At 60.9% G+C, this 57,009-nt stretch carries 53 protein-coding genes and 1 pseudogene (1 of these 54 only partly in view); 22 read left to right on the forward strand and 32 right to left on the reverse strand.

The window, feature by feature from the left end:
* Nucleotides 1–257 precede the first annotated feature (257 nt).
* The 3 genes from B0E42_RS03840 to B0E42_RS03850 are packed head-to-tail and all read right to left on the reverse strand — an operon-like array spanning nucleotide 258 to nucleotide 1,604.
* Nucleotides 258–467, reverse strand: a complete 210-nt coding sequence (locus B0E42_RS03840; protein WP_018603343.1) for a DUF1289 domain-containing protein — start codon at nucleotides 465–467, stop codon at nucleotides 258–260.
* Nucleotides 464–988 (reverse strand): gamma carbonic anhydrase family protein, encoded by a 525-nt coding sequence (locus B0E42_RS03845; protein ID WP_018603344.1) that lies wholly within the window; start codon nucleotides 986–988, stop codon nucleotides 464–466. Before B0E42_RS03845 ends, B0E42_RS03840 begins: the two co-directional genes overlap by 4 nt.
* A gap of 16 nt (nucleotides 989–1,004) precedes the next feature.
* Nucleotides 1,005–1,604: a CoA pyrophosphatase gene (locus B0E42_RS03850; RefSeq protein WP_077505754.1), complete on the reverse strand. Its 600-nt coding sequence runs from the start codon at nucleotides 1,602–1,604 to the stop codon at nucleotides 1,005–1,007.
* A 145-nt stretch (nucleotides 1,605–1,749) separates the two neighbouring features.
* Between B0E42_RS03850 and B0E42_RS03855 the strand changes: the two genes are divergently transcribed.
* The 3 genes from B0E42_RS03855 (at nucleotide 1,750) to B0E42_RS03865 (ending at nucleotide 4,291) form a co-directional block, all read left to right on the forward strand.
* A complete protein-coding gene (locus B0E42_RS03855) occupies nucleotides 1,750–2,301 on the forward strand; it encodes an NUDIX hydrolase (protein ID WP_014339999.1) in 552 nt (183 codons plus the stop codon).
* Nucleotides 2,302–2,346: 45 nt separating this feature from the next.
* Entirely contained in the window at nucleotides 2,347–2,853 is a 507-nt protein-coding gene (locus tag B0E42_RS03860) for a murein L,D-transpeptidase family protein (RefSeq protein WP_018603349.1), read from the forward strand.
* A gap of 367 nt (nucleotides 2,854–3,220) precedes the next feature.
* Nucleotides 3,221–4,291, forward strand: a complete 1,071-nt coding sequence (locus B0E42_RS03865) for a hypothetical protein (protein WP_077505756.1) — start codon at nucleotides 3,221–3,223, stop codon at nucleotides 4,289–4,291.
* Between the two features lie 124 nt (nucleotides 4,292–4,415).
* Here B0E42_RS03865 and B0E42_RS03870 read toward each other — a convergent pair whose 3' ends face one another.
* The 3 genes from B0E42_RS03870 to purL form a co-directional block, all read right to left on the reverse strand.
* Entirely contained in the window at nucleotides 4,416–4,754 is a 339-nt protein-coding gene (locus B0E42_RS03870; RefSeq protein ID WP_033062476.1) for a DUF6124 family protein, read from the reverse strand.
* 1,279 nt (nucleotides 4,755–6,033) lie between these two features.
* Nucleotides 6,034–6,345 (reverse strand): YqfO family protein, encoded by a 312-nt coding sequence (locus B0E42_RS03885; protein ID WP_014340002.1) that lies wholly within the window; start codon nucleotides 6,343–6,345, stop codon nucleotides 6,034–6,036.
* 4 nt (nucleotides 6,346–6,349) lie between these two features.
* Nucleotides 6,350–10,246, reverse strand: a complete 3,897-nt coding sequence (gene purL / locus B0E42_RS03890; protein ID WP_077505760.1) for a phosphoribosylformylglycinamidine synthase — start codon at nucleotides 10,244–10,246, stop codon at nucleotides 6,350–6,352.
* A 287-nt stretch (nucleotides 10,247–10,533) separates the two neighbouring features.
* Between purL and mltF the strand changes: the two genes are divergently transcribed.
* Nucleotides 10,534–11,994, forward strand: a complete 1,461-nt coding sequence (gene mltF / locus B0E42_RS03895; RefSeq protein ID WP_018603360.1) for a membrane-bound lytic murein transglycosylase MltF — start codon at nucleotides 10,534–10,536, stop codon at nucleotides 11,992–11,994.
* 182 nt (nucleotides 11,995–12,176) lie between these two features.
* On the opposite strand, the gene pdxJ is transcribed toward mltF, so the two are convergent.
* The 8 genes from pdxJ to lptF all read right to left on the reverse strand — a co-directional run bounded on the left by pdxJ (nucleotide 12,177) and on the right by lptF (nucleotide 20,628).
* Nucleotides 12,177–12,920 (reverse strand): pyridoxine 5'-phosphate synthase, encoded by a 744-nt coding sequence (gene pdxJ / locus B0E42_RS03900; RefSeq protein ID WP_018603362.1) that lies wholly within the window; start codon nucleotides 12,918–12,920, stop codon nucleotides 12,177–12,179.
* 49 nt (nucleotides 12,921–12,969) lie between these two features.
* Nucleotides 12,970–13,659, reverse strand: a complete 690-nt coding sequence (gene recO, locus B0E42_RS03905; protein WP_003205262.1) for a DNA repair protein RecO — start codon at nucleotides 13,657–13,659, stop codon at nucleotides 12,970–12,972.
* Between the two features lie 170 nt (nucleotides 13,660–13,829).
* A complete protein-coding gene (gene era, locus B0E42_RS03910) occupies nucleotides 13,830–14,732 on the reverse strand; it encodes a GTPase Era (protein WP_003205264.1) in 903 nt (300 codons plus the stop codon).
* The gene (rnc, locus tag B0E42_RS03915; RefSeq protein ID WP_003205268.1) at nucleotides 14,725–15,414 is read right to left on the reverse strand and encodes a ribonuclease III; all 690 of its coding nucleotides are present in this window, start codon (nucleotides 15,412–15,414) and stop codon (nucleotides 14,725–14,727) included. The genes era and rnc overlap by 8 nt, the downstream gene beginning before the upstream one ends.
* Nucleotides 15,415–15,597: 183 nt before the next feature.
* Entirely contained in the window at nucleotides 15,598–16,452 is an 855-nt protein-coding gene (lepB, locus tag B0E42_RS03920) for a signal peptidase I (protein WP_018606219.1), read from the reverse strand.
* 5 nt (nucleotides 16,453–16,457) lie between these two features.
* Nucleotides 16,458–18,257, reverse strand: a complete 1,800-nt coding sequence (lepA, locus tag B0E42_RS03925; protein ID WP_018606217.1) for a translation elongation factor 4 — start codon at nucleotides 18,255–18,257, stop codon at nucleotides 16,458–16,460.
* 195 nt (nucleotides 18,258–18,452) lie between these two features.
* A complete protein-coding gene (gene lptG, locus B0E42_RS03930; protein ID WP_053181647.1) occupies nucleotides 18,453–19,514 on the reverse strand; it encodes an LPS export ABC transporter permease LptG in 1,062 nt (353 codons plus the stop codon).
* A complete protein-coding gene (gene lptF / locus B0E42_RS03935) occupies nucleotides 19,507–20,628 on the reverse strand; it encodes an LPS export ABC transporter permease LptF (RefSeq protein ID WP_024617628.1) in 1,122 nt (373 codons plus the stop codon). The genes lptG and lptF overlap by 8 nt, the downstream gene beginning before the upstream one ends.
* Before the next feature lie 312 nt (nucleotides 20,629–20,940).
* Here lptF and B0E42_RS03940 point away from each other — a divergent pair, with 312 nt between their 5' ends.
* The 5 genes from B0E42_RS03940 (at nucleotide 20,941) to rlmF (ending at nucleotide 27,646) form a co-directional block, all read left to right on the forward strand.
* A complete protein-coding gene (locus B0E42_RS03940; RefSeq protein WP_018606212.1) occupies nucleotides 20,941–22,431 on the forward strand; it encodes a leucyl aminopeptidase in 1,491 nt (496 codons plus the stop codon).
* 60 nt (nucleotides 22,432–22,491) lie between these two features.
* Nucleotides 22,492–22,920: a DNA polymerase III subunit chi gene (locus B0E42_RS03945; RefSeq protein ID WP_014340012.1), complete on the forward strand. Its 429-nt coding sequence runs from the start codon at nucleotides 22,492–22,494 to the stop codon at nucleotides 22,918–22,920.
* Nucleotides 22,921–22,928: 8 nt separating this feature from the next.
* Complete coding sequence (locus tag B0E42_RS03950; protein ID WP_018606209.1) at nucleotides 22,929–23,294, forward strand: hypothetical protein; 366 nt, start codon at nucleotides 22,929–22,931, stop codon at nucleotides 23,292–23,294.
* Nucleotides 23,295–23,517: 223 nt separating this feature from the next.
* The gene (locus B0E42_RS03955) at nucleotides 23,518–26,364 is read left to right on the forward strand and encodes a valine--tRNA ligase (RefSeq protein ID WP_077505762.1); all 2,847 of its coding nucleotides are present in this window, start codon (nucleotides 23,518–23,520) and stop codon (nucleotides 26,362–26,364) included.
* A 256-nt stretch (nucleotides 26,365–26,620) separates the two neighbouring features.
* Entirely contained in the window at nucleotides 26,621–27,646 is a 1,026-nt protein-coding gene (rlmF, locus tag B0E42_RS03960; protein ID WP_033062610.1) for a 23S rRNA (adenine(1618)-N(6))-methyltransferase RlmF, read from the forward strand.
* A 190-nt stretch (nucleotides 27,647–27,836) separates the two neighbouring features.
* Here rlmF and B0E42_RS03965 read toward each other — a convergent pair whose 3' ends face one another.
* Entirely contained in the window at nucleotides 27,837–28,118 is a 282-nt protein-coding gene (locus tag B0E42_RS03965) for an HU family DNA-binding protein (RefSeq protein ID WP_018606201.1), read from the reverse strand.
* A gap of 396 nt (nucleotides 28,119–28,514) precedes the next feature.
* On the opposite strand from B0E42_RS03965, the gene yejK reads away from it, so the two are divergent.
* The gene (yejK, locus tag B0E42_RS03970; RefSeq protein WP_018606199.1) at nucleotides 28,515–29,519 is read left to right on the forward strand and encodes a nucleoid-associated protein YejK; all 1,005 of its coding nucleotides are present in this window, start codon (nucleotides 28,515–28,517) and stop codon (nucleotides 29,517–29,519) included.
* A gap of 185 nt (nucleotides 29,520–29,704) precedes the next feature.
* Here yejK and B0E42_RS03975 read toward each other — a convergent pair whose 3' ends face one another.
* From B0E42_RS03975 to B0E42_RS03995, 5 genes are all read right to left on the reverse strand, one after another.
* Entirely contained in the window at nucleotides 29,705–30,640 is a 936-nt protein-coding gene (locus tag B0E42_RS03975) for a glutathione S-transferase family protein (RefSeq protein WP_077505764.1), read from the reverse strand.
* 79 nt (nucleotides 30,641–30,719) lie between these two features.
* Complete coding sequence (locus tag B0E42_RS03980; protein WP_024617623.1) at nucleotides 30,720–31,043, reverse strand: GIY-YIG nuclease family protein; 324 nt, start codon at nucleotides 31,041–31,043, stop codon at nucleotides 30,720–30,722.
* Between the two features lie 40 nt (nucleotides 31,044–31,083).
* Nucleotides 31,084–31,554 carry a nuclear transport factor 2 family protein gene (locus B0E42_RS03985; protein WP_077505766.1) on the reverse strand — a complete coding sequence of 157 codons (471 nt, stop codon included), beginning with the start codon at nucleotides 31,552–31,554 and terminating at the stop codon, nucleotides 31,084–31,086.
* 87 nt (nucleotides 31,555–31,641) lie between these two features.
* On the reverse strand, nucleotides 31,642–32,970 hold the full coding sequence (locus B0E42_RS03990) for a CynX/NimT family MFS transporter (protein ID WP_077505768.1): 1,329 nt from the start codon (nucleotides 32,968–32,970) through the stop codon (nucleotides 31,642–31,644).
* Nucleotides 32,960–33,619 (reverse strand): FadR/GntR family transcriptional regulator, encoded by a 660-nt coding sequence (locus B0E42_RS03995; protein WP_077505770.1) that lies wholly within the window; start codon nucleotides 33,617–33,619, stop codon nucleotides 32,960–32,962. Before B0E42_RS03995 ends, B0E42_RS03990 begins: the two co-directional genes overlap by 11 nt.
* A 165-nt stretch (nucleotides 33,620–33,784) precedes the next feature.
* Here B0E42_RS03995 and B0E42_RS04000 point away from each other — a divergent pair, with 165 nt between their 5' ends.
* Nucleotides 33,785–34,096: a type II toxin-antitoxin system MqsR family toxin gene (locus B0E42_RS04000; protein WP_053189801.1), complete on the forward strand. Its 312-nt coding sequence runs from the start codon at nucleotides 33,785–33,787 to the stop codon at nucleotides 34,094–34,096.
* Nucleotides 34,093–34,575, forward strand: coding sequence for a type II TA system antitoxin MqsA family protein (locus B0E42_RS04005; RefSeq protein ID WP_018606187.1), 483 nt, complete (start codon nucleotides 34,093–34,095; stop codon nucleotides 34,573–34,575). Before B0E42_RS04000 ends, B0E42_RS04005 begins: the two co-directional genes overlap by 4 nt.
* Before the next feature lie 64 nt (nucleotides 34,576–34,639).
* Here the strand turns inward: B0E42_RS04005 and B0E42_RS04010 are convergent, their stop codons facing one another.
* From B0E42_RS04010 to B0E42_RS04025, 4 genes are all read right to left on the reverse strand, one after another.
* On the reverse strand, nucleotides 34,640–35,404 hold the full coding sequence (locus B0E42_RS04010) for an amino acid ABC transporter ATP-binding protein (RefSeq protein WP_003178331.1): 765 nt from the start codon (nucleotides 35,402–35,404) through the stop codon (nucleotides 34,640–34,642).
* Nucleotides 35,405–35,415: 11 nt separating this feature from the next.
* Complete coding sequence (locus B0E42_RS04015; protein WP_018606184.1) at nucleotides 35,416–36,513, reverse strand: amino acid ABC transporter permease; 1,098 nt, start codon at nucleotides 36,511–36,513, stop codon at nucleotides 35,416–35,418.
* A gap of 10 nt (nucleotides 36,514–36,523) precedes the next feature.
* Nucleotides 36,524–37,705: an amino acid ABC transporter permease gene (locus B0E42_RS04020; protein WP_077505772.1), complete on the reverse strand. Its 1,182-nt coding sequence runs from the start codon at nucleotides 37,703–37,705 to the stop codon at nucleotides 36,524–36,526.
* Between the two features lie 65 nt (nucleotides 37,706–37,770).
* Nucleotides 37,771–38,802 (reverse strand): amino acid ABC transporter substrate-binding protein, encoded by a 1,032-nt coding sequence (locus B0E42_RS04025; protein WP_018606179.1) that lies wholly within the window; start codon nucleotides 38,800–38,802, stop codon nucleotides 37,771–37,773.
* A gap of 473 nt (nucleotides 38,803–39,275) precedes the next feature.
* On the opposite strand from B0E42_RS04025, the gene B0E42_RS04030 reads away from it, so the two are divergent.
* From B0E42_RS04030 to B0E42_RS04050, 5 genes are all read left to right on the forward strand, one after another.
* Nucleotides 39,276–39,932, forward strand: a complete 657-nt coding sequence (locus B0E42_RS04030; RefSeq protein WP_053181668.1) for an alpha/beta hydrolase — start codon at nucleotides 39,276–39,278, stop codon at nucleotides 39,930–39,932.
* A 98-nt stretch (nucleotides 39,933–40,030) separates the two neighbouring features.
* Entirely contained in the window at nucleotides 40,031–41,494 is a 1,464-nt protein-coding gene (gene rhlB, locus B0E42_RS04035) for an ATP-dependent RNA helicase RhlB (protein WP_018606176.1), read from the forward strand.
* Nucleotides 41,495–41,660: 166 nt separating this feature from the next.
* The gene (locus B0E42_RS04040) at nucleotides 41,661–42,608 is read left to right on the forward strand and encodes an ornithine cyclodeaminase family protein (protein WP_077505774.1); all 948 of its coding nucleotides are present in this window, start codon (nucleotides 41,661–41,663) and stop codon (nucleotides 42,606–42,608) included.
* A gap of 147 nt (nucleotides 42,609–42,755) precedes the next feature.
* A complete protein-coding gene (locus B0E42_RS04045) occupies nucleotides 42,756–43,883 on the forward strand; it encodes an FAD-binding oxidoreductase (RefSeq protein WP_077505776.1) in 1,128 nt (375 codons plus the stop codon).
* 89 nt (nucleotides 43,884–43,972) lie between these two features.
* Nucleotides 43,973–44,599, forward strand: a complete 627-nt coding sequence (locus tag B0E42_RS04050; protein ID WP_024617613.1) for a transcriptional regulator — start codon at nucleotides 43,973–43,975, stop codon at nucleotides 44,597–44,599.
* A gap of 127 nt (nucleotides 44,600–44,726) precedes the next feature.
* Here B0E42_RS04050 and B0E42_RS04055 read toward each other — a convergent pair whose 3' ends face one another.
* The 7 genes and pseudogenes from B0E42_RS04055 to B0E42_RS04080 all read right to left on the reverse strand — a co-directional run bounded on the left by B0E42_RS04055 (nucleotide 44,727) and on the right by B0E42_RS04080 (nucleotide 50,056).
* On the reverse strand, nucleotides 44,727–45,503 hold the full coding sequence (locus B0E42_RS04055) for an ABC transporter substrate-binding protein (RefSeq protein WP_018606168.1): 777 nt from the start codon (nucleotides 45,501–45,503) through the stop codon (nucleotides 44,727–44,729).
* A 279-nt stretch (nucleotides 45,504–45,782) separates the two neighbouring features.
* Entirely contained in the window at nucleotides 45,783–46,235 is a 453-nt protein-coding gene (gene moaE / locus B0E42_RS04060) for a molybdopterin synthase catalytic subunit MoaE (protein ID WP_077505778.1), read from the reverse strand.
* Between the two features lie 3 nt (nucleotides 46,236–46,238).
* Nucleotides 46,239–46,481, reverse strand: coding sequence for a MoaD family protein (locus B0E42_RS04065; protein WP_018606164.1), 243 nt, complete (start codon nucleotides 46,479–46,481; stop codon nucleotides 46,239–46,241).
* The gene (gene moaC / locus B0E42_RS04070) at nucleotides 46,478–46,951 is read right to left on the reverse strand and encodes a cyclic pyranopterin monophosphate synthase MoaC (protein WP_003205311.1); all 474 of its coding nucleotides are present in this window, start codon (nucleotides 46,949–46,951) and stop codon (nucleotides 46,478–46,480) included. The genes B0E42_RS04065 and moaC overlap by 4 nt, the downstream gene beginning before the upstream one ends.
* Before the next feature lie 92 nt (nucleotides 46,952–47,043).
* A pseudogene (locus B0E42_RS31675) lies at nucleotides 47,044–47,148 on the reverse strand (metal ABC transporter ATP-binding protein); the annotation flags it as partial.
* A gap of 52 nt (nucleotides 47,149–47,200) precedes the next feature.
* Complete coding sequence (locus B0E42_RS04075; protein ID WP_053181685.1) at nucleotides 47,201–48,595, reverse strand: PhoH family protein; 1,395 nt, start codon at nucleotides 48,593–48,595, stop codon at nucleotides 47,201–47,203.
* Nucleotides 48,596–48,931: 336 nt separating this feature from the next.
* Nucleotides 48,932–50,056 carry a polysaccharide deacetylase family protein gene (locus B0E42_RS04080; protein ID WP_077505780.1) on the reverse strand — a complete coding sequence of 375 codons (1,125 nt, stop codon included), beginning with the start codon at nucleotides 50,054–50,056 and terminating at the stop codon, nucleotides 48,932–48,934.
* A gap of 300 nt (nucleotides 50,057–50,356) precedes the next feature.
* On the opposite strand from B0E42_RS04080, the gene yaaA reads away from it, so the two are divergent.
* Complete coding sequence (yaaA, locus tag B0E42_RS04085; protein ID WP_018606154.1) at nucleotides 50,357–51,136, forward strand: peroxide stress protein YaaA; 780 nt, start codon at nucleotides 50,357–50,359, stop codon at nucleotides 51,134–51,136.
* Between the two features lie 84 nt (nucleotides 51,137–51,220).
* Here yaaA and B0E42_RS04090 read toward each other — a convergent pair whose 3' ends face one another.
* Nucleotides 51,221–51,475 (reverse strand): hypothetical protein, encoded by a 255-nt coding sequence (locus tag B0E42_RS04090; protein WP_077505782.1) that lies wholly within the window; start codon nucleotides 51,473–51,475, stop codon nucleotides 51,221–51,223.
* A gap of 472 nt (nucleotides 51,476–51,947) precedes the next feature.
* Here B0E42_RS04090 and B0E42_RS04095 point away from each other — a divergent pair, with 472 nt between their 5' ends.
* The 4 genes from B0E42_RS04095 to algK all read left to right on the forward strand — a co-directional run.
* Entirely contained in the window at nucleotides 51,948–53,264 is a 1,317-nt protein-coding gene (locus B0E42_RS04095; RefSeq protein WP_018606151.1) for a nucleotide sugar dehydrogenase, read from the forward strand.
* Nucleotides 53,265–53,364: 100 nt separating this feature from the next.
* Nucleotides 53,365–54,846: a mannuronan synthase gene (gene alg8, locus B0E42_RS04100; protein ID WP_018606149.1), complete on the forward strand. Its 1,482-nt coding sequence runs from the start codon at nucleotides 53,365–53,367 to the stop codon at nucleotides 54,844–54,846.
* A 35-nt stretch (nucleotides 54,847–54,881) separates the two neighbouring features.
* Complete coding sequence (locus tag B0E42_RS04105) at nucleotides 54,882–56,051, forward strand: alginate biosynthesis protein Alg44 (protein WP_018606147.1); 1,170 nt, start codon at nucleotides 54,882–54,884, stop codon at nucleotides 56,049–56,051.
* A 15-nt stretch (nucleotides 56,052–56,066) separates the two neighbouring features.
* Nucleotides 56,067–57,009: the 5' portion of an alginate biosynthesis TPR repeat lipoprotein AlgK gene (algK, locus tag B0E42_RS04110; protein WP_077505784.1), read on the forward strand. It continues 542 nt past the right edge of the window; the window shows 943 of its 1,485 coding nt (coding positions 1–943); it begins with the start codon at nucleotides 56,067–56,069; the stop codon falls past the right edge of the window.

Raw genomic sequence — 57,009 nt, forward strand, 5'->3', positions numbered from 1 at the left:
ATCGCGATTGCGCTGGGGGTGGTGGGGGTCGATCGGTGGGCATCGTTGAAATAGAGGCCTGCAGAGCACATAGCTGTGTGAGCCAAACCTGTGGGAGCAAGGCTTGCCCGTGACTGTGGGAGCAAGGCTTGCCCGCGATGAAGATCACGCGGTTTACCTGAAGACCACGGCACCCGCATCGCGAGCAAGCTCTGCTCCCACAGATAGGTGTCCCCCAGGTAGGTGTCCCACAGGGATTTTGTGTTCACAGGTGGAGATCACCGCCTAGCCGGCAACATCCACACCAACCCACTGGCCTTGGCCCGTTCATGACACAACGCCAAGACACCGCGGCGCTCCTCGTTGTCCATCCGGCTCCACCGGGTGATCTCCGCCACGGTGCGCTGGCAACCGGTGCAGATGTCGTCATCGTCCAGCGCGCAGATGTTCACGCAGGGCGAAGGCACCGGGCGTTCAGGGGCGCTCATGGTTCCTGCTCGAACAGGTCGCGGGCGTAGCGCTGGGCATTGTGCACATAGTGCGCGGCGCTGGCCTCGAGCATGTTCTTCTGGGCCTCGGTCAGTTCACGCACCACCTTGCCGGGCGAGCCCATCACCAGCGAGCCGTCGGGAATTTCCTTGCCCTCGCCGATCAGCGAGTTGGCGCCGATGATGCAGTTCTTGCCGATCTTCGCGCCATTGAGAATCACCGCGTTGATGCCGATGAGGCTGTAGTCGCCCACCGTACAGCCATGGAGCATGGCGTTGTGGCCGATGGTCACGCCGGTGCCGATGGTCAGCGGATAACCCATGTCGGTGTGCATCACCGTGCCGTCCTGCACGTTGCTGTTCTTGCCGATCAGGATCAGTTCGTTGTCGCCGCGCAGCACGGCGTTGAACCAGACATTGGCGCCCTCTTCGAGGCGGACCTTGCCCACCAGCGTGGCGTTGGGCGCGACCCAGCTCTGTGGGTGGGTTTCGACACGGGCATCGCCCAGGCGGTATTTCATGAGGGTCCTCGGGTCATCAGGTATTGATGTAGCTTTTGGGCGGTGTGTGCAGGTCGATGTCGGCGTCGTACAGCAGGTTGACCAGTTCGACGATCATGATCGCCGTCAGGCCCCAGATCTTGTACTCGCCAAATCGATAGCTGGGCACGTACCAACTGCGGCCCTGGTAATCGATACGGTGCGTGTGTTCACGCGGATCCTTGCGGAAAAACTCCAGCGGCACGCTGAATACCGCAGCGATCTCGGCATCGTTGGCCTGGTATTCGACGTAGTCCGGAATCACCCCGACATACGGTGTGACCTTGATGCCATGCAGCGAGATCAACGGGCTGAGGGGGCCGATCACTTCCACCAGGCCGGGCGGCAGGCCGATTTCTTCCTCGGCTTCGCGCAGGGCGGTGAAGATCAGGTCCGGGTCTTCCGGGTCGCGGCGCCCGCCGGGGAACGCCACCTCGCCGCCATGGGTCGAGAGCCCGCTGGCGCGCAGGGTCAGTACCAGCTCCGGTTCATCGCTGCGGGTGATCGGCACCAGCACCGCGGCTTCAGGGAAACGTTGGTCGGCCTGCAGATCGTGCGGGGCATGGTTGCTTACTCGATGCAGTAGCTCGTCCAGCATGAGACTTCTCGATTTATTCGCTACCTTGCATCATGCACCAATCGTTCAAGCGGCCCAACCCCCGCACCACGTCGTGTCGCGAAACGACAACTTGCCGCACCGGCCTACGCACGCCAAGATAGGCGCAGCATTCAGGAACCCAAGCATGAAATTCTGTAGCCAGTGCGGTAACCCGGTGACCCAGCGCATACCCGAAGGCGACTCGCGCCTGCGTTTTGTCTGCGACACCTGCCACACCATCCATTACCAGAACCCCAACATCGTGGCCGGCTGCGTACCGACCTGGGGCAGTAAAGTCCTGTTGTGCCGGCGCGCCATCGAGCCGCGGCGCGGTTACTGGACGCTGCCGGCAGGCTTCATGGAAAACGGCGAAACCATCGAACAGGCCGCCGTGCGCGAAACCGCCGAAGAAGCCTGCGCCCGGGTGCGAAACTTGAGCATCTATACGCTGATTGACGTACCGCATATCAGCCAGGTACATGTATTCTTCCGCGCCGAGCTGATGGATGAGGATTTCGCCGCCGGGCCCGAGAGCCTGGAAGTGAAGTTGTTCGAAGAAGCGGACATTCCCTGGGACGAGTTGGCTTTCCGTACGGTGGGCCGCACCCTGGAATATTTCTATGCCGACCGCCGCGCCGAGGATTACCCGGTGCGATCCGAATCGATTCCACCGTTGGCTCAGCCGGCCAACACCTGAAAAACCAATCAATATAGTCGCGACACCTCTAGGGATATCGTTTCAATGCGCTGGTTGCTTGTCCTGTTCTGCTTGTCGTTCACAACGGTGTCCCAGGCCTCGGCGGTGGGAACCTACAACGGCAAGGTCATCGAAAAAGTGCTGGTGCTCAAGTCCGCCCATCAATTGCAATTGATCAACGACGGCAAGCCGCTCAAGACCTATCGCATCTCCCTGGGCAAGGGCGCCAAAAAAGGCCCCAAGCTGATAGAAGGCGACAAGCGCACCCCCGAAGGCTTCTATTGGCTGGACTGGCGCAAGACCAGCGACCGGTTCTATCTGTCGATGCACATTTCCTACCCCAACATCAGCGACGCCGCCCGCGCCCGCCGCGAAGGCGTGGAACCGGGGGGCATGATCATGATCCACGGCACGCCGGATTCGGAAGAGAACCCTGAGCAGTTGTTCCATACGCTGGACTGGACCGATGGCTGCATCGCCATGCGCAATGTGGACATGCGCGAGGTGTGGAGCCTGGTGCCGGATGGGACGATGATCGAAATTCGACCGTAGTACCCGACCACACATGAGATCCCTGTGGCGAGGGGATTTATCCCCGTTGGGCTGCGCAGCAGCCCCCCTAAACAAACAACTCAATTTTCCTGACACACCGAATTGCCTGGCTTGAGGGCTGCTTCGCAGCCCAACGGGGATAAATCCCCTCGCCACAGGGAACGGTGTCGACCAGCCTTTTGTTACAAGTCCAAGAACCGCAACGCAATCCCCTCCCCCAGCCTTGATCTACCCTCAGAACTGATGCGGTGGTTCGGCTCGCTGTGCCCCGCAGAATCCAAAGTGAGACGTGTCACGTCGAAGCATAGGTAGTCATGACGTATGTGATTCGACAGGGCTTCACCTGTTCCAGATGAGACATCAAATCATGACAACTCATAACAGTTTTATACGGACGACAGCGGTTGCGGTGGTGGCGTTGACGGGTGTGTGGCAACCGGGCTCCGACGCGTGGGGGGCCGATGGAAAAGAGGAGCCGTGGTATACCGCCTGGCTTCAGGTCGCGGCGGATTCGAGCGTGCCGATCCGCGATACCAAGCCATCGTTGCATTGGCGTACCGACATGGGCACGCTCTATCGAGGAGACACTACGGATCAGGGACTCGGGGCCTTCCAAGACGGGATCTTACCCAAAGCCGCAGGCTTTCCCATACCCGAGTGGATGTATGACTGGTGGAGCCACGGAGCTGGGGCAGGGAAATCGGTCTACAGCAGTACAACCCGCGACCAGAGTCTCGCCCAACGTTTCGCCAAGGAATGGGTGTATGAGATCAAAGCCCCTCATGGTATTGACCAGGATGCATCTGGTGGAGCTGTCAGCGAGCAGGAAATCAGCTTTCCGGGGGGAGTCAAGCGCGAGTTCATCAGGCAAGCATGCAAGAAAGACAACCTTGCCGATTGTGAAGCGAACCAGAACTACCGCGAGCCGACCGGCCATGAAAGCCCACTGGAGGTCGCGGCGGTCAGCATAGAATGGAGCCGGATCACGCCTCCAGAAGGTTTGGCGTGGGTAAAAAGCAAAGAGTCCCTCTGGGCGGTCGGTTCCCAGACAATCAATCCAGTACAGGGGGCGGCTGCGCTTGCCCAAGGGTTACGGGGCAGGAGCTCGCTGCCACCCATTCTCAGATGGGCCAGCCAGCCGGAGTCCCCCTACATTCAATCGGTCGTTGTGGCATTTCGCGACTATAGCGAAGCCAAGGTCTGGGCTGTCGTGGAAGCACAAAACGGTGGATGGGTATATGAAGTCAGACCCAACAGCGTGGCAGTGGATCTATCAGGGCGTAACACCGGCGCACGCGAAGGCGCCTTCGCGTTCATCGGCGGTATCAAGGGAGGCCTGTTGATGAACGCCCGCCGTTTCGAGAAAGGCGTGGGCGAACCGGTCGAGTGCATTGGCATCGAAAAAGAAGCTTGCCGCCTCGAAAACCGCCATCAATAGTTTTCGCAGTGCAGGCTGGCTGGCTAATGCTAACTCCCACAATGGTGTTGTGAACGCCACTAACCACTGTGGGAGCGAGCTTGCTCCGGGCGGCGATCCGACGATGGGGCCGGCACTTATGGCATCAAGTCCGAAGCTCTACCCGGTCCAAGGCTTTGTTCGCCAACAACGTTCCCAGCTCGATCATCTGCGCCACCCCCAACGCCACATGCCGCCGCGAACCGTCCAAGTCAAACAGGAGGTCGCTAAGCACCGCATTGGCCGAGGCCAGGGTTTCGCTGAGGTTAGCTAGCAAGGTTTCGGTGTCAACGTTGTCCGATACGCTGAACAACTGCACCGAGGGTTTGGGTTCTGGTTCGCTGTCGTCAGGCTTGAGGTAATGATCCATCGCGCGGTCGGCGGCTTCTTTCAGCTTTTCGGGGGCGTAGTCGCCGTAGGGGAAGGTGGAGGCGGGTTTTGGCATGTCAGAATTATTTTTCAATTGAAGCTCCTTTAAATTAATGGAGCCCAGGACAAAACGTCCGGGCTTGTTGCCCCTTGATTTTTTTCGGACGGTCAAACCCGGTCGCTGAATTGGCAGCGACACCCAAAGGCTAGAGCCCTACCTTCCGAGGGACAACCTTAAAAACATGTCGGAAACTTCGGTGCGTCTGACAGACCAGCCATCTGATCAGAGATGTTTCGCACAAATTCAGATAGGCTTTTTTGGATTGAATTGGGTACATATCCGTTGCTGCGGTAACGGCCACTTAGGGTTCCGCCCTGACGGCGGGTCACTTTTGGAAAGAGCGCCAAAAGTAACCAAAAACGCACTGCCCCACCACTCGGTGCCTCGCCTAGGCTCGGCATGCCTGAACGAAGGCATTGTTCCGTGGGCCCGCCGCGAAGGGCCATCCATGGCCCAGCGCGGCTATCCCGGCATCCATGCCGGGATGCCCACTGCACAATGCCTGCGTTCGGCCAGCGTGGTTAACGGGGCGCCGAGATCAACATCCACCGCGAGGCGGCCTGGTAGCCGACCTGGCTCTCCCGGTCGTACACCCATCAGATCTGTGGGAGCAAAGCTTGCTCGCGAGGCGGCCTTACAGCCAACCTGGTTCTTCCAGTAGTACTCCGATCCCATTGTGGGAGCGAGCTTGCTCGCGATGAGGCCAGCAGCCCAACATCCATGTGACTGAACCACCGCCATCGCGAGCAGCCTCGCTCCCACATTTAATCTCCAGTGAACACAAAATTTATGCCCAACACAGAACCACTGTGGGAGCGGGCTTGCTCGCGAAGAGGCCTGCAGCCCAACATCCATGTGACTGAACCACCGCCATCGCGAGCAAGCTTTGCTCCCACAGATCTGATGGGTGTACGACCGAGAGAACCAGGTCGGCTGTTAGGCCGCCTCGCGGTGGACGTTGATCTCGGGCGCCCCGTTAACCACGCTGGCCGAACGCAGGCATTGCGCAGTGGGCAACCCGGCATGGATGCCGGGTTAGCCGCGCTGGGCCATGGATGGCCCTTCGCGGCGGGCCCACGGAGCAATGCCGGAGTGAGGGCACACCGAGCCTAAGCGAGGTGCCGAGTGGTGGGGCAGAAGCGTTTTGCTTACTTTTGCGCTTCTCAAAAGTGAGCCGCCGTCAGGGCGGAACCCTAAGCAGCCGTGACCGCAGCAACGGATATACACACAAAACCCACACCCAATAAAAAACCCGCTGATCCAATCAGCGGGTTTTTCATTTAAGCGGAGAAGATCAAAAATCCTCCAACCGCCACACCTCATACGCCGGCGTCTCATAGGGATGGCTGAGCTTCAAAACCTCCACCACCGCACGAATCAACTCATCAGCAACGACAAGCTCCACCTTCCATTCCTCGACCTGCTCAACCTGCCCCGCCTCACCAATGAACGGCTGGCTGCCGTCCAACGGGCGAAACTGGCCCAGGCCCAACACTTGCCAGGCACAGTGGTCATAGTCGCCGATTCGCCCGCCACCGGCAGCGAATACGGCGCTTTTGACCACGTCCAGATGGCTGGCCGGGACGAAGAAGCAGAGCTTGTACACCGCCTTAGTTCACCCAGACGCGCGCGTTGCGGAACATGCGCATCCATGGCGCGTCTTCGTTCCAGTCGTCCGAACGCCACGAGTTCTGCACCGCGCGGAACACACGCTCCGGGTGCGGCATCATGATCGTGACGCGGCCGTCGCGGCTGGTCAGGCCGGTGATCCCGCGCGGCGAGCCGTTCGGGTTGGCCGGGTAGGTTTCGGTGACCTTGCCGTGGTTGTCGACAAAACGCAGCGACACGCAACCGGACAAGTCGGCTTCGAGCAGCGCTTCTTCGCTTTCGAATTCCGCATGGCCTTCGCCGTGGGCGATGGCGATCGGCATGCGCGAACCGGCCATGCCCTGCAGGAAGATCGAGTTCGACTCCTGCACCTGGACCATCGCCACGCGGGCTTCGAACTGCTCGGAACGGTTACGCACGAAGTGCGGCCAGAACTCGCTGCCCGGGATCAGCTCGTGCAGGTTGGACATCATCTGGCAACCGTTGCACACACCGAGGGTGAAGCTGTCGGTGCGTTCGAAGAAACCCTGGAACGCATCGCGGGCGCGGCTGTTGAACAGCGCCGACTTGGCCCAGCCTTCACCGGCACCCAACACGTCACCGTAGGAGAAACCGCCACAAGCGACCATGCCCTTGAAGTCGTTCAGGTCGACACGACCGGCGAGGATGTCGCTCATGTGCACGTCGATCGCGTTGAAGCCGGCGCGGTCGAACGCTGCCGCCATCTCCACCTGGCCGTTGACGCCCTGCTCGCGCAGGACCGCCACTTGTGGGCGAATGCCTTTCTTGATGTAGGGCGCGGCCACGTTTTCGTTGACGTCGTAGCTGAGCTTGGCGCTCAGGCCCGGGTTGTCTTCTTCCAGCAGCGCGTCGAATTCCTGCTCGGCGCAGTCGGCGTTGTCGCGCAGGCGCTGGATCTGGTAGCTGGTTTCCGCCCACTGGCGCTGCAACAGGCTGCGCTGGCCTTCGAAGACGGTGTCGCCGTTGAAGGTGATGTTGATGTGGGCGTTGTTGATCGGCTGGCCGATCACCGAGACGCAGTCGGCCAGGCCGGCTGCGCTGAACTGGGCGAGGATGTCCGGGGTGGCGTCCTGGCGAACCTGGATCACCGCGCCCAACTCTTCGTTGAACAGGATGGCCGGGATTTCGGCGGTGGACTCGGCAACGCTGTCGAGGGTCAGGCTCAGGCCGCAGTGGCCGGCGAAGGCCATTTCCACCACAGTGGTCAGCAAACCACCGTCGGAACGGTCGTGGTAAGCCAGCAGGTGACCGTCGGCGTTGAGACCCTGGATGACGGCGAAGAACGCTTTCAGGTCTTCGGCATCGTCGACGTCCGGTGCTTGCGAACCGAGCTTGCCATGCACCTGGGCCAGGATCGAGGCGCCCATGCGGTTCTGGCCACGGCCCAGGTCGATCAGGATCAGGTCGGTGGTGCCCTTGTCCATGCGCAGTTGCGGGGTCAGGGTCTGGCGGATGTCGGTGACCGGGGCGAAACCCGTCACGATCAGCGACAGCGGCGAGGTCACGCTCTTGTCCACGCCTTCGTCGTTCCAGCGCGTGGCCATGGACATGGAGTCCTTGCCCACCGGAATGGTGATGCCCAGCTCAGGGCACAGCTCCATGCCGACCGCCTTGACGGTGTCGTACAGACGGGCGTCTTCACCCGGGTGACCGGCGGCGGACATCCAGTTGGCCGACAGCTTGATGTCGGAAATCTTGCCGATACGCGAAGCCGCGATGTTGGTCAGGGTCTCGCCGATCGCCATGCGGCCCGACGCCGGGGCGTCCAGCAGTGCCAGCGGCGTGCGCTCGCCCATCGCCATGGCTTCACCGGTGTAGACGTCGAAGCTGGTGGCGGTCACGGCAACGTCAGCCACCGGCACCTGCCACGGGCCAACCATCTGGTCACGGGCCACAAGGCCGGTGATGGTGCGGTCGCCGATGGTGATCAAAAAGCTCTTGCTCGCCACGGCCGGGTGATGCAGCACGCGCTCAATGGACTCGGCGACATCGAGGGTCGACGGATCGAAATCGTCGCCCAGCTCTGCTTCGCGAACGGCCGAACGGTGCATGCGCGGGGCCTTGCCCAGCAGCACTTCCAGCGGCATGTCCACCGGGCTGTTGCCGAAATGGCTGTCGGTGACGGTCAGTTGCGGCTCGGCGGTGGCTTCACCCACTACCGCGAACGGGCAGCGCTCGCGCTCGCAAATGGCCTGGAAACGTTCGAAGTCGGCCGGACCGACCGCCAGGACGTAACGCTCCTGGGATTCGTTGCTCCAGATTTCGTGCGGGGCCATGCCCGGCTCGTCGTTCGGAATGTTGCGCAGTTCGAAGCGGCCACCACGGCCACCGTCGTTGACCAGTTCCGGGAAGGCGTTGGACAGGCCGCCCGCGCCGACGTCGTGAATGAAGCTGATGGGGTTGTGTTCACCCAACTGCCAGCAACGGTCGATGACTTCCTGGCAACGGCGTTCCATTTCCGGGTTTTCCCGCTGGACCGAGGCGAAGTCCAGGTCCGCCGAGCTGGTGCCGGTGGCCATGGAGGAAGCGGCACCGCCACCCAGGCCGATGAGCATGGCCGGGCCACCGAGGACGATCAGCTTGGAGCCGACCAGGATCTCGCCTTTCTGCACGTGTTCGGCGCGGATGTTGCCCATGCCGCCAGCCAACATGATCGGCTTGTGGTAACCACGGACTTCCTCACCACGCGGGGTGGTGATGGACTGTTCGAAGGTACGGAAGTAGCCGGTCAGGGCCGGACGGCCGAATTCGTTGTTGAACGCCGCGCCCCCCAGGGGGCCTTCGATCATGATGTCGAGGGCGTTGACGATGCGCTCAGGCTTGCCGTACGGCTTTTCCCACGGCTGTTCAAAGCCCGGGATCTGCAGGTTCGACACGGTGAAGCCGGTCAGGCCGGCCTTGGGCTTGGCGCCGCGCCCGGTGGCGCCTTCGTCACGGATCTCGCCACCGGAACCGGTGGACGCGCCCGGGAACGGGGCAATCGCGGTCGGGTGGTTGTGGGTCTCGACCTTCATGAGGATGTGCACCGGCTCCTGGACCGCACCGTACTGGCGGGTCTCAGGGTTCGGGTAGAAACGACCGGCAACGCTACCGACGATCACCGCCGCGTTGTCCTTATAAGCCGACAGCACACCTTCATTGTGCATCTGATAGGTGTTCTTGATCATGCCGAACAGGCTTTTTTCCTGGTCCTGGCCGTCAATGTCCCAACTGGCGTTGAAGATCTTGTGGCGGCAGTGCTCGGAGTTGGCCTGGGCGAACATCATCAGTTCGATGTCGTGGGGGTTGCGCTTCAAGCCCTGGAAGGCGTTGACCAGGTAATCGATCTCGTCTTCGGCCAGGGCCAGGCCCAGCTCGACGTTGGCTTTTTCCAGCGCGGCACGGCCGCCGCCCAGTACGTCGATAGCGGTCAGTGGCTTGGGTTCGGCGTGGCTGAAGAGGCCGGCGGCCTGCTCCAGGTTGCCCAGGACGACCTGGGTCATGCGGTCATGCAGGCCTTCGGCGATCAGTTGGGCCTCGGCCTCGCTGAACTCACCGGCGACATAAAAGGCAATACCGCGCTCCAGGCGCTGGATTTTCGCCAGGCCGCAGTTGCGGGCGATGTCGCTGGCCTTGCTCGACCACGGCGAAATGGTGCCGAAACGCGGCAGTACCAGGAACAGGCGACCGGCCGGCTCCTGGACAGGAACACTGGGACCGTACTTCAGAAGGCGCGCAAGCACCTGCTGTTCGTCGCCGGTCAAACCGCCGGTGACTTCGGCGAAGTGAGCGAATTCAGCATACAAGCCACTGACAGCCGGAACCTTCTGGCTCAGTTGCTCAAGGAGTTTGCTGTGGCGAAAGGCAGAAAGGGCAGGAGCGCCGCGCAGGATCAACATCTTCGGGACAGCCTCGGGAAGGGGTGTGCTTTGAGGCCGTGCATTCTAGCCTAAACCGCCGGCAACGGCACCCGAAACGGCACGCGCGATGCTGGCCGAATGTCGGTCTTTGCGCACACGGCGGTATTGGACACCCGCACCAAGGTTTTCGCAGAGTTATTTTTCAGCGACGCAAAGCCCTGCGCGCCCCGGCCGGCTGGTGCTGCGGACATGTTTTGCAATGGCTAGCAGACTGGCCTTTTGCTGTCGAGATATGGCGGTAGGGGCCGTTTGCGTATACTGCGCAGATGTTTTCCCCAACGGCTTTGCGTCCGCGATATGCCAGATGGCTGATCGCAACCGGACTCTTCCTGGTGCTCGGTGGTTGTGTTGAGAAACCCAACACACTGGAGCGCGTAAAGGAGGATGGCGTGCTGCGGGTGGTTACCCGAAACAGCCCTGCCACCTACTTCCAGGATCGCAATGGTGAAACCGGCTTCGAATACGAGCTGGTGAAGCGCTTCGCCGACGATTTGGGGGTGGAGCTGAAGATCGAGACCGCCGACAACCTCGACGATCTGTTCAACCAGATCGGCAAGCCCAACGGTCCGGTACTCGCGGCGGCGGGCCTTGTCAGCAGCGAGCAGCGCAAGAAGCAGGTGCGGTTTTCCCGCTCCTACCTGGAAGTCACCCCGCAAATCATCTACCGCAACGGCCAATCACGCCCCACCGACGCGGCGGCCCTGGCGGGCAAGAAGATCATGGTGCTCAAGGGCAGCACCCACGCTGAACAACTGGCCCAACTGAAACTGCAGTATCCAGGCATCGAATACGAAGAGTCCGACGCAGTCGAGGTTGTCGACCTGCTGCGCATGGTGGATGAGGGGCAGATCGACCTGACGCTGGTGGATTCCAACGAAGTGGCGATGAACCAGGTGTACTTCCCCAACGTGCGCGTGGCGTTCGACCTGGGCGATGCCCGCAGCCAGAGTTGGGCGGTTGCCCCTGGCGAGGACAACAGCCTGCTCAACGAGATCAACAGCTACCTGGACAAGGTGCAGAAGAACGGCACCTTGCAGCGCCTCAAAGACCGTTATTACGGGCACGTTGACGTCCTAGGCTACATGGGCGCCACCACGTTCGCCCAACACTTGCAGCAACGACTGCCCAAATACGAACAACATTTCAAGGCCTACGCCAAGAAAGAGAAAGTCGACTGGCGCCTGCTGGCCGCGATCGGCTACCAGGAATCGCTGTGGCAACCGACGGTCACCTCCAAGACTGGCGTGCGCGGCCTGATGATGCTGACCCAGAACACCGCCCAGGCCATGGGCGTATCCAACCGCCTGGATCCGAAGCAAAGCATCATGGGCGGCGCCAAGTACCTGGCCTACATGAAGGAGCAGTTGGACGAAAGCATCGAGGAGCCCGACCGCACCTGGTTCGCCCTCGCCGCCTATAACGTGGGCAGCGGTCACCTGGACGACGCCCGCAAACTGGCGGCCAAGGAAGGGCTGAACCCGAACAAGTGGTTGGATGTGAAGAAGATCCTGCCGCGCCTGTCCCAGAAACAGTGGTACAGCAAGACCCGCTACGGCTACGCCCGGGGCGGCGAGCCAGTGCATTTCGTGGCGAACATCCGTCGCTACTACGACATCCTGACCTGGGTCACGCAACCGCAGCTCGAAGGCAACCAGGTGGCCGAGGGCAACCTGCATGTGCCGGGTGTCGACAAGAGCAAGCCTAACCAGGAATCCCCGCAGCTATAACAGCCGTACACAACCCTTAATGTGGTAGCGGACCTGTGGGAGCAAACACTCCTTAATGTGGTGCCTGTGGGAGCAAAGCTTGCTCGCGATAGCGGTTTGACTGTCAGTCCGCTATCGCGAGCAAGCTTTGCTCCCACAGGCTGGCTCTCACAGGCTACCTTCCGCAGGGTGTGGTGGCAGGGTCAGGGTTTGGCGGCAGCCAGGATCAGCGCTTTCATTTCCGACACAGCCGACTTGAACCCGACGAACAACGCATGGGCCACCAGCGCGTGGCCGATGTTCAGCTCGTTGATGCCCTTGATGGCCGCGACGGCTTCGACGTTGTGGTAGTGCAGGCCATGGCCGGCGTTGACGATCAGGCCCTGGGCCAGGCCGAAGGCGACGCCATCAGCGACTCGCTGCAGCTCATCGGCCACATCCGTGGGCGTCTCGGCATCGGCGTAACGGCCGGTGTGCAGTTCGATGGCCGGCGCGCCAACACGCTTGGACGCCTCGATCTGCCGTTCGTCGGCATCAATGAACAGCGATACCTCGGCGCCAATCTTCGACAGGCGTTCCACCGCCAGGCTGATCCGCGCCTCCTGCCCCGCTACGTCGAGGCCGCCTTCGGTGGTCAGCTCCTGGCGAGTCTCCGGCACCAGGCAGATGTGCGCCGGGCGGATGAGCTCGGCGAACGCCATCATTTCTTCGGTCACGCCCATTTCGAAGTTCATGCGGGTTTGCAGCACATCCTTGAGCAGCAGCACGTCACGCTCCTGGATGTGGCGACGGTCTTCACGCAGGTGCACGGTGATGCCGTCGGCGCCCGCCTCTTCCGCGTCCAGTGCGGCCTTGACCGGATCCGGGTAACGCGTACCGCGGGCCTGGCGCAGGGTGGCGACATGGTCGATGTTCACGCCGAGAAGAATGCGATTGCTGGTGCTCACGAAAAGGCTCCTGAATGGACGAATAGTCGGCCCACAGCATACGGGTTGATCAGGGCTTGCGAAACAGCTCGCGACTGACCAGTGGCCGCCCGCCCAGATGCACGGCCAGCGCCTGGCGCATCAGCCGCTTGGCCGCCGACAAGGCGCCCGGCGCACTCCAGTCGGCCTCGGCCATGGCCAGCAGCTCGGCCCCGTTGAACAGCCCCGGTTGCAGCAGGTAGACCTGCTCCAGGCCGGCATCCACTTGCAAGCGGTACAGGCCATCGGCGGCGATGGGCTCGCCGTGCAGGTCAGTGTTCAGGGCGAAGCCATAGCCCAGGTCATCCAGCAGCCGCCATTCGAAGGAGCGCAGCAGCGGCTCCAGCGGACGGCCTTCGGCCAGGGCCAGCAGGGTGGCGGCGTAGTGGTCGAAGACAGCCGGGTGGGGATCTTCGGCAGGCAGCAGGCGGATCAGCAGCTCATTGAGGTACAAGCCGCTGAACAGCGCCTCACCGTTGAGCCACGCGGCGACGCCATTGCTTTCCATGCGCCCGACATTTTTCAACTCGCCCCGGCCCCGGAACTCGACTTCCAGCGGCACGAACGGCCGCGCCAGCGTCCCGGCCTTGCCCCGCGCCCCACGCAACACCGCCCGCAACCGCCCTTGCGGCGTGAGGAAGTCCACCAGGGCGCTGCTTTCGCGGTAGGCGCGGCTGTGGAGGACGTAGGCGGATTGGCCGGTGGGTTGGGTTGGGGGCATGGGAATCAGAGTTCTCAATGAGTAATGCAATTTTACTGACAACCACAAACCACTGTGGGAGCGAGCCTGCTCGCGATGAGGGACTGATATTCAACAGGGATGTTGACTGACAGACCGCTATCGCGAGCAGGCTCGCTCCCACAGTGGAATTCATGCACTCAAGTAAACGATTACAGGTCGCCGTAACCCAACGAACGCAACGCCCGCTCGTCGTCGGACCAGCCGCCCTTCACCTTGACCCACAGGTTGAGCATGATCTTGGAGTCGAACAGCAGCTCCATGTCCTTGCGCGCCTCGGTGCCGATGCGCTTGATGCGCTCGCCCTTGTCGCCAATGATGATTTTCTTCTGGCCGTCACGTTCGACGAGGATCAACGCATGGATGTGCAGGGTCTTGCCCTGCTGCTTGAACTCTTCGATCTCGACCGTGATCTGGTACGGCAGCTCGGCACCCATCTGGCGCATGATTTTCTCGCGCACCAGCTCGGCGGCGAGGAAACGGCTGCTGCGGTCGGTGATCTGGTCTTCGGGGAAGAAATGATCGTTTTCCGGCAGATGTTCGGCAATCACCCGCTCCAGCGCGTCGAGGTTATGGCCGTGCTGGGCAGAGATCGGGATGATCTGGGCGTTCGGCAACTGTTCCTGCAACCAGGTCAGGTGCGGCATCAGTTCAGCCTTGTCTTCGATGCGATCGGTCTTGTTCAGCGCCACGATCAAGGGACCGGTCACGTACTGGACGCGCTCGAGGACCATCTGGTCTTCTTCGGTCCACTTGGTGCGGTCAACCACGAAGATCACCACGTCGACGTCTTTCAACGCCGCCGAGGCGGTCTTGTTCATGTAGCGGTTCAGGGCCTTTTCGCCGCCCTTGTGCATGCCAGGGGTGTCGACGTAGATCGCCTGCACGGCGCCTTCGGTCTTGATGCCCAGCATGTTGTGGCGGGTGGTCTGGGGCTTGCGCGAGGTGATCGCCAGCTTCTGGCCCAGGATGTGGTTCAGCAACGTGGACTTGCCCACGTTCGGCCGACCGACAATGGCGACGTAGCCGCAGCGGGTGACGGTTGTATCAGTCATTGCCATTCTCCACACCCAGGGCAATCAGTGCTGCGGCGGCCGCTACCTGTTCGGCAATACGACGACTCACACCCTGACCCCGGCTTTTTTCGTTCAATAGGACAACTTCGCATTCAACGAAGAAGGTACGGCAATGCGGCTCACCCTGGATATCCACGACTTCGTAGCGCGGCAACTCGCAACTGCGTGATTGCAGGAATTCCTGCAAACGGGTCTTGGGGTCCTTGTTGGTGTCCACCAGCGTGAGGCTGTCGATCTCGGAGGTCAGCCAGGCCAGCACGCGTTCGCGCGCCATTTCCATGCCCGCATCCAGGTAGATCGCGCCAATCAACGCTTCCAGGGCATCGGCCAGGATCGACTCGCGACGGAAACCGCCGCTTTTCAACTCACCGGAGCCCAGGCGCAGATAGTCGCCCAGGTCGAAACCACGGGCCAATACGGCCAGGGTCTCACCTTTTACCAATCGTGCGCGCAAACGCGACAACTGGCCTTCGCGGGCCAGCGGGAAACGCTCGAACAGCGCCTCGCCGGCCACGAAGTTGAGGATGGCATCACCGAGGAATTCCAGGCGTTCGTTATTGCGCCCGGCAAAACTGCGGTGAGTGAGGGCCAGGAGCATCAGGTCCTGGTCCTTGAAGGTGTAACCGAGCTGACGCTCGAGACGGCTTAGAGAAACGCTCACGGTTTACCCACGCTGAGTTCGTGGCTGGATTCCACCGCCACGGCGGCAAGGCGCCGTTGGCTTGGGACAATTAACGCTGTGTTCAAAAATACGTCCTGACTATCGTTGGCTTCATGCCTTCGGGCAACCTTGCGCAGGCTCCAGAAAAGCATTCGGCGCTGTGTTCAACAGCGCCGTGTGGGATTACTTGATCAGGCCAACCCGCGAGAAATTCGGCAGGTGACTGAGTTTGGGTTCCGGCCAGCTCATCCAGACCGCAAAGGCCTTGCCGACGATGTTCCGGTCCGGGACCATGCCCAGCAGGTTCTTGGGAATGTTCGGATCATCCCAGTAACGGCTGTCGTTGGAGTTGTCGCGGTTGTCGCCCATCATGAAATAGTGCCCCGCCGGCACGGTCCATGAACGGTCCGGCGTTGCGCGGTAGCGACTCATTTCCTTGCGAATCAGGTGTTCGGCCTCGCCGAGTTTTTCCTGGTAGAGCTCGGCACTGCCCAGTGTACCCGGCTCGGAGCCAAGCAACTGTTCGGCCACCGACTCGCCATTGACGAACAGGCGCTTGTCGGCAGTGTAGCGGACCGTGTCGCCCGGCAGGCCGACAACACGCTTGATGTAGTTGACGTTCGGGTCGCTCGGGAAGCGGAACACCATGACATCGCCGCGTTGCGGATCACCGACTTCGATGACTTTCTTGTCGATCACCGGCAGGCGAATCCCGTAGGAGAACTTGTTCACCAGGATGAAATCGCCCACGTCCAGGGTCGGCTTCATCGAGCCGGACGGGATCTGGAACGGCTCCACCAGGAACGAGCGCAACACCAGCACGATGAACAGCACCGGAAAGAACGACTTGCCGTATTCGACCAGCAGCGGTTCCTTGTTGAGCTTTTCGACCACCACACCATCAGGCTGGCTGACGCTGCCCTGATAAGAGGCGATGGCCGCCCGGCGCCGAGGCGCCAGGAACAACAGATCAAGCAACGCCAACAGGCCGCAGACAAACACGGCGATAACCAGCAACAGCGGGAAATTTAGCGACATAGGACCTAACTATCCAACCTGAGCACCGCAAGGAAGGCTTCCTGTGGAATTTCCACGTTACCGACCTGCTTCATGCGTTTTTTACCGGCCTTCTGCTTTTCCAACAGCTTGCGCTTACGGCTGACGTCGCCACCGTAGCATTTGGCCAATACGTTCTTTCTGAGCGCCTTGACGGTTGTACGCGCCACAATCTGCCCGCCAATGGCGGCCTGGATTGCCACATCGAACATCTGCCGCGGAATCAGTTCCTTCATCTTCTCGGTCAATGCACGACCTTTGTAGTGCGCGTTGTCACGGTGCACGATCAAGGCCAGGGCATCGACTTTCTCACCGTTGATCAGCACATCCAGCTTCACCAGATTAGCCGATTGGTAACGATCGAAATGATAGTCCAGCGATGCATAGCCGCGACTGGTGGATTTGAGGCGGTCGAAGAAGTCCAGCACCACTTCGTTCATCGGCAGGTCGTAGGTCACCTGGACCTGCGTGCCAAGGAACAGCATGTCGTGCTGCACGCCGCGCTTCTCGATGCACAGGGTAATGACGTTACCCAGGTGCTCCTGAGGCACAAGGATGTTGGCCCGCACGATCGGCTCGCGCATGTCCTCGATGGCCGACAGGTCCGGCAGCTTGGACGGGTTGTCGACGTAGATGGTTTCGCCGCTCTTGAGCAACAGCTCGAAAATAACCGTCGGCGCCGTGGTGATCAGGTCCAGGTCGTACTCGCGCTCCAGGCGCTCCTGGATGATTTCCATGTGCAACATGCCCAGGAACCCGCAACGGAAGCCGAAGCCCAGGGCGTCGGAGCTTTCCGGGGTGTATTGCAGGGACGAGTCGTTCAGGGTCAGCTTTTGCAGGGCTTCGCGGAAATCCTCGAAGTCGTCGGAGCTGACCGGGAAAAGGCCGGCATAGACCTGCGGCTGGATGCGTTTGAAACCTGGCAGCACATCGACGTCGGGGGTGGTGCTCAAGGTCAGGGTGTCGCCGACCGGCGCCCCATGGATGTCCTTGATGCCGGCGATGATGAAGCCCACTTCACCGGCCTTCAGGTCTACGGTGGCAGTGTGTTTCGGGTTGAATACACCGACGCTGTCCACCAGGTGGATCTTGCCGGTGGACTTGACCAGGATCTTGTCGCCCTTCTTCACGCGGCCATGGCGCACGCGAACCAGGGAGACCACGCCCAGGTAGTTGTCGAACCAGGAGTCGATGATCAACGCCTGCAGCGGATCTTCGATGTTGCCGGTCGGCGCGGGAATGGTATGCACCAGGCGCTCGAGCACTTCGTCCACGCCCAGGCCGGTCTTGGCGCTGCAGGTGACCGCGTCGGTGGCATCGATGCCGATGATTTTCTCGATTTCTTCCTTCACGCGGTCCGGATCGGCCTGGGGCAGGTCGATCTTGTTCAGTACCGGCATGACTTCCAGGCCCTGCTCGATGGCCGTGTAGCAGTTGGCAACCGACTGGGCCTCGACGCCCTGGCCAGCATCGACCACCAGCAATGCACCTTCACAGGCCGCCAACGACCGGCTGACTTCATAGGTGAAGTCTACGTGGCCCGGGGTATCGATGAAGTTCAGCTGATAGGTGATGCCGTCGCGGGCCTTGTAGTAGAGGGTAACGCTGTGGGCCTTGATGGTGATCCCGCGCTCACGCTCCAGGTCCATGGAGTCCAGGACCTGGGCTTCCATTTCGCGCTCGGCCAGGCCGCCGCACATCTGGATGAAGCGATCGGCCAGCGTCGACTTGCCATGGTCAATGTGGGCGATGATGGAGAAATTGCGGATATGACTCAAATCACTCACGGATCAACACTCAAAAAGGCTGCAGGCATAGCCCGCCGAAAAATAGCCGGGAATTGTACCTGATACACCGCGCAAGTGGGAGCAAAGCTTGCTCGCGAAACAGTCACCTCGCTCTATGAAAGACCACAGGGCCTTCATCGCGGGCAAGCCTTGCTCCCACAGCTTGCTCCCACAGCCCTCTCGCTACACGAGCAATCAACCGGCCCGACGCAACAGCCAGAGCCCGGCCAACGCGCAGACACCGGCCGGCACCAGCACCGCAAACAGCGGCGAGAAGCCGAACACCAGGCTCGACGGCCCCAGCAGGTCCTGGGCGATACGGAAAGTGAAGCCCACCAGCACGCCGGTAAACACCCGCTGGCCGAGGGTCACCGAACGCAGCGGGCCAAAGATGAAGGAGATCGCCATCAGTACCAGGGCGGCAGTGACCAACGGTTGCAACACCTTGACCCAAAAAGCCAACCAGTAGCGGCCGTTATTCAGGCCCTGGTCCGCCAGGTAGTGGATATAACTCCACAAGCCGGTAATCGACAGGGATTCAGGTGCCATCACCACGGTACTGAGCAACTGCGGGCTGATCGACACATCCCAACGCTCCTGCGGGGCGGCGACCACCTCGGTGCGCTTGTCATGGAACACGGTGGTGGTGACATCATTCAGTTGCCAGTGATCCTCGGCGAATTTGGCGCGCTTAGCGAAGCTCGACGACAGCATGTGTCGCTGCTCGTCGAAGCGATAGCGGGTCACGCCATACAGAATGCCGTTGGGCTGGACCGAGTTGATGTGGATGAACTCGTCGCCCTGGCGGTGCCACAGGCCGTGCTTGGCGCTTTGCGCATCACCGCCGCCCTGGGCCAGGGAACGGTTGGCCTGGGCAGTATTCTCGGTGGCCGGGGCGATGTATTCGCCAACCAACACACCCACCAGCATCAACACCAGCATCGGCTTCATCACCGCCCAGACGATCCGACCAATGGACACGCCGGCGGCGCGCATGATGGTCAGTTCACTGTTGCTGGCCAGGCTGCCCAGGCCGATCAGGCAACCAATCAGCGCGGCCATCGGCAGCATGTCATACAAGCGCCGTGGCGCCGTCAGCAGCACGTAGCTCGCCACGTCCACCAAGGTATAGGTGTCACTGACGTCGCCCATTTCATCGATGAAGGCGAACAGGGTCGCCAGGCCAAGAATGATCCCCAGCACTGCAAGGATCGCCATGAACACACTGCTGCCGATGTAGCGATCGAGCTTAACCACGGGCCACCTCCAGCGCGCTGCGGCGACTGGCCAGCTTCAGGCGTAGCGGCTCCCAGTAGAGCAACCCCAGGCCGATGGCCAGGAAGATCGAGTGCACCCACCACAAGCCCAGGGCTGGCGGGATCTTGCCTTTCTCCAACGCACCGCGGGCGGAAATCAGGATGGTCAGGTAAGCCATATAGAGAAGAATCGCCGGCAGCAGCTTGAGGAAACGCCCCTGGCGCGGATTGACCCGCGACAGCGGGACCGCCATAAGGGTCACGATGAACACCAGCAGCGGCAAGGACAGGCGCCATTGCAGCTCGGTACGGGCACGGATGTCTTTGTTGCCCAGCAGGCTGGCGGTGGACATCGCGTCGCGGTCGGTGACTTCGTCGCTGACCTCGGGCTTGGGCAACAACACGCCATAGGTGTCGTACTTGATGGCCCGGTAATCGGCCTGCCCCGGCTTGCCGTCATAGCGATAGCCGTTTTCCAGGATCAGGTAGCGGTTGCCGTCGGGGTTGATTTCCTGCCGGCCCTTCTCGGCCACCAGCACGGAAATGCCACGGTCTTTCTTGGTATCCGAAGACAGGTTCTTTTGTGTAATGAAGACACCGCCCAGGTCGACCCGGTCCTCCGAGAGCTGTTCGGTGTAGGTCACGCGCGTACCGTCGCGCAGGGCCTGGAAACGCCCCGGCACCAGGGTGTCGAACTCGGTCATGGCGTCCTGCTGGTTGATCAGCAGTTGAAACTGGTTGGCGCCCTGGGGGGCCAGGCTCAGGCTCAGCCAGGCCACCACCAGCGCCACCAACGTGGCCGGGAACAGCGTCATGCGAAACAGGCGCTGCTGGCTCATGCCGGTGGCCGACAGCACGGTCATTTCGCTGTCCAGGTACAAGCGCCCGTAGGCCAGCAGGATGCCGAGGAACAACCCCAGCGGCAGGATCAATTGCAAGAAGCCCGGCAGGCGGAACCCCATGATCAGGAACAGCGAGCCCGGGTCCAGGGCACCGGAGGCTGCCTGGGCAAGGTATTTGATGAAGCGCCCGCTCATGATGATGACCAGCAGCACAGCGCTGACCGCGCTCAGGGTCAGCAGGACTTCGCGGGATAAATAACGGAAGACGATCAAACCAGACACTCCAGGATTGTCAGGCTAAGGCGGCCAAACAAGAAACGTATCGAGCCAGCTCATGCCGCGAGCCGCCAAAAAAAGAGCCGCATTATCCTGTGATTGGAGGCGCCTGTCACTGCGCACGCTTTAAGCAGAGGCTCCACAGTCAAAAGTTAACGGCTCCCAGGGTTGTCAGGCTCGGCCGCCGGGGTTCAAACTGCGGCCCTTGTCGCCGGCTAGTCCCGGCGCTTCTCTTATATAGAAGACAGCTGCTCAGCGCGCCACTGTCTCGGCGCCTGGCCTCTTGACCATTGACTCAGGGATCCGGACATGGAACTGGTTGTAAAAAGCGTCAGCCCAGAAACGTTGAAAACCGCCACACTGGTAGTCGCCGTCGGTGAAAACCGCAAGCTCGGCGTGGTCGCCACCCAGCTCGACACCCTGAGCGGCGGCGCCATCAGCGCCGTGCTCAAGCGCGGTGACCTGGCCGGCAAGGTCGGCCAGAGCCTGTTGCTGCACAGCCTGCCCAACCTCAAGGCCGAGCGCGTGCTGCTGGTGGGCGTGGGCAAAGACGCTGAACTGGGCGATCGTCCGTTCCGTAAAATCATTGCCGGCGTGCTGGGCACACTCAAGGGCCTTGGCGGCGCTGAGGCCGCCCTGGCGTTGGACGAGCTGGTGATCAAGGGCCGCGACAGCTACGGCAAGAACCGCCTGCTGGCCGAAACCCTGGTGGACGGCGAATACCAGTTCGACCAGTTCAAGAGCCAGAAAGCCGAACCCCGCGCCCTGAAAAAAATCACCGTGCTGACCATCAAGGCCGCCCAGGCTGAAGTCCAGCGTGCCGTGACCCACGCCACCGCGATTGCCAACGGCATGGCGTTCACCCGCGACCTGGGCAACCTGCCGCCGAACATCTGCCACCCGACGTTCCTCGGCGAACAAGCCAAGGCACTGGGCAAGGAATTCAAGGGCCTGAAGGTCGAAGTCTTCGACGAGAAGAAGATCAAGGACCTGGGCATGGGTTCGTTCTACTCCGTCGGCCAGGGCAGCGCCCAGCCGCCGCGCCTGATCGTGATGCAATACAACGGCGGCAAGAAATCCGAGAAGCCGTACGCACTGGTCGGCAAGGGCATCACCTTCGACACCGGCGGCATCAGCCTCAAGCCGGGCGCTGGCATGGATGAGATGAAGTACGACATGGGCGGCGCCGCGAGCGTGTTCGGCACCCTGCGTGCCGTGCTCGAACTGCAACTGCCGATCAACCTGGTGTGCATCCTGGCCTGCGCCGAGAACATGCCCAGCGGCACGGCCTCGCGTCCGGGCGACATCGTCACCACCATGAGCGGCCAGACCGTGGAAATCCTCAACACCGACGCCGAAGGCCGCCTGGTGCTGTGTGACGCCCTCACCTACTCCGAGCGCTTCAAGCCGCAAGCGGTGATCGACATCGCGACCCTGACCGGCGCCTGCATCGTCGCCCTCGGTTCCCACACCTCGGGCCTGCTGGGCAACAACGACGAACTGATCGGCCAACTGCTCAGCGCCGGCCAACAGGCCGACGACCGCGCCTGGCAGTTGCCACTGTTCGACGAGTACCAGGAGCAACTGGACAGCCCGTTCGCCGACATCGCCAACATCGGCGGCCCGAAAGCCGGGACCATCACCGCGGCCTGCTTCCTGTCGCGCTTTACCAAGAACCTGAACTGGGCGCACCTGGACATCGCCGGCACGGCGTGGACCAGCGGCGGCAAGGACAAGGGTGCCACCGGTCGTCCGGTGCCCCTGCTGACCCAGTACCTGCTGGACCGCGCCAAGGCCTGACACCAATGACCGCCGCTGGCGTCGCCCTCGGGCGGCGTCATCGGCGGCTCAGGAACCGCAATGACCAAAGTCGATTTCTATATCCTGCCCAGCGCCGATCCGTCGGCGCGGCTGGATTTCGCCTGCAAGCTCGTTGAAAAGGCCTGGCGCATGGGGCACCGCATCTACCTGCATTGCAGCGATGCCGCCCAGCGCGAGGACCTGGACGCACGCCTGTGGGCTTTCAAGGGCGAGAGCTTCGTGCCCCACGGCCCGGCCGAAAACGAACCCGAAGGGTTGATCGTGCTGGGGCTGGGGGATGACTGCGGCCAGCACCAGGACCTGCTGGTCAACCTCGACCTGAAAGTACCGGCCTTTGCCCAGCGCTTCGCCCGTGTGGCGGAAGTGGTGGTGGAAGACCCGGCCATCCGACAAGCCGCGCGGGAGAGTTTCCGTTTCTACCGCGAACAGGGCTATCCTCTGCAAGACCACCGTTTACAGCGACTCTGAGCCCTACGATGGACACTCCAAAACCGCCACAAAAACCTGCGCACCTGCTGGATGACCTCGAGTCGATCCGCCAACTGCTCGGCGACGACAACCTGCAACCGCCGCTGCTGACCGACACGGTCGTGCACGAGCCGGTGCATGACGAACAGATCCCCCTGCTGTTCGACCCGATCAACGGCCAGCCGGAACCCAAGCCGGCTGCCAAGACCGAAACCAAGGGCCCCGACGCCCTGCTGCACCTGGACCGCGAATTGCGCGCTGCCGCGCAGTTGATCATGCAAGACGTCATCGACGACTTCGCCCCGCACATCGAGACCGAGATCAAGCGTCGGCTGGATGCGCGGATGGAGCGGTTGCTCAGCCAGTACGAATAGCGTCCCCTCCCTCATGGTGAACATCCTGTGGGAGCGAGCCTGCTCGCGATAGCGGTCTGTCAATCAACATGGATGTTGAATGTGATGGCCTCATCGCGAGCAGGCTCGCTCCCACAGGGTTCAACTGTACCTGCATTCAGCTTGCTGCATGTGGCTTGCACCAGCCCCGCCCGCTATACTTCCCGGCTTTTCCTGAATAAATGCCAATAGGGTCCCGCCGCGCATGGATAAGACCTACCAGCCGCACGCCATTGAAACTTCCTGGTACAACACCTGGGAGTCCGAGAATTATTTCGCTCCGCAAGGCGCGGGCGATTCCTACACCATCATGATCCCGCCGCCGAACGTCACCGGCAGCCTGCACATGGGCCACGGTTTCAACAACGCGATCATGGACGCACTGATCCGTTTCCGGCGCATGCAAGGTCGCAACACCTTGTGGCAGCCGGGCACCGACCACGCCGGTATCGCCACGCAGATGCTGGTGGAGCGCCGCCTCGAAGCCCAGGGCCAGAATCGCCATGACCTGGGTCGCGAAAAATTCCTCGAGAAAGTCTGGGAATGGAAAGACGAGTCCGGTGGCAACATCAGCCGCCAGATCCGTCGCCTCGGCTCGTCCGTGGACTGGAGCCGCGAGCGCTTCACCATGGACGACGGTCTCTCGGAAGCGGTGAAGGAAGCCTTCGTGCGCCTGCATGAAGACGGGCTGATCTATCGCGGCAAGCGCCTGGTCAACTGGGACACCAAGTTGCACACGGCCATTTCCGACCTCGAAGTGGAGAACCACGACGAGAAAGGTTTCCTGTGGAACCTGAAGTACCCGCTGGCCGACGGCGCCAAGACCGCCGAAGGCAAGGATTACCTGATCGTCGCCACCACGCGCCCGGAAACCATGCTGGGCGACTCCGCCGTGGCGGTGAACCCGAACGATGAACGCTACCAGGCGCTGATCGGCAAGTTTGTTGAACTGCCGCTGGTTGGCCGTCGCATCCCGATCATCGGCGACGACTACTGCGACCCTGAATTCGGCACCGGCTGCGTGAAAATCACCCCGGCCCACGATTTCAACGACTACGAAGTCGGCAAGCGCCACAACCTGCCGCTGCTGAACATCTTCGACAAGAACGCCAACGTATTGCCGGCAGCCCAGGCATTCAACCTCGACGGCACGCTGAACGAAAGCGTCGACGGCCAGATCCCGGCCGAATACGCCGGCCTGGACCGCTTCGAAGCACGCAAGCAGATTGTCGCGGCATTCGATGCCGCCGGCCTGTTGGTCAGCGTCGACGATCACGCCCTGAAAGTCCCGAAAGGCGACCGCTCCGGTACCATCATCGAGCCGTGGTTGACCGACCAGTGGTACGTGTCCACCAAGCCGCTGGCCGAGCCTGCGATTGCCGCCGTGGAAGACGGCCGCATCCAGTTCGTGCCCAAGCAATACGAAAACATGTACTTCTCGTGGATGCGCGACATCCAGGATTGGTGCATCAGCCGTCAACTGTGGTGGGGCCATCGCATCCCGGCCTGGTACGACGAGTCGGGCAAGGTCTATGTCGGCCGCGATGAAGCCGAAGTCCGCGCCAAGCACAACCTCGGCCCGGACGTGGCGCTGCAACAGGACAACGACGTCCTCGACACCTGGTTCAGCTCGGGCCTGTGGACCTTCTCCACCCTGGGCTGGCCGCAGCAGACCGAGTTCCTGAAGAAATTCCACTCCACCGACGTGCTGGTCACCGGCTTCGACATCATTTTCTTCTGGGTCGCCCGGATGATCATGTTGACCATGCACCTGGTGAAGAACGAGGACGGCACGCCGCAAGTGCCGTTCAAGACCGTCTACGTCCACGGCCTGGTGCGCGACGGCCAGGGCCAGAAGATGTCCAAGTCCAAGGGCAACGTCCTCGACCCGCTGGACATCATCGATGGCATCGACCTGGAAACCCTGGTGCAGAAACGCACCTCCGGCCTGATGCAGCCGAAACTGGCGAAGAAGATCGAGAAAGCCACCCGCGAAGAATTCGCCGAAGGCATCGCCAGCTACGGCACCGACGCCCTGCGTTTCACCTTCTGCTCGCTGGCGTCCACCGGTCGCGACATCAAGTTCGACATGGGCCGCGTCGAAGGCTATCGCAACTTCTGCAACAAGATCTGGAACGCCGCGCGCTACGTGCTGGACAAAGGCGAAGACTGCGGCCAGAACGGCGAAGCCTTTGAGCTGACCCTGGCCGATCGCTGGATCATTTCGCAGCTGCAACGCACCGAAGCCGAAGTGACCCGCCAGTTGGACCAGTTCCGTTTCGACCTGGCCGCGCAAGCCTTGTACGAGTTCATCTGGAACCAGTATTGCGACTGGTACCTGGAGCTGTCCAAGCCTGTGCTGTGGGACGAAAACGCACCGGTCGAACGCCAGCGCGGCACCCGTCGCACCTTGGTGCGCGTGCTGGAAGTGGCCCTGCGCCTGGCGCATCCGTTCATGCCGTTTATCACCGAGGAAATCTGGCAGCGCGTCGCACCGCTGGCAGGCGCCCAAGGCAAGACGATCATGCTGCAACCGTGGCCGGTGGCCAACGAGACCCGCATCGATCCAGCGGCCGAAGACGACATCGAGTGGCTCAAGACCTTCATGCTCGGCCTGCGTAATATCCGTGCCGAAATGAACATCGGCCCGGGCAAGCCACTGGCCTTGTTCCTGAAGAACGCCAGCGCCGAAGACCTGCGCCGCCTCAACGAAAACGAGGCGCTGCTCAAGAAGCTGGCGAAGCTTGAATCGGTGACGGTCCTGGCAGCCGGCGAAGAAGCACCACTGTCGGCCACCGCCCTGGTTGGCGAGATGGAAGTGCTGGTGCCGATGGCCGGTCTGATCGACAAGGCCGCGGAACTGGCGCGCCTGGACAAGGAAATCCTGCGCCTCAAAGGCGAAGTGCAGCGGGTCGGCGGCAAGCTGTCCAACGCCGGCTTCGTCGACAAAGCGCCGGCCGAAGTCATCGAGAAGGAACGGGCCAAACTGGCCGAGGCTGAACAGGCCTTGGGCAAGCTGGCCGAGCAGCATGGGCGGATCTCCAGCCTGTAACGGGCAGTTCGCAATGAAAAGGGAGGTCCTATTGGACCTCCTTTTTTATGCCTGTCACTTTCCTTCCAGGTATCGCCCCCCCTGTGGGAGCGAGCTTGCTCGCGATAGCGGCGGGTCAGCTTGCATCAACATTGGATGTGTCGCCGTCATCGCGAGCAAGCTCGCTCCCACAATTTGGTCCGCGCTACCATCAAGACCGGGCTGGATGTGGGACAATGCCCGCCACTTTTTGAGCCATCCCCGAATCGACCCGCCCATGACCGCCCCCCGCACACCCAAACCAGCCCGCCAGAAGCCCAAGCCCGCCACCGAGGCCAAAGCCGTGGCACCGCGTGAGAAGGCCAGCCTGCATCCGCGCAACCGCCACCAGGGTCGCTATGATTTCCCGGCGTTGATCAAAAGCACGCCGGAACTGGCCAAGTTCGTGATCATCAACCCCTACGGCAAGGAAAGCATCGACTTTGCCAGCCCCGACGCCGTGCGGGTGTTCAACCGGGCGTTGCTCAAAGCTTTCTATGGCATCGCCCACTGGGATATCCCGGCCGACTACCTGTGCCCGCCGGTGCCGGGTCGGGCGGACTATGTGCACTTTCTCGCCGATTTGCTCGCCAGCCACAACGAAGGTGAAATCCCCCGCGGGGCGGCGGTCAAGGTGCTGGACATCGGCACCGGCGCCAATTGCGTCTATCCGTTGATCGGCCACAGCGACTACCGCTGGCACTTCCTCGGTTCGGAGATCGACCCGACGGCCATCGCCTCGGCCAAGGCCATCGTCCAGTCCAATGGCTTGAACAAAGCCATCCAGTTGCGCCAGCAAGCCAACCGCAAGCAGATCCTCCTGGGCCTGTTGGAGGATGGCGAACGGTTCGACCTGACGATGTGCAACCCGCCGTTCCACGCCTCCCTGGAGGAAGCGACCAAGGGCAGCCAGCGCAAGTGGCGGGCATTGGGCAAGGCCGATCCGAAGCGCAAGCTGCCGGTGCTGAATTTTGGCGGTCAGGCTGCGGAGTTGTGGTGCGAGGGCGGGGAAGCCCGGTTCGTGACGCAACTGATCGGCGAGAGCGCGCAGTTGGCCGGGCAAGTGCTGTGGTTCAGCACCCTGGTGTCGAAGGCGTCGAACCTGCCGGCGATTCAAACCGCACTGAAAAAGGCCGGGGCGCTGCACAGCCAGGTGGTGGAGATGTCCCAGGGCCAGAAGCAGAGTCGTTTCGTGGCCTGGACCTTCCAGACCGAAGCGCAGCAACAAGCCTGGCGCCAGTCGCGTTGGGTTCGCAAGGATTAGAAAGACGCTGCTCTACTGTAGGAGCTGCCGAGCGAAGCGAGGCTGCGATCTTTTGATCTTTCACTTGAGATTCAACTGCCAGGGGAAAGATCGCAGCCTCGCTTCACTCGGCAGCTCCTACAGGTGGTTTCCAAGGCAACAAAAAACCGTGCCCGGATCGCTCCGAGGCACGGTTTTTTTTACTGCGGTCTTACTTGTTGACCGCGTCGGTCAGGCCTTTGGCCACAACCAGCTTGATCACTTTCTTGGCAGCGATTTCGATGGCAGCGCCAGTCGAAGGGTTACGGCCGGTACGGGCAGGACGCTCGGAGACTTTCAGCTTGCCAACACCTGGCAGAGTGATTTCGCCGCCATTTTCCAGCTGATCAGCCACGATTTGGCCCAGTTGGTCCAGCAGAGCACGCACAGTAGCTTTTGGTGCGTCTACAGCTTCAGACAAATCGCCGATCAGTTGGTCTTTAGTAAGAGCCATGTAGTGTTCCTTCCCTATCAAATTCATATGGATTGCAGAGTGCAGTGTCAGCCATCGAGCCCGATCTCTCTTGATCAGGCACCCTCGGCAATCACCGCGACGGATCGGGGTAATAGATGCCGAAAACCGGGTTTGGTTCGACCTGACAGATGCTGAATGCACGCTTAACGCAGTGACTTCGCGTAAGACCGGGCAAAACTAGCACAACGCCTCTGAAATATCCGCCTCTAGCTACCCATTTGGTCAGCTTTCTTGCGCTAAAACGTTAAAAAAATGCATATAGGGTGTCGGACGGGTCTGAAAGGGCCTTTGCCGGGTTCCAAAACCAGTGATTGCGGTACACTGGGCCCTTTTTCGGGGAGCACGCCCTCCTCTCTTTCCACAGCCGAGAAATCCATGCCGATCCGTCATTGCATCGTCCACCTGATCGACAAAAAACCCGACGGCACCCCTGCTGTGCTCCATGCCCGCGACTCCGAACTGGCAGAGTCCTCGGCCATCGAGAACATGCTCGCCGACCTCAACGAGAGCTATAACGCCAAGCAAGGCAAAGCCTGGGGCTTTTTCCATGCCGAGTCCGGGGCGCATCCGTTCAGCGGCTGGCTGAAGGAGTACCTGGACGGCGGCAAGGACTTCACCGCCTTCAGTCGCGTGGCGGTGGAACACCTGCAAAAGCTGATGGAAGAGTCCAACCTGTCGGTGGGTGGCCACGTGCTGTTCGCGCATTACCAGCAAGGCATGACCGACTACCTGGCCATCGCCCTGCTGCACCACAGCGAAGGCGTGGCGGTGACCGATGAGCTCGACGTGACCCCGTCCCGCCACCTGGACCTGGGCCAGTTGCACCTGGCGGCGCGGATCAACGTGTCGGAATGGCAGAACAACAAGCAATCGAAGCAGTACATCTCGTTCATCAAGGGCAAGAACGGCAAGAAGGTCTCGGAATATTTCCGTGACTTCATCGGCTGCCAGGAAGGTGTCGACGGCCCCGGTGAGACCCGCACCCTGCTCAAGGCCTTCAGTGACTTCGTCGAAAGTGAAGACCTGCCGGAAGACGATGCCCGGGAGAAAACCAAGACCCTGGTCGACTACGCCAGCAGCCAGGCCAAGCTCGGCGAGCCGATGGGCCTGGAAGAACTGTCCGAGCTGATCGACGAGGATCGCCCGAAAGCCTTCTACGATCACATCCGCAACAAGGACTACGGGTTGTCGCCGGAAATCCCGGCGGATAAACGCACCCTCAACCAGTTCCGCCGCTTCACCGGCCGCGCCGAGGGCTTGTCCATCAGCTTCGAAGCGCACTTGCTGGGTTCCAAGATCGAGTATGACGAAGAGGCTGGGACGCTGATCATCAAGGGGTTGCCGACTTCGCTGACTGATCAGCTCAAGCGCCGCAACTGATGCTCGGCAGAGTGCGAGTTCGATAGGGTGCTGTCCGCGATATAGATTTGAGGGCCTCATCGCGAGCTTTGTGGGAGCAAAGCTTGCTCGCGATCCAGGCGCTGCGGTACTCAAGAGACCGCGGCGCGTTCATCGCGGGCAAGCCTTGCTCCCACCAAGCTCGCTCCCACAAGGTCATTCGTTGTTCATCGAGCCTCGATCCGGAAGCCAAACCGCGGAAAGTGCACATGCACCACCCCGCCCCGCGCGTCTTCGCGACGCAGAATCAATTCTTCGCTCCCGGCAAACACCAACTCCCCGGCCACCGGATCGACGCCATAGTCGGTCGCGGCGATGGTCACCTGCTGCCCTGCCGTGAACCCGTTCGGCTCATCGAATGCCTCATCCGGCAGCGCTGCCGGTGTAGCGTTGCGGGCAACCTCCAAGGCTTCTTCGGAACTCATCCCGTTCGGCGCACCATGGCCGAAACCCAACACCCGCGCCAACCAGGCCGAGACAGCCGGATACGCATCCACCAGCGACGAGGTCACCGGAGTGCCCTTGAGGAACCACAGCGGATGGGCCATGGCGAAGTCGGCAATCGACGGATCACCCAACAGGAAATCACCCTCCTCGCGCTGCAACTGTTGCTCCAGCCGGGCCATGATCGTTGGCCATTGGTGCTTGGCCTGCTCGGCAGCCAAACGCGTAGTCGTGCCGCCACTGAACAGCCCGGCACGATCGCTGATGAACGCCTTGATCGCTTCGGGCGATAGCTTGGCGAACCGCACCGCCACCGATTCAGGCTGGAACACCAGGCTCACCGCATGCTGGAACACCACCGAATCGGCCCAGGCGGCAAAGGACGCGGCCAGCATTTCCCGGCCTTCGGGGAACAGGGCCGGCGAGGCTTTTTCCTGCTCCAGCCGGCGGGCCATCAGCGACGTATCGCAATAGATATCCGCGCCGATCTGCAATACCGGGGTCTTGCGATAGCCGCCCGTCAGTGCCGTCAGGTCAGGCTTGGGCATCATCGGCGGGATGCTCACCGAACGCCAGGACAGCCCCTTGAAACCCAGCAACAGCCGGGCTTTTTCCGCGAAAGGAGACGTTGGGTAATGATGAAGGATCAGCTCTGACATGAGATTAGCCACTGCAGGAATGATGTCTTGCAGCTTAGCGCGCCTGAGCGGGTCAGCCTACCGGCCTGATAGAGGCCTATCAGCCCGGCTGATGAAGCGACAGCGCACTGGCCACCAGGCATTCCTTGGCGCTTTTCTTGAGTTTTTTGATCAGCCGCTCCTGGCGCAGGGCCTCGCCCTTGTCGCGACAAGCCTCGGTATACACCAGGGCCACTGCCGGGCTGGAAAGGAAGAAGCGCGCGCCCTTGCCGCTTTGATGCTTGGCAAAGCGCCGCACCGGGTCATCACTGATGCCGCAGTACAGCGAGCCGTTGGCGGCCCGCACCAGATAGACGAACCAGGGTTTGTCCGCTTCGGTGGGGCCTTGTGCAGGCAGATCGGGAGAGGGGGCAGCAGTCGTCACAAGATGTTCAACAGATCGGCAAAGACAAGCCGCGATCTTATCAGCGACTGGCCTGGAACGCCCGCAAGCCCTTGATGGCCTGGGCCCTGACGGCGTTGCGCACCAGCGGCGTCCAGCCCAGCAACAGGCCCTTGGTGCCCAGCGCCTGGCGGGACCAGCGCCACAGGTCGAAACTGTCATGGTGCTCGCAGATCTTGCCATCGCGAAAAACGAAGCGCGCCTGAATGTCATTGATCACGATGTTGCCGGTCTGGCTGAACAGGTACGTCGCCACCCAATGAGCACCACCGGTACGCTCATCGCTGCGCACGTTATCGAAGGTCAGGGAAAAGTCCTTGGCCCGGGTCGTGAGCATGCTCCACATGTCACCGGCATCGCGCCCGCGCAGTTCGCCGAACGCCGGGTCGCTGAACAGCACGTCGTCGGTGTAGCAGGCGCTCATGGCTTCGGCATCCAGGCGCTGGAAGGCCTGATAGAAACGGGTGATCAAGGCGTTGTGGGCATCACTCATGGACAGGCTCCGAAAAACGTTTCAGTAGGCCAGCACGATAATCTGCCGCCACCGGGAAGACTATCGTCATTCGCCATGAAAATGATATCAACGAAGGTCAGTGACCCTTTCGCTGCTGACCCCGACGTACAACGCCCGGCCCGCGCCGATGCCGGCGATGATCGCCCCCAGGCCAACCAGGCCGAAGATCCAGCCCAGGGCATTCCAGCCGCCGGTCAAGTCGTGGACCACACCCACCGCGAACGGCCCCAGCGACGCCAGCGTATAGCCGAAGCCCTGGGCCATGCTGGACAGGTTGGCGGCCACGTGGGCGTCCCGCGAACGCAGCACGATCAGCGTGAGCGCCAGGCTGAATGATCCGCCCTGCCCCAGGCCCAGCAAGATCGCCCAGCCCCACAAGCCATCGAGCGAAGCGTAGAGGCAACCGAACAACCCGCCCAGGACCATGAGCATGACGATCACGATGGCCAGGCGTTGGTCCTTGCCACGTGTTGCCAACCAGGGCGCCGCGAGGGAACTGATCAACTGCACGATGACCGAACCGGACAGCACCAGCCCGGCCTGGGTCGGCGTCAGGCCGCGTCCAATCAGGATCGACGGCAGCCAGCCAAAGACGATGTAGGCCAGGGACGATTGCAACCCCATGTACAAGGTCACTTGCCAGGCCAGTGGATCACGCAGCAAGCCGCGGACCCGGTACGCCACTTGGTGGGCACCGTGTTTCTCGCCCACTTGCGGTAACCAGAACACCGCCGCCAGCAGCGCCGGGACCACCCAGAAGCCCAGGCCCAGGGCCCAGCTGTGGCCAAGCTGCTCGCTCAGCGGCACCGTCGCCCCGGCCGCCATCGCCGCGCCCAGGCACAAAGCCATGGTGTAGACGCCGGTCATGGCGCCGGCCTGTTTGGCGAAGTCACGCTTGACAATGCCCGGCAACAGCACGCCGATCACACCGATACTCGCGCCGGCCAGGATGCTGCCGACAAATAGCCCGACCTGACCGAACGCACTGCGCAACACAATCGCGCCCGCCAGTGTCAGCAAGATCCCCAACACCACGCGCTCAGCACCGAAGCGCCGCGCCAGCACCGGCGCCAGCGGCGCAAACAGGCCCAGGCAAAGCACAGGCAATGTGGTCAGCAAACCGGCCTGGGCAGCCGACAGGCCTAGGCTTCTTGATACTTCGCTGAGCAACGGCGCCATGCTCGACAACGCCGGACGCAGGTTCAGCGCCACCAGGATCAGCCCGAGCAGCAACAACCAAGGCCGGCGCACCAGCGGAGGGCGCTGCTGGGCCTGCTCGTCATCGGCTTCGGCATCGATCAGCAATTCTTCGAGTTCGGCGGCGCGTTTGGGCGCCGTCAAAGGGGTGCGGTCAAACGGATCGCGGGACATGGAAAGCTCTGCTTCAGGGTTCATTGATCAACTGCCGGCACAGGGCCTTGGCCTGCTCCGGGTCTTGGCGTTCGACGGCTTCGAGGATTTCGACGTGCAGGTCGAACACATGTTGATGGCGGGGAATGATGTTGAGGCTCTGGCGCAACTGTGCGCCGATGACGCTGGAAAAGTAGCGATAGAGTTCGCTCAGCGCAGGGTTGTGCGCGGCGTCCACCAACAGGCGATGAAACACCAGGTCGCAGGCGATGTAGTGCTCCAGGTCGCCGTGGTAATGCTCGCCACTGGTTTTCAGCGCCTGGCGCAAGGCCAATACATCTTCAGCGGTGCGCCGCAGCGCCGCCAGGCCAATGGCCTCTACTTCCAGGATGTGCCGGGTTTCCCGGGCCTGTTCCAGCGAACAGCGCGACAGCACCTTGAGGGTATCCAGCGGATCGACCACCGCCCGCACGTAGCTGCCGTCGCCCTGGCGGATCTCGATCAGTCCAGAAAACGCCAGCACGCGCATGGCTTCGCGCACGGTGTTGCGGCTGATCCCCAGCTCCGCCACCAATTCCGGCTCGGTGGGCAAGCGCTGGCCGACGGTCCATACCCCGTCACTGATACGCCGACGCAATTGCTCCAAGGCCTGATCGACCAGGGAGCGTTTCATTAATGGAGAAATATCTGACATAGAGTCCACCCTTTCATCCAATCATAGGATGAATTTTCTGACATGTTAGTCAGCTTCGCGTAGGACGGCAATTGCCTAGGGTCAATGGGACGGAAAAGGAGCGAAATTTTCGATTAGTCAATATTACCCTTTAAGGGTAACTTTAAGGACAAGGCACACCGTTCCATGGAAAAGAACACACCCCATTACGCCTTGGTGGCGATACAGGCGGATGTCAGGCGGCTTAAAGGGAAAGCTTTCACCAGCACTGCGAAGAACACTGCTCGGACGCTCGGTTTAAACGTCTCGGACATGCAGCAGCTCATCCATGGGCTTGAGCGAAAACAGTTCTACAAATCGATGACCACCTATGACGATCATCGAGTCTGGCATGACGTCTATCACGCCCATTCACACGGTCTGGAGATTTACCTGAAGGTAACGTGCCACCCCAGTGGAGGCCCACCGGTAATTTCCTTCAAGGAGAAAAACTCATGAAAAATCAGCAGTGCTTCAGCTGTGGTGCCCAGGAGGGCATGTTGCATTTCGAAGGTCGCGGCGAAACCATGAGCGTCAAGGGACTGGAACGCCGGGTCGATGACTTGTCTGGCTGGGAATGTCAGATGTGCGGCGAAGTCGAGCTCGATTCAAGCTGCTCGGATCGCTACGACCACGCAGGTGATGAGCTGGTCAACGCGGCCAGGAGAATGATTGGCGAAGAAATGAAACGCATACGTCGCAAACTGCATCTGTCGCAAAAAGAAGCGGTTTCGTTTTTGTCAGGTGGCGGGCACAACGCGTTTTCCCGCTATGAGCGCGGTGAGGTATTGCCACCAAAAGCGTTGATGCTGCTGATGCGCCTGCTTGATCGCTACCCGCATTTGCTTGCAGATGCACGAACCCTGGCTGAAGGCGCGGACTTGAGAGGATTCAAGACGACGGTGCACAAGGAGCACGAAATCCTCACGACTTCCTGAGCAGCCGAAGCAGAAAAAAATAAACCCGGACAAGTCCGGGCTTATTTCACTGCCTAAGGCCGGATCAATGCAGGATCTGGCTCAGGAACAGCTTGGTACGATCATTCTGCGGGTTATCGAAGAAGTCGTTCGGCGCGGCCTGTTCGACGATTTCACCCTTGTCCATGAAGATCACGCGGTTGGCCACGGTGCGGGCGAAGCCCATTTCGTGGGTCACGCAGAGCATGGTCATGCCGTCTTCGGCCAGACCGATCATGGTGTCCAGCACCTCTTTCACCATTTCCGGGTCGAGGGCCGAGGTCGGCTCGTCGAACAGCATGATTTTCGGCTTCATGCACAGGGCACGGGCGATGGCCACACGCTGTTGCTGACCGCCGGAGAGCTGGCCCGGGTACTTGTGCGCCTGCTCTGGAATGCGTACGCGCTCCAGGTAATGCATGGCGATTTCCTCGGCCTTGCGCTTGGGCATCTTGCGTACCCACATCGGCGCCAGGGTGCAGTTCTGCAGGATGGTCAGGTGCGGGAACAGGTTGAAATGCTGGAACACCATGCCGACTTCACGGCGGATCGCTTCGATCTGCTTGAGGTCGTTGGTCAGTTCCACGCCGTCGACCACGATGCGACCCTGCTGGTGCTCTTCCAGACGGTTGAGGCAGCGGATGGTGGTGGACTTGCCGGAGCCCGAGGGGCCGCACAGCACGATACGCTCGCCCTGCTTGACGTTCAGGTTGATGTCTTTCAACACGTGGAACTGGCCGTACCACTTGTTGACGCCCTGCATCTGAATAATGCCTTCAGGGCTCACAGGCTGTTTGATCGCTTCACTCATAAACTACGCTCCTAACGCTTGTGGCCAGTGTCCAGCTTGCGTTCCAAATGCATGGAATAGCGGGACATACCAAAACAGAAAATCCAGAACACCAGGGCGGCGAACACATAGCCTTCAGTGGCCATGCCCAGCCATTTCGGGTCGGCGGCAGCTTGTTTCACGCTGTTGAGCAGATCGAACAGGCCGATGATGATCACCAGGCTCGTGTCCTTGAACAACGCAATGAAGGTGTTGACGATACCCGGGATCACCAGCTTCAGGGCTTGCGGCAGAATCACCAGGCCCATGCTGCGCCAGTAACCCAGGCCCATCGCCGCGGCCGCTTCATACTGGCCCTTGGGAATGGCTTGCAGGCCGCCGCGCACCACTTCGGCCACGTAGGCCGACTGGAACAGGATCACCCCGATCAGTGCGCGCAGCAGCTTGTCGAAGTTCATGCCCTCGGGCAAGAACAGCGGCAGCATCACCGACGACATGAACAGCACCGTGATCAACGGCACACCGCGCCAGAACTCGATGAAGGTCACGCAGACTACACGGATCGCCGGCATGTTCGAGCGCCGGCCCAGGGCCAGGACGATACCCAGCGGCAATGCGCCGACGATACCGACGGTGGCAATCACCAACGTCAGCATCAGGCCGCCCCACTGGCTGGTCGCTACGGTATCCAGACCGAAAACGCCACCGTGCAGCAGGCACCAGGCAATGATCGGGTAAAGCACCAGGAAGCTGAGGCCGTAGATCGCCTTGCGCGGGAAGCGCGAGATGAACAGCGGCGCCACACCAAGCACTGCCGCCCACACGGTCAGGTCTACGCGCCAGCGCAGGCCCGTCGGGTAATAGCCGTACATGAACTGGCCGAAACGCTGTTGGATGAACACCCAGCAGGCGCCCTCCTTGGTGCAGTCGGCCTGGGTGGTGCCGACCCAGTTGGCATCGAGGATCGCCCAACCGATGATCGGTGGAACTATCAGGTAGATCAGGTAGAACGCGAACAATGTCAGCAAGGTGTTGAGCCAGCTGGAGAACATGTTCGCGCGCATCCATGCCACCGGCCCGAACACTTTGCTCGGTGGCGGCATATCAGGTTTGAAAGTATGGGATGTCATGCGCTTTTCCTCACCGCTCGATCAGCGCAATGCGCTTGTTGTACCAGTTCATCAGCAAGGAAATGCTGATACTGATCGCCAGGTACACACTCATGGTGATCGCGATCACCTCGATGGCCTGACCGGTCTGGTTCAACACCGTGCCAGCAAACAGCGAAACCATTTCCGGGTAACCGATACCGGCGGCCAGGGACGAGTTTTTCGCCAGGTTCAGGTATTGGCTGGTCAACGGCGGGATGATCACGCGCAAGGCTTGCGGGATGATCACCTTGCGCAGGGTCGGACCGTTGCGCAGGCCCAGCGAGTGGGCCGCCTCGGTCTGGCCATGGCTCACGGACTTGATGCCCGAGCGCACGATCTCGGCGATGAACGCCGCGGTGTACACGGTCAAGGCCAGGGTCAAGGCCAGCAGCTCCGGGATCAATACCCAGCCACCGACGAAGTTGAAACCCTTGAGTTCCGGCATTTCCCAATGCACAGGCGCACCGAAGATCGCGGCGCACAGTGCCGGGATCACCAGGAACAGCGCCAGGCCCACCCAGAATTTGTGGAACGGCTCACCGGTCGCTTCGAAACGCTTGTTGGCCCAGCGGGTCATCAGCACGATGGCGACGATCGCCAGCACGACACTGGTTACGAACGGCCAGAACCCTTCCGCTACCAGCGCCGCCGGTATGTTGAGGCCGCGACTGCTGACGAAGAAGGTGTCACCGAAATTGTGGGCAGCCCGTGGTCCCGGCATCGTCAGGAATACGGCGAAGTACCAGAACAGGATTTGCAACAGCGGTGGAATGTTACGGAAAACCTCCACATAGACGGTCGCCAGCTTGGAGATGATCCAGTTCTTCGACAAGCGTGCGACGCCGATGATGAACCCCAGGATGGTCGCCAGAATCACGCCAATGAAGGTCACCAGGAGGGTATTGAGCAAACCGATGACAAAGACGCGGGCATAGCTGTCCGCTTCGGTGTAGTCGATCAGGTGTTGGGCGATGCCGAACCCGGCGCTGCGCTCCAGAAAGCCGAAACCGGAAGTGATGCCCCGGTGTTCCAGGTTGGTCTGCGTGTTATCGAACAGAAACCAGCCCAGCGAAATAACCGCCACGATGGTGACGATCTGAAATACCCACGCACGCACTCGTGGATCGCTGAGGCTGAGCCTCTGCTTAGGTGCGCCGATTGAATTTTGCATGAAGTGCCCCGCAAAGAATGGAACAGAACATCACCCGGTGGTTGGCCCACCGGGTGATAGAACCATCAGCGCACTGGTGGTGCGTATTGGATGCCGCCTGCGTTCCACAGCGCGTTCAGACCGCGATCGATCTGCAGCGGGGTGTCCTTGCCGAGGTTGCGCTCGAACATTTCGCCGTAGTTGCCGACTTGCTTGACGATCTGCACGACCCAGTCCTTCGGCAGCTTCAAGTCCTTGCCGTACTCGCCGTCAGCACCGAGCATACGAGCAACGTCTGGGTTCTTGGTAGCCTTGGCTTCAGCCTCGACGTTTTTCGAAGTGATGCCGGCTTCTTCAGCATTGAGCATGGCGTAGCCAGTCCAACGCACAACGGCCAGCCACTCGTCGTCGCCATTACGCACGACCGGGCCCAGTGGCTCCTTGGAGATGGTTTCCGGCAGAACCACATAGTCCTTCGGCGACGCCAGCTTGCTGCGCTGGGCGAACAGTTGGGACTTGTCGGAGGTCAGCACGTCGCAACGGCCGGATTCCAGCGACTTGGCGCTTTCATCGGAGGTGTCGAAAGTGATCGGGGTGTACTTCAGGCCATTGGCGCGGAAGTAGTCGGACACGTTCAGCTCGGTAGTGGTACCGGCCTGGATGCAGATAGTCGCACCGTCCAGTTCCTTGGCGCTCTTGACGCCCAATTTGCTGTTAGCCAGGAAACCGATGCCGTCATAGTAGGTGATGAAGCCAGGGAACTTCAGGCCCATGCCCGCATCACGGGAGCTGGTCATGGTGGAGTTGCGCGACAGCATGTCGATTTCGCCCGACTGCAGCGCGGTGAAGCGCTCCTTGGCGTTCAACTGGCTGAACTTGACCTTGGTCGCATCGCCGAATACCGCAGCGGCAACGGCACGGCAGAAGTCAGCGTCGATGCCGACGATCTTGCCGGTCGAATCAGGCACCGAGAAACCCGGCAGGCCATCACTCACACCACATTGCACAAAACCTTTCTTCTGCACGGCATCCAGGGTTGCACCCGCCTGAGCGAACCCGCTGACACCGAGTACTGCAGCTGCAGTCACGACTGCCAGGGTGGATTTCAGTAACTTCATTCAAACCTCCAGTTTTGCTCTTGTTGTGTCGGAGCTCGAGTCCTATCGCACCCTTTTGGGGCATTGTCGACCCTTGTTGGCTTTTTTTAGGGTCAACCGACGTCTGGACCTTCGCTATGAGTCTAATAATGAGGATGTCCGTAAACAGTGGTCATGCCCATCTCTCACCAATCGGCCGAACGGGCTGTAGCCCTTCACGTTCGCGATGCCCGTAACGGCTGTTGGCGAACATTCATCACCGGATTTCTGATATCCCATGCGGCGCGGCGAACTGATAGTGTTACCGCACAGCGTAAGAATCATCACTCAGGTACACCCATAGCAAAGCCCGTACCAGACCGCTGCGCTTAGGCCATGTAAAACTCGTCAAGACAAAAACTTTCAACTTTGCGACATCTAATTAACTGAGACACCGGGAACGCACTGTAATCACGCACTGATTGAGCGCACCCGCACAGATTTGGAGCACAGCCATGACCGACCCCCTGATTCTCGAGCCCAGCAGCACTGCCGACGCGTGCGTTATCTGGCTCCACGGCCTGGGCGCCGATCGTTTTGATTTCCTGCCGGTCGCCGAAATGTTGCAGCAAAGCCTGCTCACCACACGTTTCGTTCTACCCCAGGCACCGACCCAGCCGGTAACGATCAACGGCGGCTACGCCATGCCCAGTTGGTACGACATCCGTGCCTTGAGCCCGGCGCGAGCCATTGACGAACAGCAACTCGAAGCCTCGGCACAACGGGTCATCGACCTGATCGAAACCCAGCGAGCCAGCGGAATAGACGCCTCGCGGATTTTCCTGGCGGGCTTCTCCCAAGGCGGCGCGGTGGTCTATCACACGGCATTCGTGAAATGGCAGGGCCCGCTGGGCGGCGTGATCGCGCTGTCTACTTATGCACCGACTTTCAGCGATGAGCTGCAATTGTCAGCCAGCCAGCAACGCATTCCGGTGCTGGCGCTGCACGGGCAATACGACGAAGTGGTACTCAACCCCATGGGCCGGACCGCGAAAGAGTATTTAAAGCAGCATGGTGTCACCGTGACATGGCAAGAATACCCAATGGGCCACGAAGTGTTACCCGAGGAGATTCGCGACATCGGCACCTGGCTGGCCGAGCGGTTACGCTAAGAGGCCGATCGCCACGCCGGTCCTTTGACGATCACACTACGCCGCGCCCGTTTCTTGCATTACACTGGCCGGCGTACATTCCTTAACCAATCGATGAGATGACCGTGCTCAAAGCACTCAAGAAGATGTTCGGTAAAAGCGAGGCCGAGCAACTCGCGCCTGGCTCCACAGCGCCGACCCACGGCCCGAGCCATACCGATGCGCAACAACCGCGCCGGGCGGCCCCTGTTGCACAGGCAACAAAAGAACCCGTCGCCCAGCCTGTTACGGCCCCCGCGCCCGAGAAACCACGCAACGAAGCCCCCAAGCCACGCCGCGAGCGCGCACCGAAACCGCCGGTCGTCGCCTGGAAGCTCGAGGACTTCGTCGTAGAACCCCAGGAAGGCAAGACCCGCTTCCACGACTTCAAGCTCGCCCCGGAACTGATGCATGCCATCCAGGACCTGGGGTTCCCGTATTGCACGCCGATCCAGGCGCAGGTGCTGGGCTTCACCCTCGCAGGCAAAGACGCCATCGGTCGCGCCCAGACCGGCACCGGCAAGACCGCCGCGTTTCTGATCTCCATCATCACCCAGTTGCTCCAGACCCCGCCGCCCAAGGAACGCTACATGGGCGAGCCACGGGCGCTGATCATCGCGCCGACCCGCGAGCTGGTGGTGCAGATCGCCAAGGATGCCGCCGACCTGACCAAGTACACCGGCCTGAACGTCATGACGTTCGTGGGCGGCATGGACTTCGACAAACAGCTCAAGCACCTCGAAGCCCGCCACTGCGACATCCTGGTCGCCACCCCGGGCCGCCTGCTGGACTTCAACCAGCGCGGCGACGTGCACCTGGACATGGTCGAAGTGATGGTGCTGGACGAAGCCGACCGCATGCTCGACATGGGCTTCATCCCGCAAGTGCGCCAGATCATTCGCCAGACCCCACCGAAAAGCGAACGCCAGACCCTGCTGTTCTCCGCCACCTTCACCGAAGACGTGATGAACCTGGCCAAGCAATGGACCACCGATCCGTCCATCGTCGAGATCGAGGCGCTAAACGTCGCCAGCGAAAACGTCGAGCAGCACATCTATGCCGTGGCCGGTGCCGACAAGTACAAGCTGCTCTACAACCTGGTCAACGACAACGGTTGGGAACGGGTGATGGTGTTCGCCAACCGCAAGGATGAAGTGCGGCGTATCGAAGAACGCCTGGTGCGCGATGGCGTCAACGCGGCCCAGCTCTCGGGCGACGTGCCCCAGCACAAGCGCATCAAGACCCTCGAAGGCTTCCGCGAAGGCAAGATCCGCGTATTGGTCGCCACTGACGTGGCCGGTCGCGGCATCCACATCGACGGCATCAGCCACGTGATCAACTTCACCCTGCCGGAAGTGCCGGACGACTACGTGCACCGCATCGGCCGTACCGGTCGCGCCGGGGCCGCCGGGGTTTCGATCAGCTTCGCTGGCGAAGATGATTCCTACCAGTTGCCGTCGATCGAAACGTTGCTGGGCCGCAAGATCAGTTGCGAAATGCCCCCGACCCACTTGTTGCGACCGGTCGAGCGCAAGCGCCCTTAGCATCGAGACGGACGCAGAGCGTCCATCGAGGCATTCCCACGCAGAGCGTGGGAACGATCAGCGCAGCCAAAACAGGCTGCGCTTTTTTTTGCCTTGGATATTGCTCGATTAAACTAAAAGTCCATAATGGACAAATTAGTTTACAAGCAGCTTCCCGGAGCCCCCCATGTCCAGCACGCCCTATGTGATGACCCAAGCCCAGGCCCGAGAACTGCTCGGGCAAATCGACGTACCGCACATCCTGCGCAAGCTGTTCCGCGACCTCGCCGCCGGGCAAGCGGTGCAGCCGCCCCAGCAACTGGTGGTGTTTCCCCAGGGCGCCGGGGACTTCATCAACTACCTGGGTGTGCTGGCTGAAGACCAGGTCTACGGGGTCAAGACCTCGCCCTACATCGTGCGCGAGCAAGGCCCGCTGGTGACCGCCTGGACCTTGCTGATGTCGATGCAGACCGGCCAGCCGCTGCTGTTGTGCGATGCCGCCGAGTTGACCACCGCCCGCACCGCTGCCACCACGGCTGTTGCCGTCGATGCCCTCGCCCCGCACAACGCCCGGCGCCTGGCGGTCATCGGCAGCGGTGCGGTGGCGCGGGCGCACGTGCAGTACGTCAAGGGCCTGCGGGACTGGCAAGGTATCAGCCTCTATTCGCCAGGTCTGAAGACCAAGTCGGCGCAAGCACTTGCCTCCATCACCGGCCTGGACCCACGCCTACACATCGCCGACTCCCTTGAAGCCGCGCTGCATGATGCCGACGTGGTGATGCTCTGCACCTCGTCCGCCAAAGCGGTGCTCGATCCGCAGACCCTGGGCAAACCAGCGCTGATCACCTCCATCAGCACCAACGCCCCACGTGCCCATGAAGTCCCCCCTCAAAGCCTCAACGACATGGACGTGTTCTGCGACTATCGTCAGACCACCCCGGGCTCGGCCGGTGAGATGCTGATTGCCGGCGAACTGCATGGCTGGGACGCGTCGCGCATTGTCGGCGATTTACCCGACCTGCTCAGCGAACGGGTGGCGCGCCCAAGCTATGGACGCCATGTGTTCTTCCGTTCCATTGGCCTGGGGCTGGAAGACGTTGCACTGGCGAATGCGCTTTACCGGTTGCATAACTGACACACCCATTTCCCCTTGTGGGAGCGAGCCTGCTCGCGATAGCGGTGTATCAGATAAAAATATGTGGCTGACACACCGCTATCGCGAGCAGGCTCGCTCCCACAGGTTCTCGGAAACGCCCGGCAATGTGCTCGACAGGAGAGCTTCATGACCTCAGCAGACTTCATCATCATCGGCGGCGGCATCGCCGGTGCTTCCACCGGTTACTGGCTGGCGCCCCACGGCCGGGTGATTGTGCTCGAACGCGAATCCCATCCGGCCTACCACTCCACCGGACGCTCGGCGGCGCTGTATACCGCCGCCTACGGCACCCCACAGGTGCGGGCGCTGACCCAGGCCAGCCGGGATTTTTTCGACGCCCCGCCGGCCGGTTTCTGCGAACACCCCTTGCTGACCCCACGGGGCGAAATGACCGTGGACTTCACCGGTGACCCGGCCGAGTTGAACAACCAGTACCTCAGCGCCAAGGCCACCGTGCCGCAGATGCAACTGCTCAGCGCCGACGAGGCCTGTGTGCGGCTGCCGATCCTGCGACGGGACAAGGTCCACGGGGCGATCTACGACCCCACGGCCTGCGACATTGACACCGATGCACTGCACCAAGGCTACCTGCGCGGTATTCGTCGCAGTGGCGGTGAAGTGCACACCGACAGCGAAGTGCAGCAATTGAGCCGCGATGATCAGGGACTGTGGCAGGTGAAAACCGCCAACCAGACGTTCACCGCACCGGTTCTGATCAACGCAGCCGGCGCATGGGCCGATCACATTGCCGAAATGGCCGGCGCTCGAAAGTTGGGGTTGCAGCCCAAGCGGCGCGCAGCGTTCATTTTTGCCGGGCCCGAGGGCGTGGATATCCATGACTGGCCGATGCTGGTGAGCCTGGACGAATCCTTCTATATGAAGCCCGACGCTGGCATGTTCCTCGGCTCGCCGGCCAACGCCGACCCGGTGGAACCTCACGACGTGCAGCCCGAAGAACTCGACATTGCCATGGGCATCTACCAGATCGAAGAAGCCACCACCCTGACCATCCGCCGCCCGACCCGCACCTGGGCCGGCTTGCGCAGTTTCGTGCCCGACGGTGATTTGCTGTCCGGCTTCGATCCACAGCTGCCCGGACTGTTCTGGGTCGCGGCCCAGGGCGGCTACGGCATCCAGACCTCGCCGGCCATGGGCCAGGCCAGCGCGGCACTGGTGCGTGGTCAACCGCTGCCCGAGGCCCTGGCCCGTTTCGGCCTGAGCATCGCCATGCTGTCACCCGAGCGCCTGGGCTGAGCCACCTTGAGGTGACGCATCGCCGCGATTGCGGCACACTCCCCCGCGCCCCTGTTTCACGGGGCGCTGACGCTGCCTGGAGCCCTGTCATGACTGCCTCGCCACCCGATCCGGTGCTGGAAAACTTCCGCACCATCGCCGATGCCATCGCCACGCTGTTCTACCCTCACGCCGAAGTGGTACTGCACGACCTGCGCACCCAGAAAGTCGATTACATCGCCAATAACCTGTCCAAGCGCGAGATTGGCGATGACTCGTCCCTGGAGGACATGCTCAGCGAGGACGTCAGCGAACGTAACATCGGGCCCTACGAAAAATTGAACTGGGACGGACAGAAGATTCGCAGCCTCAGCAGCGTACTGCGCGACGCCAACGGGCATCCGCTGGCGGTGCTGTGCATCAACCTGAATATTTCGCTGTTCGAGAATGCCAAGGCCGCACTGGATCTGTTCCTGTCACCCGGCAAGTTGATTCCTCAGCCGGATTCACTGTTTCGCGATGACTGGCAGGAGCGAATCAACACCTTCCTGCATGCCTGGATGCGCGAGCGTCAGCTGAGCCTGAACCTGCTGACCCGCGACCACAAACGCGAGCTGGTGCTGGCGCTGCATGCCGAAGGCGCATTCAAGGGCAAAAGCGCGTCCAACTATGTGGCCAATGTGCTGAACATGGGGCGGGCGACGGTGTACAAGCATTTGAAGGAGTTGAAGGGCTAAGATTCTTGTTGCCTGGCCTGACGCCTTCGCGAGCAAGCCCGCTCCCACAAGGGATTTGCGCTGAACACAAGATTTATGTCCGACGAAGATCCAATGTGGGAGCGGGCTTGCTCGCGAAGGCGATGTTTCAGTCGCCGTAGATGTCCGACTTGAAATACTTGCCCTGGATCTTCTGATACTCCCCATTGGCCCGAATCCCATCGATGGCCTTGTTCAAGTCCGCCACCAGTTGGGTATTGCCTTTGCGCACCGCGATACCGGCGCCTTCGCCGACGTATTTGGGGTCCTTGAGCTCGGGGCCGACAAACGCGTAGCCCTTGCCACGAGGCATCGACAGGAAGTCTTCCAGCGGGATGGTGTCGGCGAAAATCGCGTCGAGGCGACCTGACGCCAGGTCCATGTAGATTTCTTCGTTGTTGCTGTAGCGCTTGACCGTCACGCCCTTGGGTTCGAAGACTTCAGTGGCGAAGCGGTCCGTGGTGGTGGCCCGTTGCACACCAACGGTCTTGCCCTTGAGGCTGGCGTACTGGTCATCGACCACCGCCCCTTCCTTCATGACCAGGCGCGATGAGGTGAAGTAGTACTTGTGGGTGAAATCCACCGACTTCTTGCGCTCTTCGGTGATGGTCATGGACGACAGCGCCAGATCGATCTTCTTCACCTTGAGCGACGGAATCAGCCCGTCGAACTCGCCTTCGATCCACTCGCACTTGACCTGCATCTGCGCGCACAGGGCATTGCCGATGTCGTAGTCGAACCCCTCGATCTTCCCTTCCGAGGTCTTGGAAGCAAACGGCGGATAAGCCGCCTCGATGCCGATGCGCAAGGTTTTCTCAGCGGCGAACAGACTGCTGGAGGCCAACAGGCTCAAGGCCAGGCCGGTGATGAGGGGAAGTTTCTTCATGATCGATCTCTCGCGGGTTGTTGTTGGTTTGGCAGAGAAAGGTGGGGCAATGACTTTATATGTACTTATAAATCCATACTGGACTTTAATGTACACATCGTCAATTGGAGAAACAGGGGAATGTGATGGGAGGCTGCTGGCCCCTTCGCGAGCAAGCCCGCTCCCACAAGGATCTGTGCCGAACACACATGCTGTGTACAACACAAATTCCCTGTGGGAGCGGGCTTGCTCGCGAAGACGGACTTATGGACTGCGAAAAAACAACAGTTTGCTTGCTGCTTACTGCTTCCAGCGATCCGCCGCCGCATGATCACTGTCCCGCCCTTCGACCCAGCGCGGGCCGTCGACGGTGTTTTCCTTCTTCCAGAACGGCGCTCGGGTCTTGAGGTAGTCCATGACAAAGGCGCAGGCGTCGAACGCCGCCTGGCGATGGGCACTGGCGGCACCGACGAAGACGATCGGCTCGCCCGGCTCCAGGGCACCGATGCGGTGCAGCACCTCCAGCTTGAGCAACGGCCAGCGCTGCTCGGCCTCGCTGGCAATCTTGCCCAGGGCTTTTTCGGTCATGCCCGGATAATGCTCCAGGAACATCCCGGACACATCGAGGCCATCATTGAAGTCACGCACGTAGCCGACAAAACTCACCACCGCCCCCACGCCGACATTAGCCGCATGCATCGCGTTGACTTCGCCCCCTGCGTCGAACGGTTCGACCTGCACACGAATCGCCATGGTTCAGCCTCCGGTCACGGTGGGGAAAAACGCCACTTCGTCGCCGTCCGTCAGCGGTTCGTCGAGCTGGCACAGATCTTCGTTGCGCGCGCACATCAGGTTTTGTTCCTTCAGCACCTCGGCACCGTCACGCTCGGCAAGCAGCACGCGCACATCGTCGACCGTGGCGAAATCACCTTCCACCTTTACCGAATCCACGCCAAGCGCTTCACGGTAACGGGCAAAGAACTTCACGTTGATTTTCATGACGCATCCGCCTGGAAATGGCCGCTCTTGCCGCCGAGTTTTTCCAGCACCCGCACGCCTTCGATGGTCATGCCACGGTCGACGGCCTTGCACATGTCGTAAATGGTCAGCGCGGCGACGCTGGCGGCGGTGAGGGCCTCCATTTCCACGCCGGTCTGCCCCGACAGTTTGCAGCGGGCAACGATGCGCACCCGGTCCTCGCCTTCGGCATTGAGCTCGACCTTGACGCTGGTGAGCAGCAGCGGGTGGCAGAGCGGAATCAAGTCGCTGGTTTTCTTGGCCGCCTGGATGCCGGCAATGCGCGCGACGGCGAACACATCGCCCTTGGGGTGACCGCCGCTGACGATCATCTGCAGCGTGTCGGGCAGCATGCGCACAAAGGCCTCGGCCGTGGCTTCACGGAACGTCACGGCCTTGTCGGTCACGTCGACCATGTTGGCGCGACCTTGGGAATCGAGATGAGTCAGCACAGGGATACTCCTGATCGGGAGTGTCGATTGTAAACCTGTGGGTCAGATTCCGGCAGGCTTGATTGTCGCACCTGCAATTTGCAAAACACCGCATTTACCTGTGGGAGCGGGCTTGCTCGCGAAGGGGGCGTGTCAGGCAGCATATATGTCAACTGATACACCGCCTTCGCGAGCAAGCCCGCTCCCACAGGGGTTATGTGTCAGGCATAAAAAACCGGGCGACCATAGGGTCGCCCGGTTTGTCTGGGGTTACAGGTGGGATTCGGCGTATTCGGCCAGGATCGAGCGCGGTACGCCCTGCAGGGTGATGTGGACCCCGTTTGGGAAGTCCTTGAAGCGTTCGGTCAGGTAGGTCAGCCCGGAGCTGGTCGCGGACAAGTAAGGGGTGTCGATCTGCGCCAGGTTACCCAGGCACACCACTTTGGAACCGGCACCGGCACGGGTGATGATGGTTTTCATCTGGTGCGGGGTCAGGTTCTGGCATTCGTCGATCAGGATCAGGCTCTGCTGGAAGCTGCGTCCGCGAATGTAGTTGAGGGATTTGAACTGCAACGGCACTTTGCTGAGGATGTAGTCGACGCTGCCATGGGTGCTTTCGTCATCCATGTGCAAGGCTTCGAGGTTGTCGGTGATCGCCCCCAGCCATGGCTCCATTTTCTCCGCTTCGGTACCGGGCAGGAAACCGATTTCCTGGTCCAGGCCCTGCACGCTGCGGGTGGCGATGATGCGCCGGTAGCGTTTGCTGACCATGGTCTGCTCGATGGCAGCGGCCAGGGCCAGGATGGTCTTGCCGGAACCGGCGGCGCCGGACAGGTTGACCAGGTGGATATCCGGGTCGAGCAAGGCGAACAACGCCAGGCTCTGGTAGATGTCACGAGGTTTGAGACCCCAGGCTTCCTGGTGCAGCAAAGGTTCCTGGTGCAGGTCGAGAATCAACAGCTTGTCGACATGGATTTCCTTGATCCAGCCGACGAAGCCTTGTTCGTCGATGATGAACTCGTTGATGTGCACCGCCGGCAGGTTGTCGATCAGTTGCACCTGGTGCCAGGTGCGGCCGTGGTCCTGGCGGGTCTCGACCTTGCTCACACGGTCCCAGAAGGAGCCGGTCATGTTGTGGTAGCCGTTGGGCAACAGCGAGACGTCGTCGACCAGTTGGTCGGTGCTGTAGTCCTCCGCCGCGATCCCGCAGGCGCGGGCCTTGAGGCGCATGTTGATGTCTTTGGTCACCAGCACCACGGCCTGGTCCTTGGTGCGCGCGTGCAGGTCGATCAACTGGTTGATGATGATGTTGTCGTTCAGGTGTTCAGGCAGCACCAAGTTGGGTTCGGTGCGCTTGCTCATCAGGATCGAAAGCAGGCCCTTGGGACCACTTTTGCCGCGCTGGATCGGTACGCCGAGCTCAACGTCTTCCGGGGAGGCATCACCCAGGGTCTTGTCGATCAGGCGGATCGCCTGCCGGCATTCGGCCGCAACGCTGTGGTGTCCGCTCTTGAGCTTGTCCAGCTCCTCAAGCACGGTCATCGGGATGGCAACGTGATGTTCTTCGAAGTTCAGGAGCGCGTTTGGATCGTGGATCAATACGTTGGTATCGAGTACATAGAGGATTGGCTGGTTGGAGGAAGGGCTACGTCCGTGGTCATCCATACTCGGTCACCTATGTGGGGGCCATTCGACGCAATACCGTGACAGTGCTGCGCCTCGAGGTAGCCACCGAATTCACCCGCGAGGATTCAGGTGAACTGCACACAATCTGGGTCTTGGAAGACGCCACCTGTGTTGCAGGTTTCGGCGGTCTGTCTTCTTGATACTCCAAAAACCATGACAGGAAAAAGCACTTTGACGTTTTTTTGAAGTTTATTTTTCAGAGTGACGAATAACCCTTGGCGTACTGCCATTACGCCGTTAAAGTCGGAAGTCCGGTTGTCATGAATGTGTACCGGTTTTTCCGCCTTCCCCAATGTTTCCGGGCCTTTACAGGTTTCAGCGAAACGCTTCCTGACAGTCTGCCCAACCGATTCCGCTTTGCGCCGTCTGCGTCATGAGCCAGGGCATCGCCGTTTTCACCCCATCCTGCTTGGCATTGAAATTGATCACCCCGTGGCGCCACAGCAGCATCAGGGTCAGCACTCGCTGGGCGCTTTGCTCAGGCTTGAGCCGATTGTTGCTGTCCTGGGAGTCGATGTCCCACAGTGCCACTTGCAAGCCTTGCTGGCGGAAGAACGCTTGCGCATCGCCACGACGCTGGCCTTGGGGCGGACGGAACAGCGGCACGTAATTCTCTGGCAGCTTGCCCTTGACCAGCTCGACACTGCGCCGGACCGAGTCTTGCCAGTCCTGCCAATGGCTGTGGGAACGAAACTCCCAGCCCTGTACACCCACGCACTGTTGCGAATACAACGCCTGCAGGTTGTTGACCGAGCCGTCTTCCAGCCGCGCCTGGATGTCCTTGCCCAGCACGAAGAAGGTGCCGTTCATGTTCGCCTTGCGCAGGTATTCGGTCAGCCACGGGGTATTGTCCGGCACAACGTTGGCGGCGCTGTCGAAGGTCAGCAGGAACAGCCGGTCGTTCATCTCCTCGCCGTTGCGCTCGTAATCGCCGAAACGTGCGATTTCGCTACTGGTTTGCGGAAAAAGCGCAGCTTTACGCAGCAGTTCATCGCGGTATTGGGTATGAAAGATCTGGCTCGGCGCGGCCCACTTGATGTAGTAGGAGTTGTCATCCAGATGGAACCTGCGCGCCTCTTCGCGCAGGGTCGCCATGTCCTCGACCAGGTAACAGAAGGAAGCGTCCTGATCGCAGCTGCGCTGGGCAACGTTGTAGTTGGCCAGCAACCGCTGCCACAGCCGGGCGCGAAGCGCGTCGATCGCAACCATATTGACCGTGCGCAGCCCCAAGTACTGCTTGAGCGCGATTTCGTCCATGGCATCGACGTCCAGCAGGGCTCGGGCGAACATCAGGATCTCGGCCCGCGAGGCGACGTCGAACAGCGTCGGGCTGGTGAGTTGTTCCGGCCAGGTGCTGCGATCCAGGGTGGCGACGTCGTTGGACGCGGCAATGGCGCCCAGGCTCAACAGCCAGGCCGATAACAGAAGGGCGATACGCAAAAGGGATGTCTCCATAACGAAACCCGCGCGGCATCATAGCCGATCCTGGCCCAATACCCTTGTGGTCAGCGGACTTGGGGAGCAGACACCTGTGGGAGCAAAGCTTGCTCGCGATGCAGGCGACAAGGTCCATCTGCAAGATTGCGTCATCGTTCATCGCGAGCAAGCTTTGCTCCCACAGACTTTGCTCCCACAGCTCCCTCGCCACAAAAGCACCACCACCGATCACCTATCACCCCAATAGCTGGAGTCCACCCGGCCAACCCCCTAGAATCGCCGCACCTTAAAGGAGACGACTTCATGCTGATGGTGATTTCCCCCGCCAAGACCCTCGATTACGAAACACCGCCGGCCACCGAGCGCTTTACCCAACCGCAGTACCTGGATCACTCCCAGGAGCTGATCGAACAGTTGCGTGAACTCTCGCCGGCACAGATCAGCGAGCTGATGCACGTCTCCGACAAGATCGGCGGCCTCAATGCCGCGCGATTCGGCAGCTGGACACCGGCATTTACCCAGGCCAACGCCAAGCAGGCGCTGCTGGCCTTCAAGGGCGACGTGTACACAGGCCTCGATGCGCAAAGTTTTGGCGACGCCGATTTCGACTACGCCCAACAGCACCTGCGCATGCTCTCTGGCCTCTATGGCCTGCTGCGCCCATTGGACCTGATGCAACCCTATCGCCTGGAAATGGGCACGAAGCTGGCCAATGCCCGGGGCAAGGACCTTTATGCCTTCTGGGGCACGCGCATCAGCGAATGGCTGAACGAAGCCCTCGCCGACCAGGGCGATGATGTGCTGCTGAACCTGGCTTCCAATGAATACTTCTCGGCGGTCAAGCGCAGCGCACTGAAAGCGCGCGTCATCGATACCGAATTCCGCGACCTGAAAAATGGCCAGTACAAAATCATCAGCTTCTACGCCAAGAAAGCCCGGGGCCTGATGAGTCGTTTCGTGATTCAGGAACGGATCAACGACCCTGCGGCACTCAGCCAATTCGATGTACAGGGCTACCGCTTCAACGCCCAACAGTCGAGCCGGGACAAACTGGTTTTCCTGCGTGATCACGCCCCCGAATAAAGCATGACCTTATACCGCCCCCTGATCGGGGGCTTCGATCATCTGCCTATTTGTCATCTTAGTTCCTCGCCCACTTCGCCAGTTTCATGGCGCCAATAAATCGCACCACTCCTGCGCTAACTTTTCTTTCACTCGACACTCGTCAGTTTTTTGCGTAGTGGCACCGATTTTTTTCATCGGTAGTGGCACAAAACTATCTACCCCTGCTAACTCCCCATTAATAAAGGCCGAAACGGTAAGTGCCATCATATTGAGGTCAGTGCCATCTTCGATAATATTTCGAAAAATTTCGAAAATCGCGATGAGCGGATCGGAACTATGTGAAATTGCATGGCTCATACCATCCGTAACGATTCTCGGCGAGCGTGTACGAGATAACTTACAAAGGACATCGAACGGATTAACCAAGTTGTCACGTCAACTTAGCGAAACGGTCGTCTAATTGGATCCACCCTTAAAAGGATGGGAGATAACGCACCATTGCTATCCCCTACAAGGCCAAGGCTGCGCCCCTATAACGTGCTCACCCGAGCACACAAGCTTCTGATTTTGTGGGCTTTTGCCAGGGATCAGAGGTGAGAGACTTTTTGCACGAGCGTTCTTGACTTACAGGGACTGGCTGCATAACAGGGCAGGTCATAACAACTAGGCCACATTGCGCACAACTTGAGTGCATTTATTTAGACACTCGGAACTTAGTATGCCTGCACACGGCACTGTGGCGCCTGCATTCCACACTTCCGAGTGCTCGATGACCGCTGAACACTATTAACTCCGGCCATTTAATGGCATGAAAACAGAGGTAAATGCGATGCGCATTAGCATATTTGGTTTGGGTTACGTCGGTGCAGTATGTGCCGGTTGCCTGTCTGCACGGGGCCATGATGTAGTTGGCGTAGATGTCGCCAAAGACAAAATCGACATGATCAACGCTGGCAAATCGCCAATCGTTGAACCGGGTCTTGGTGAGCTGTTGGCGCAAGGCATTCAAACAGGCCGACTGCGCGGCACGACCAACTTCGCCGAAGCCATTCGCGATACTGACTTGTCGATGATTTGCGTCGGTACACCGAGCAAAAAGAACGGCGACCTGGAACTGAACTACATCGAGGCCGTGTGCCGCGAGATCGGTTTTGTCCTGCGTGACAAGACCACCCGCCACACCATCGTAGTGCGCAGCACCGTATTGCCGGGCACCGTGGCAAACGTTGTCATCCCGATCCTGGAAGACTGCTCCGGCAAGAAAGCCGGCGTCGATTTCGGTGTCGCAGTGAACCCTGAGTTCCTGCGCGAAAGCACCGCGATCAAAGACTACGATCAACCGCCGATGACCGTTATTGGTGAGTTCGACACCGCCTCCGGTGACGTTCTGCAGTCGCTGTACGAAGAGCTCGATGCGCCGATCATCCGCAAGGACATCGCCGTCGCCGAGATGATCAAGTACACCTGCAACGTGTGGCATGCCACCAAGGTGACCTTCGCCAACGAGATCGGCAACATCGCCAAGGCCGTCGGCGTCGATGGCCGTGAAGTGATGGATGTGGTCTGCCAGGACAAGACTCTGAACCTGTCCCAGTACTACATGCGCCCAGGCTTTGCCTTCGGCGGTTCCTGCCTGCCCAAGGACGTTCGCGCCCTGACCTACCGTGCCGGCTCCCTGGACGTGGAAGCGCCGCTGCTCAACTCGCTGATGCGCAGCAACGAATCCCAGGTGCAGAACGCCTTCGACATCGTTTCCAGCCACGACAAACGCAAAGTCGCCCTGCTGGGCCTGAGCTTCAAGGCCGGTACCGACGACCTGCGTGAAAGCCCGCTGGTAGAGCTGGCGGAAATGCTGATCGGCAAGGGCTTCGACCTGAAGATTTACGACAGCAACGTCGAATACGCCCGTGTCCACGGTGCGAACAAGGACTACATCGAGTCGAAGATTCCTCACGTCTCGTCCTTGCTCAACGCCGACTTCGACTCGGTGATCGACAGCTCCGACATCATCATCCTGGGCAACCGCGACGAGAAGTTCCGCGCGCTGACCGAGAACGTACCGGAAGGCAAGCAGGTCATCGACCTGGTCGGCTTCATGTCCAAGGCCACCTCCGCGAGTGGCCGGACCGAAGGCATCTGCTGGTAAGTCTGTTTGCCGGCCGGGGCACGCCCCGGCCGGCCTTTCGCCTGCCTTAACCCATCGGGCCGCCCACAAGGCCCGCCCGAGATAGAGACGGATGCAGATTATGCACAGGCTAAAGCACGGCCTGCTTCAGGCCGCCGGTTGGCTGTTTTACTTGAGTTTATTGATGGGCATCGCCATGGCGCTGCCCACGTCCACGTTCGACTCCGATTCCAAGGACTTCATCTTCCTGATCGGCGCCGTGGGCATCTGGCGTTACTCCATGGGAGCAACGCATTTCGTGCGCGGCATGATCTTCCTGTACATCGTCTACCCGCACCTGCGCCGCAAGGTACGCAAGCTGGGCAAGGCGGCGGATCCGTCCCACGTGTACCTGATGGTCACCAGCTTCCGGATCGATGCGCTGACCACCGCCCAGGTGTATGGCTCGGTGATTCGCGAGGCCATCGAATGCGGGCTGCCCACCACCGTGGTCTGCTCCATCGTGGAAATGTCCGACGAACTGCTGGTCAAGAGCCTCTGGGCCCGCATGAACCCACCAGCGCGGGTCAAGCTGGACTTCGTGCGTATCCCTGGCACCGGCAAGCGTGACGGCCTGGCCTTCGGTTTCCGCGCCATCTCCCGCCACTTGCCGGACGACCGCGCCGTGGTGGCGGTGATCGACGGCGACACCGTGCTCGCCGAAGGCGTCGTGCGCAAGACCGTGCCGTGGTTCCAGCTGTTCGGCAACGTCGGCGGCCTGACCACCAACGAGTTCTGCGAAGTGCGCGGCGGCTACATCATGAGCGAATGGCACAAACTGCGCTTCGCCCAACGGCACATCAACATGTGCTCCATGGCCTTGTCCAAGCGCGTGCTGACCATGACCGGCCGCATGTCGGTGTTCCGCGCCACCGTGGTCACCAACCCGGACTTCATCGCCGACGTGGAAAGCGACTCGCTGCAACACTGGCGCCTGGGCCGCTTCAAGTTCCTGACCGGCGATGACAAATCGAGCTGGTTCAGCCTGATGCGCCTGGGCTACGACACCTTCTACGTGCCCGATGCGGCGATCAACACCGTCGAGCATCCGCCGGAGAAGAGCTTCATCAAGGCCAGTCGCAAGCTGATGTTCCGCTGGTACGGCAACAACCTGCGGCAGAACTCCCGGGCACTTGGCCTGGGCATGAAGCGTTTGGGTCTGTTCACCTCGGTGGTGCTGTTCGACCAGCGCGTGTCGATGTGGACCTCGCTGCTGGGCCTGACCGTGGCCCTGATCGCCAGCTTCAAGTACGGCACCGCGTTCATCCTGGTGTACCTGCTGTGGATCGGCATCACGCGGTTGCTGCTGACCCTGCTGCTGTCGTGCTCCGGACACCGGATCGGCCCAGCCTACCCGGCGATTCTCTATTACAACCAGATCGTCGGTGCCCTGGTGAAGATCTACGTGTTCTTCCGCCTCGATCAACAGTCCTGGACCCGCCAGCCCACCCACCTGACCCGTGATCTCGCCAGCTTTCAACGTTGGTTCAACACTTGGTCGTCTCGGACCATGACCTTCTCCGCCGGCAGCATTTTTGTCGCCGTGCTGCTGACGATGGTCTGACCGGACTTGAATGAATTAACTAGGAAATCGCCCCTATGAACACCGCCGTGAATGTCAACGTAGTGCATGAATCCGAAGCCCAGCGCCAACACGCCAGGGTCAAAATCCCGGCCAAGCTGCGCTTCTTCGGCCCCGACCGTACGCCGATGGAAGTCAAGGTCCTGGACCTGTCCGCCGGCGGCCTGAGCTTCAACGCCGGCCAGATGCCCCTCAAGACCGGGGAATCCTACAAGGGTCGCCTGCAATTCGTCATCGACAACCTTGGCCTGGCCATGGACGTGGAATTGCAGATCCGTTCCTACGACCGCCAGACCGGCCGCACCGGTTGCCAGTTCCAGAACCTGGAGCCTCGGGACATCTCGACACTGCGTCACATCATCACCTCGCACCTGGCCGGCGACATCGTCGGTGTCGGCGATGTGCTGGCGACCCTGCAGCGCGATAACTTCACCAAGGCCCGCAAGCAGAAAGACGAAAACGGTGGCATGAGCGCCTTCGGTCGCCTGCGCGCCGTGACCTTCAGCCTGGGGATCTTCCTCGTTGGCCTGACGGCGTTCGGTTTCATCTTCAAGTCGGTGTACGGCATGTACTTCGTCAGCCACGCCCAGGCAGGCCTGGTGAACGTACCGGGCATGGCCATCACCATGCCGCGTGACGGCACCGTGCAGAGCCTGGTCAAGGCCGACGGCGTGGCCGCCAAGGGCGCCCCGCTGGCGACCTTCAGCACCAGCATGCTCGACGTGCTCAAGGGTCACCTGGACGACAACCAGTTGCAGCCGGCCAAGGTCGAGGAACTGTTCGGCAAGCAGATGACCGGCACCCTGACGTCTCCGTGCGACTGCATCGTGACCCAGCAGTTGGTGTCCGATGGTCAGTACGCCAGCAAGGGCGACGTGATCTTCCAACTGGTCCCACGGGGCACCGAAGCCAACGTCGAAGCGCGTTTCTCCTATCGCCAGTTCGGCGACGTGCGCCCAGGCACTGCGGTCAGCTTCCAGGTCGCCGGCGAAGACACCACCCGTACCGGCAAGATCGTCAGCAGCACCAGCCTGAAAAGTGCTGACCTGTCCTCCGATATCCGTGTCCTGATCCAGCCTGACGAACCCCTGGACAGCTCGCTGGCCGGCCGTCCGGTAGAAGTCACCAGCGACCGTGGCCCGAACCTGAACTGGCTGATCGACAAAGCCATGGCCGTCGGTATTTAAGTCGAGGATATGCCCGTGACCATTATAAAAATCCTGAACAGCCCACAGACCCTGTGGGAGCGAGCTTGCTCGCGAAAGGATCCACGCGGTCAGGATGAGATGCCGCTAACTCGTTCCCATATGGGAACACTGTGCGCCCTGGCATTGGCCGTCAGCCTGGCCGGTTGCGCCGGCCTGCCCGATCAACGCCTGGCCAACGAAGCCCTCAAGCGCGGCGACACGGCGCTGGCGCAGCAGAACTATCAGCAACTGGCAGACTTGGGCTACAGCGAAGCCCAAGTCGGCCTGGCCGACATCCAGGTGGACAGCCACGACCCCGAGCAGATGAAAAAAGCCGAGGCGACTTACCGCGCCGCGGCCGATATCTCGCCACGGGCCCAGGCTCGCCTGGGTCGCCTGCTGGTGGCCAAGCCCGGTTCCACCGAAGCGGAAAAACACGAAGCCGAAGGCCTGTTGAAGAAAGCCTTCGCCAATGGTGAAGGCAACACCCTGATCCCGCTGGCGATGCTGTACCTGCAATATCCCCACAGCTTCCCGAACGTCAACGCCCAGCAGCAGATCAGCCAATGGCGCAGCGCCGGCTACCCGGAAGCGGGCCTGGCGCAGATTCTGCTCTACCGCACCCAGGGTACCTACGACCAGCACCTGGACGAAGTCGAGAAGGTCTGCAAGGCCGCGCTGGCGACCACCGACATCTGCTACGTCGAACTGGCCACGGTCTATCAGAAACGCGGCCAACCGGAACAGCAGGCCGCGTTGCTCAAGCAGATGCAGGATGGCCACGCCCGTGGCGTCGTGTCCGCCCAGCGCGTGGACAGCGTCGCCCGTGTCCTGGCCGATGCCAGCCTGGGCAAGCCCGATGAAAAGACCGCCCAGTCGTTGCTCGAAGGCATCGCCCCGGGCTACCCCGCTGCCTGGGTCAGCCTTGCGCAACTGCTCTACGACTTCCCGGAACTGG

This window comes from Pseudomonas sp. A25(2017) (genome assembly GCF_002001065.1).
GTDB classification, from domain to species: Bacteria; Pseudomonadota; Gammaproteobacteria; order Pseudomonadales; family Pseudomonadaceae; genus Aquipseudomonas; species Aquipseudomonas kilonensis.

Excerpts from the sequence above, each read along its gene's own strand:
- B0E42_RS03840 (WP_018603343.1), bottom strand. The coding sequence starts at position 467 with ATGAGCGCCCCTGAACGCCCGGTGCCTTCGCCCTGCGTGAACATCTGC.
- B0E42_RS03845 (WP_018603344.1), bottom strand. The coding sequence starts at position 988 with ATGAAATACCGCCTGGGCGATGCCCGTGTCGAAACCCACCCACAGAGC.
- B0E42_RS03850 (WP_077505754.1), bottom strand. The coding sequence starts at position 1,604 with ATGCTGGACGAGCTACTGCATCGAGTAAGCAACCATGCCCCGCACGAT.
- B0E42_RS03855 (WP_014339999.1), top strand. The coding sequence starts at position 1,750 with ATGAAATTCTGTAGCCAGTGCGGTAACCCGGTGACCCAGCGCATACCC.
- B0E42_RS03860 (WP_018603349.1), top strand. The coding sequence starts at position 2,347 with ATGCGCTGGTTGCTTGTCCTGTTCTGCTTGTCGTTCACAACGGTGTCC.
- B0E42_RS03865 (WP_077505756.1), top strand. The coding sequence starts at position 3,221 with ATGACAACTCATAACAGTTTTATACGGACGACAGCGGTTGCGGTGGTG.
- B0E42_RS03870 (WP_033062476.1), bottom strand. The coding sequence starts at position 4,754 with ATGCCAAAACCCGCCTCCACCTTCCCCTACGGCGACTACGCCCCCGAA.
- purL (WP_077505760.1), bottom strand. The coding sequence starts at position 10,246 with ATGTTGATCCTGCGCGGCGCTCCTGCCCTTTCTGCCTTTCGCCACAGC.
- mltF (WP_018603360.1), top strand. The coding sequence starts at position 10,534 with ATGTTTTCCCCAACGGCTTTGCGTCCGCGATATGCCAGATGGCTGATC.
- recO (WP_003205262.1), bottom strand. The coding sequence starts at position 13,659 with ATGCCCCCAACCCAACCCACCGGCCAATCCGCCTACGTCCTCCACAGC.
- era (WP_003205264.1), bottom strand. The coding sequence starts at position 14,732 with ATGACTGATACAACCGTCACCCGCTGCGGCTACGTCGCCATTGTCGGT.
- lepB (WP_018606219.1), bottom strand. The coding sequence starts at position 16,452 with ATGTCGCTAAATTTCCCGCTGTTGCTGGTTATCGCCGTGTTTGTCTGC.
- B0E42_RS03940 (WP_018606212.1), top strand. The coding sequence starts at position 20,941 with ATGGAACTGGTTGTAAAAAGCGTCAGCCCAGAAACGTTGAAAACCGCC.
- B0E42_RS03945 (WP_014340012.1), top strand. The coding sequence starts at position 22,492 with ATGACCAAAGTCGATTTCTATATCCTGCCCAGCGCCGATCCGTCGGCG.
- B0E42_RS03950 (WP_018606209.1), top strand. The coding sequence starts at position 22,929 with ATGGACACTCCAAAACCGCCACAAAAACCTGCGCACCTGCTGGATGAC.
- B0E42_RS03955 (WP_077505762.1), top strand. The coding sequence starts at position 23,518 with ATGGATAAGACCTACCAGCCGCACGCCATTGAAACTTCCTGGTACAAC.
- rlmF (WP_033062610.1), top strand. The coding sequence starts at position 26,621 with ATGACCGCCCCCCGCACACCCAAACCAGCCCGCCAGAAGCCCAAGCCC.
- B0E42_RS03965 (WP_018606201.1), bottom strand. The coding sequence starts at position 28,118 with ATGGCTCTTACTAAAGACCAACTGATCGGCGATTTGTCTGAAGCTGTA.
- yejK (WP_018606199.1), top strand. The coding sequence starts at position 28,515 with ATGCCGATCCGTCATTGCATCGTCCACCTGATCGACAAAAAACCCGAC.
- B0E42_RS03975 (WP_077505764.1), bottom strand. The coding sequence starts at position 30,640 with ATGTCAGAGCTGATCCTTCATCATTACCCAACGTCTCCTTTCGCGGAA.
- B0E42_RS03985 (WP_077505766.1), bottom strand. The coding sequence starts at position 31,554 with ATGAGTGATGCCCACAACGCCTTGATCACCCGTTTCTATCAGGCCTTC.
- B0E42_RS03990 (WP_077505768.1), bottom strand. The coding sequence starts at position 32,970 with ATGAACCCTGAAGCAGAGCTTTCCATGTCCCGCGATCCGTTTGACCGC.
- B0E42_RS03995 (WP_077505770.1), bottom strand. The coding sequence starts at position 33,619 with ATGTCAGATATTTCTCCATTAATGAAACGCTCCCTGGTCGATCAGGCC.
- B0E42_RS04000 (WP_053189801.1), top strand. The coding sequence starts at position 33,785 with ATGGAAAAGAACACACCCCATTACGCCTTGGTGGCGATACAGGCGGAT.
- B0E42_RS04005 (WP_018606187.1), top strand. The coding sequence starts at position 34,093 with ATGAAAAATCAGCAGTGCTTCAGCTGTGGTGCCCAGGAGGGCATGTTG.
- B0E42_RS04010 (WP_003178331.1), bottom strand. The coding sequence starts at position 35,404 with ATGAGTGAAGCGATCAAACAGCCTGTGAGCCCTGAAGGCATTATTCAG.
- B0E42_RS04015 (WP_018606184.1), bottom strand. The coding sequence starts at position 36,513 with ATGACATCCCATACTTTCAAACCTGATATGCCGCCACCGAGCAAAGTG.
- B0E42_RS04020 (WP_077505772.1), bottom strand. The coding sequence starts at position 37,705 with ATGCAAAATTCAATCGGCGCACCTAAGCAGAGGCTCAGCCTCAGCGAT.
- B0E42_RS04025 (WP_018606179.1), bottom strand. The coding sequence starts at position 38,802 with ATGAAGTTACTGAAATCCACCCTGGCAGTCGTGACTGCAGCTGCAGTA.
- B0E42_RS04030 (WP_053181668.1), top strand. The coding sequence starts at position 39,276 with ATGACCGACCCCCTGATTCTCGAGCCCAGCAGCACTGCCGACGCGTGC.
- rhlB (WP_018606176.1), top strand. The coding sequence starts at position 40,031 with ATGACCGTGCTCAAAGCACTCAAGAAGATGTTCGGTAAAAGCGAGGCC.
- B0E42_RS04040 (WP_077505774.1), top strand. The coding sequence starts at position 41,661 with ATGTCCAGCACGCCCTATGTGATGACCCAAGCCCAGGCCCGAGAACTG.
- B0E42_RS04045 (WP_077505776.1), top strand. The coding sequence starts at position 42,756 with ATGACCTCAGCAGACTTCATCATCATCGGCGGCGGCATCGCCGGTGCT.
- B0E42_RS04050 (WP_024617613.1), top strand. The coding sequence starts at position 43,973 with ATGACTGCCTCGCCACCCGATCCGGTGCTGGAAAACTTCCGCACCATC.
- B0E42_RS04055 (WP_018606168.1), bottom strand. The coding sequence starts at position 45,503 with ATGAAGAAACTTCCCCTCATCACCGGCCTGGCCTTGAGCCTGTTGGCC.
- moaE (WP_077505778.1), bottom strand. The coding sequence starts at position 46,235 with ATGGCGATTCGTGTGCAGGTCGAACCGTTCGACGCAGGGGGCGAAGTC.
- B0E42_RS04065 (WP_018606164.1), bottom strand. The coding sequence starts at position 46,481 with ATGAAAATCAACGTGAAGTTCTTTGCCCGTTACCGTGAAGCGCTTGGC.
- B0E42_RS04075 (WP_053181685.1), bottom strand. The coding sequence starts at position 48,595 with ATGGATGACCACGGACGTAGCCCTTCCTCCAACCAGCCAATCCTCTAT.
- yaaA (WP_018606154.1), top strand. The coding sequence starts at position 50,357 with ATGCTGATGGTGATTTCCCCCGCCAAGACCCTCGATTACGAAACACCG.
- B0E42_RS04090 (WP_077505782.1), bottom strand. The coding sequence starts at position 51,475 with ATGAGCCATGCAATTTCACATAGTTCCGATCCGCTCATCGCGATTTTC.
- B0E42_RS04095 (WP_018606151.1), top strand. The coding sequence starts at position 51,948 with ATGCGCATTAGCATATTTGGTTTGGGTTACGTCGGTGCAGTATGTGCC.
- alg8 (WP_018606149.1), top strand. The coding sequence starts at position 53,365 with ATGCACAGGCTAAAGCACGGCCTGCTTCAGGCCGCCGGTTGGCTGTTT.
- B0E42_RS04105 (WP_018606147.1), top strand. The coding sequence starts at position 54,882 with ATGAACACCGCCGTGAATGTCAACGTAGTGCATGAATCCGAAGCCCAG.